This window comes from Paenibacillus phyllosphaerae (assembly GCF_014192105.1).
In the GTDB taxonomy this organism is placed as follows: Bacteria; Bacillota; Bacilli; order Paenibacillales; family Paenibacillaceae; genus Paenibacillus_Z; species Paenibacillus_Z phyllosphaerae.
Genome location: NZ_JACHXK010000005.1, coordinates 188,804 through 245,923, shown reverse-complemented (window position 1 = coordinate 245,923; position 57,120 = coordinate 188,804). Strand labels below are relative to the sequence as shown.

At 57.8% G+C, this 57,120-nt stretch carries 51 protein-coding genes and 2 pseudogenes (1 of these 53 running past the window's edge); 28 read left to right on the top strand and 25 right to left on the bottom strand.

The features are described from left to right. Together FHS18_RS13595 and FHS18_RS13590 are read left to right on the top strand one after the other, a co-directional pair. Window positions 1-1,669, top strand: partial view of a DEAD/DEAH box helicase gene (locus FHS18_RS13595; RefSeq protein ID WP_221401309.1) — the 3' portion only. 266 nt of this gene lie to the left of the window's left edge; only the last 1,669 of its 1,935 coding nucleotides appear in the window; its start codon lies beyond the left edge, outside the window; it ends in the stop codon at window positions 1,667-1,669. Between the two features lie 104 nt (window positions 1,670-1,773). Then, window positions 1,774-2,184, top strand: a complete 411-nt coding sequence (locus FHS18_RS13590) for a hypothetical protein (protein ID WP_183600607.1) — start codon at window positions 1,774-1,776, stop codon at window positions 2,182-2,184. A 61-nt stretch (window positions 2,185-2,245) separates the two neighbouring features. On the opposite strand, the gene FHS18_RS13585 is transcribed toward FHS18_RS13590, so the two are convergent. The 3 genes from FHS18_RS13585 to FHS18_RS13575 are packed head-to-tail and all read right to left on the bottom strand — an operon-like array spanning window position 2,246 to window position 4,298. After that, entirely contained in the window at window positions 2,246-2,839 is a 594-nt protein-coding gene (locus FHS18_RS13585; RefSeq protein ID WP_183600606.1) for a ferric reductase, read from the bottom strand. After that, a complete protein-coding gene (locus FHS18_RS13580) occupies window positions 2,836-3,906 on the bottom strand; it encodes an FAD:protein FMN transferase (protein WP_183600605.1) in 1,071 nt (356 codons plus the stop codon). Before FHS18_RS13580 ends, FHS18_RS13585 begins: the two co-directional genes overlap by 4 nt. Before the next feature lie 2 nt (window positions 3,907-3,908). Next, the gene (locus tag FHS18_RS13575; RefSeq protein WP_183600604.1) at window positions 3,909-4,298 is read right to left on the bottom strand and encodes a hypothetical protein; all 390 of its coding nucleotides are present in this window, start codon (window positions 4,296-4,298) and stop codon (window positions 3,909-3,911) included. Between the two features lie 220 nt (window positions 4,299-4,518). Here FHS18_RS13575 and FHS18_RS13570 point away from each other — a divergent pair, with 220 nt between their 5' ends. The 10 genes from FHS18_RS13570 (at window position 4,519) to FHS18_RS13525 (ending at window position 14,400) form a co-directional block, all read left to right on the top strand. Further along, on the top strand, window positions 4,519-4,731 hold the full coding sequence (locus tag FHS18_RS13570) for a hypothetical protein (protein WP_183600603.1): 213 nt from the start codon (window positions 4,519-4,521) through the stop codon (window positions 4,729-4,731). Between the two features lie 42 nt (window positions 4,732-4,773). Continuing rightward, complete coding sequence (locus tag FHS18_RS13565) at window positions 4,774-5,595, top strand: hypothetical protein (RefSeq protein ID WP_221401308.1); 822 nt, start codon at window positions 4,774-4,776, stop codon at window positions 5,593-5,595. Further along, the gene (locus FHS18_RS13560; RefSeq protein ID WP_183600602.1) at window positions 5,592-6,812 is read left to right on the top strand and encodes a glutathionylspermidine synthase family protein; all 1,221 of its coding nucleotides are present in this window, start codon (window positions 5,592-5,594) and stop codon (window positions 6,810-6,812) included. The genes FHS18_RS13565 and FHS18_RS13560 overlap by 4 nt, the downstream gene beginning before the upstream one ends. Then, on the top strand, window positions 6,793-7,512 hold the full coding sequence (locus FHS18_RS13555; RefSeq protein WP_183600601.1) for a hypothetical protein: 720 nt from the start codon (window positions 6,793-6,795) through the stop codon (window positions 7,510-7,512). The genes FHS18_RS13560 and FHS18_RS13555 overlap by 20 nt, the downstream gene beginning before the upstream one ends. Next, a complete protein-coding gene (locus FHS18_RS13550) occupies window positions 7,509-7,898 on the top strand; it encodes a DUF350 domain-containing protein (RefSeq protein WP_221401307.1) in 390 nt (129 codons plus the stop codon). Before FHS18_RS13555 ends, FHS18_RS13550 begins: the two co-directional genes overlap by 4 nt. A 183-nt stretch (window positions 7,899-8,081) precedes the next feature. Further along, a complete protein-coding gene (gene pyrH, locus FHS18_RS13545; RefSeq protein WP_183600600.1) occupies window positions 8,082-8,846 on the top strand; it encodes a UMP kinase in 765 nt (254 codons plus the stop codon). Window positions 8,847-8,908: 62 nt separating this feature from the next. Next, the gene (locus FHS18_RS13540) at window positions 8,909-9,304 is read left to right on the top strand and encodes a VOC family protein (RefSeq protein ID WP_183600599.1); all 396 of its coding nucleotides are present in this window, start codon (window positions 8,909-8,911) and stop codon (window positions 9,302-9,304) included. Between the two features lie 164 nt (window positions 9,305-9,468). Continuing rightward, window positions 9,469-10,497, top strand: a complete 1,029-nt coding sequence (locus tag FHS18_RS13535; RefSeq protein ID WP_183600598.1) for an NADH:flavin oxidoreductase/NADH oxidase — start codon at window positions 9,469-9,471, stop codon at window positions 10,495-10,497. A gap of 668 nt (window positions 10,498-11,165) precedes the next feature. Next, a complete protein-coding gene (locus FHS18_RS13530; RefSeq protein ID WP_183600597.1) occupies window positions 11,166-13,028 on the top strand; it encodes an LTA synthase family protein in 1,863 nt (620 codons plus the stop codon). Between the two features lie 568 nt (window positions 13,029-13,596). Continuing rightward, on the top strand, window positions 13,597-14,400 hold the full coding sequence (locus FHS18_RS13525) for an SDR family oxidoreductase (RefSeq protein ID WP_183600596.1): 804 nt from the start codon (window positions 13,597-13,599) through the stop codon (window positions 14,398-14,400). Window positions 14,401-14,449: 49 nt separating this feature from the next. Here FHS18_RS13525 and FHS18_RS34350 read toward each other — a convergent pair. The 5 genes and pseudogenes from FHS18_RS34350 to FHS18_RS13505 form a co-directional block, all read right to left on the bottom strand. After that, a pseudogene (locus FHS18_RS34350) lies at window positions 14,450-14,833 on the bottom strand (response regulator); the annotation flags it as partial. Between the two features lie 438 nt (window positions 14,834-15,271). Continuing rightward, window positions 15,272-16,864: pseudogene (locus FHS18_RS34345) on the bottom strand (ATP-binding protein); the annotation flags it as partial. Window positions 16,865-16,891: 27 nt separating this feature from the next. Then, window positions 16,892-17,737, bottom strand: a complete 846-nt coding sequence (locus FHS18_RS13515) for a CheR family methyltransferase (RefSeq protein ID WP_183600815.1) — start codon at window positions 17,735-17,737, stop codon at window positions 16,892-16,894. Continuing rightward, complete coding sequence (locus tag FHS18_RS13510; protein ID WP_183600594.1) at window positions 17,730-21,437, bottom strand: response regulator; 3,708 nt, start codon at window positions 21,435-21,437, stop codon at window positions 17,730-17,732. The genes FHS18_RS13515 and FHS18_RS13510 overlap by 8 nt, the downstream gene beginning before the upstream one ends. A gap of 117 nt (window positions 21,438-21,554) precedes the next feature. Continuing rightward, window positions 21,555-21,890 carry a YflT domain-containing protein gene (locus FHS18_RS13505; RefSeq protein WP_183600593.1) on the bottom strand — a complete coding sequence of 112 codons (336 nt, stop codon included), beginning with the start codon at window positions 21,888-21,890 and terminating at the stop codon, window positions 21,555-21,557. Between the two features lie 187 nt (window positions 21,891-22,077). On the opposite strand from FHS18_RS13505, the gene FHS18_RS13500 reads away from it, so the two are divergent. From FHS18_RS13500 to FHS18_RS13490, 3 genes are all read left to right on the top strand, one after another. Then, window positions 22,078-23,823: an alpha-glycosidase gene (locus FHS18_RS13500; RefSeq protein WP_183600592.1), complete on the top strand. Its 1,746-nt coding sequence runs from the start codon at window positions 22,078-22,080 to the stop codon at window positions 23,821-23,823. A 499-nt stretch (window positions 23,824-24,322) separates the two neighbouring features. Continuing rightward, entirely contained in the window at window positions 24,323-25,555 is a 1,233-nt protein-coding gene (locus tag FHS18_RS13495; RefSeq protein WP_183600591.1) for a sugar phosphate nucleotidyltransferase, read from the top strand. Window positions 25,556-25,864: 309 nt separating this feature from the next. Continuing rightward, the gene (locus tag FHS18_RS13490) at window positions 25,865-26,317 is read left to right on the top strand and encodes a flavodoxin (RefSeq protein ID WP_183600590.1); all 453 of its coding nucleotides are present in this window, start codon (window positions 25,865-25,867) and stop codon (window positions 26,315-26,317) included. Between the two features lie 86 nt (window positions 26,318-26,403). On the opposite strand, the gene FHS18_RS13485 is transcribed toward FHS18_RS13490, so the two are convergent. Further along, entirely contained in the window at window positions 26,404-27,081 is a 678-nt protein-coding gene (locus FHS18_RS13485) for a Gmad2 immunoglobulin-like domain-containing protein (RefSeq protein ID WP_183600589.1), read from the bottom strand. Between the two features lie 228 nt (window positions 27,082-27,309). Here FHS18_RS13485 and FHS18_RS13480 point away from each other — a divergent pair, with 228 nt between their 5' ends. Next, the gene (locus FHS18_RS13480; protein ID WP_246427630.1) at window positions 27,310-27,852 is read left to right on the top strand and encodes an MOSC domain-containing protein; all 543 of its coding nucleotides are present in this window, start codon (window positions 27,310-27,312) and stop codon (window positions 27,850-27,852) included. Between the two features lie 48 nt (window positions 27,853-27,900). On the opposite strand, the gene FHS18_RS13475 is transcribed toward FHS18_RS13480, so the two are convergent. The 8 genes from FHS18_RS13475 to FHS18_RS13440 form a co-directional block, all read right to left on the bottom strand. Continuing rightward, a complete protein-coding gene (locus FHS18_RS13475) occupies window positions 27,901-28,266 on the bottom strand; it encodes a YuzC family spore coat inner layer protein (protein ID WP_183600587.1) in 366 nt (121 codons plus the stop codon). Between the two features lie 72 nt (window positions 28,267-28,338). Next, window positions 28,339-29,454: a putative 2-aminoethylphosphonate ABC transporter substrate-binding protein gene (locus FHS18_RS13470; protein WP_183600586.1), complete on the bottom strand. Its 1,116-nt coding sequence runs from the start codon at window positions 29,452-29,454 to the stop codon at window positions 28,339-28,341. Window positions 29,455-29,653: 199 nt separating this feature from the next. Continuing rightward, entirely contained in the window at window positions 29,654-30,439 is a 786-nt protein-coding gene (locus tag FHS18_RS13465; RefSeq protein WP_183600585.1) for a DeoR/GlpR family DNA-binding transcription regulator, read from the bottom strand. A gap of 74 nt (window positions 30,440-30,513) precedes the next feature. Next, window positions 30,514-31,683, bottom strand: a complete 1,170-nt coding sequence (locus FHS18_RS13460; protein ID WP_183600584.1) for a saccharopine dehydrogenase C-terminal domain-containing protein — start codon at window positions 31,681-31,683, stop codon at window positions 30,514-30,516. A 61-nt stretch (window positions 31,684-31,744) separates the two neighbouring features. Continuing rightward, window positions 31,745-32,896, bottom strand: a complete 1,152-nt coding sequence (gene phnW, locus FHS18_RS13455; RefSeq protein ID WP_183600583.1) for a 2-aminoethylphosphonate--pyruvate transaminase — start codon at window positions 32,894-32,896, stop codon at window positions 31,745-31,747. Next, window positions 32,893-33,690, bottom strand: a complete 798-nt coding sequence (gene phnX, locus FHS18_RS13450) for a phosphonoacetaldehyde hydrolase (RefSeq protein WP_183600582.1) — start codon at window positions 33,688-33,690, stop codon at window positions 32,893-32,895. The genes phnW and phnX overlap by 4 nt, the downstream gene beginning before the upstream one ends. Window positions 33,691-33,742: 52 nt before the next feature. After that, a complete protein-coding gene (locus FHS18_RS13445; protein ID WP_183600581.1) occupies window positions 33,743-35,506 on the bottom strand; it encodes a putative 2-aminoethylphosphonate ABC transporter permease subunit in 1,764 nt (587 codons plus the stop codon). Continuing rightward, a complete protein-coding gene (locus tag FHS18_RS13440; RefSeq protein ID WP_183600580.1) occupies window positions 35,503-36,552 on the bottom strand; it encodes an ATP-binding cassette domain-containing protein in 1,050 nt (349 codons plus the stop codon). Before FHS18_RS13440 ends, FHS18_RS13445 begins: the two co-directional genes overlap by 4 nt. Window positions 36,553-36,902: 350 nt before the next feature. Here FHS18_RS13440 and FHS18_RS13435 point away from each other — a divergent pair, with 350 nt between their 5' ends. Both FHS18_RS13435 and FHS18_RS13430 read left to right on the top strand, forming a co-directional pair. Continuing rightward, window positions 36,903-37,424, top strand: a complete 522-nt coding sequence (locus tag FHS18_RS13435; RefSeq protein ID WP_183600579.1) for a hypothetical protein — start codon at window positions 36,903-36,905, stop codon at window positions 37,422-37,424. A gap of 21 nt (window positions 37,425-37,445) precedes the next feature. Next, window positions 37,446-37,955 (top strand): Crp/Fnr family transcriptional regulator, encoded by a 510-nt coding sequence (locus FHS18_RS13430; protein ID WP_183600578.1) that lies wholly within the window; start codon window positions 37,446-37,448, stop codon window positions 37,953-37,955. 65 nt (window positions 37,956-38,020) lie between these two features. Here the strand turns inward: FHS18_RS13430 and hmpA are convergent, their stop codons facing one another. From hmpA to FHS18_RS13415, 3 genes are all read right to left on the bottom strand, one after another. Next, window positions 38,021-39,235, bottom strand: coding sequence for an NO-inducible flavohemoprotein (gene hmpA, locus FHS18_RS13425; RefSeq protein ID WP_183600577.1), 1,215 nt, complete (start codon window positions 39,233-39,235; stop codon window positions 38,021-38,023). Between the two features lie 192 nt (window positions 39,236-39,427). Then, entirely contained in the window at window positions 39,428-39,937 is a 510-nt protein-coding gene (locus tag FHS18_RS13420) for a ferritin (RefSeq protein WP_183600576.1), read from the bottom strand. Between the two features lie 144 nt (window positions 39,938-40,081). Then, window positions 40,082-40,312: a DUF1450 domain-containing protein gene (locus FHS18_RS13415; RefSeq protein ID WP_183600575.1), complete on the bottom strand. Its 231-nt coding sequence runs from the start codon at window positions 40,310-40,312 to the stop codon at window positions 40,082-40,084. A 199-nt stretch (window positions 40,313-40,511) separates the two neighbouring features. Here FHS18_RS13415 and FHS18_RS13410 point away from each other — a divergent pair, with 199 nt between their 5' ends. From FHS18_RS13410 to pdaA, 3 genes are all read left to right on the top strand, one after another. After that, the gene (locus FHS18_RS13410; protein ID WP_183600574.1) at window positions 40,512-40,712 is read left to right on the top strand and encodes a YwbE family protein; all 201 of its coding nucleotides are present in this window, start codon (window positions 40,512-40,514) and stop codon (window positions 40,710-40,712) included. Window positions 40,713-40,856: 144 nt separating this feature from the next. Continuing rightward, a complete protein-coding gene (locus FHS18_RS13405; protein WP_183600573.1) occupies window positions 40,857-42,011 on the top strand; it encodes a copper amine oxidase N-terminal domain-containing protein in 1,155 nt (384 codons plus the stop codon). 124 nt (window positions 42,012-42,135) lie between these two features. Beyond that, the gene (gene pdaA / locus FHS18_RS13400; protein WP_183600572.1) at window positions 42,136-42,924 is read left to right on the top strand and encodes a delta-lactam-biosynthetic de-N-acetylase; all 789 of its coding nucleotides are present in this window, start codon (window positions 42,136-42,138) and stop codon (window positions 42,922-42,924) included. A gap of 97 nt (window positions 42,925-43,021) precedes the next feature. Here the strand turns inward: pdaA and FHS18_RS13395 are convergent, their stop codons facing one another. The 3 genes from FHS18_RS13395 to FHS18_RS13385 form a co-directional block, all read right to left on the bottom strand. Beyond that, entirely contained in the window at window positions 43,022-43,588 is a 567-nt protein-coding gene (locus FHS18_RS13395; protein WP_343060529.1) for an NADPH-dependent FMN reductase, read from the bottom strand. Between the two features lie 257 nt (window positions 43,589-43,845). After that, complete coding sequence (locus FHS18_RS13390; RefSeq protein ID WP_221401306.1) at window positions 43,846-44,526, bottom strand: response regulator; 681 nt, start codon at window positions 44,524-44,526, stop codon at window positions 43,846-43,848. After that, entirely contained in the window at window positions 44,516-46,261 is a 1,746-nt protein-coding gene (locus FHS18_RS13385; protein WP_183600571.1) for a GAF domain-containing sensor histidine kinase, read from the bottom strand. Before FHS18_RS13385 ends, FHS18_RS13390 begins: the two co-directional genes overlap by 11 nt. A gap of 133 nt (window positions 46,262-46,394) precedes the next feature. Here FHS18_RS13385 and FHS18_RS13380 point away from each other — a divergent pair, with 133 nt between their 5' ends. After that, window positions 46,395-47,735, top strand: a complete 1,341-nt coding sequence (locus FHS18_RS13380) for a DUF2252 domain-containing protein (protein ID WP_183600570.1) — start codon at window positions 46,395-46,397, stop codon at window positions 47,733-47,735. A gap of 162 nt (window positions 47,736-47,897) precedes the next feature. Beyond that, a complete protein-coding gene (locus FHS18_RS13375; RefSeq protein ID WP_183600569.1) occupies window positions 47,898-48,383 on the top strand; it encodes a CcdC family protein in 486 nt (161 codons plus the stop codon). 103 nt (window positions 48,384-48,486) lie between these two features. On the opposite strand, the gene FHS18_RS13370 is transcribed toward FHS18_RS13375, so the two are convergent. Both FHS18_RS13370 and bioB read right to left on the bottom strand, forming a co-directional pair. After that, the gene (locus FHS18_RS13370) at window positions 48,487-49,755 is read right to left on the bottom strand and encodes a methyl-accepting chemotaxis protein (RefSeq protein WP_183600568.1); all 1,269 of its coding nucleotides are present in this window, start codon (window positions 49,753-49,755) and stop codon (window positions 48,487-48,489) included. Window positions 49,756-49,876: 121 nt separating this feature from the next. Then, window positions 49,877-50,911 (bottom strand): biotin synthase BioB, encoded by a 1,035-nt coding sequence (gene bioB / locus FHS18_RS13365; protein WP_183600567.1) that lies wholly within the window; start codon window positions 50,909-50,911, stop codon window positions 49,877-49,879. A gap of 488 nt (window positions 50,912-51,399) precedes the next feature. Here bioB and FHS18_RS13360 point away from each other — a divergent pair, with 488 nt between their 5' ends. The 5 genes from FHS18_RS13360 (at window position 51,400) to FHS18_RS13340 (ending at window position 56,565) form a co-directional block, all read left to right on the top strand. Then, window positions 51,400-51,858 (top strand): MarR family winged helix-turn-helix transcriptional regulator, encoded by a 459-nt coding sequence (locus FHS18_RS13360; RefSeq protein ID WP_183600566.1) that lies wholly within the window; start codon window positions 51,400-51,402, stop codon window positions 51,856-51,858. 80 nt (window positions 51,859-51,938) lie between these two features. Further along, window positions 51,939-52,487: a glutathione peroxidase gene (locus FHS18_RS13355; RefSeq protein WP_183600565.1), complete on the top strand. Its 549-nt coding sequence runs from the start codon at window positions 51,939-51,941 to the stop codon at window positions 52,485-52,487. A gap of 211 nt (window positions 52,488-52,698) precedes the next feature. Then, window positions 52,699-53,754 (top strand): adenosine deaminase, encoded by a 1,056-nt coding sequence (gene add, locus FHS18_RS13350; protein ID WP_183600564.1) that lies wholly within the window; start codon window positions 52,699-52,701, stop codon window positions 53,752-53,754. Between the two features lie 44 nt (window positions 53,755-53,798). Beyond that, window positions 53,799-55,115 carry a deoxyguanosinetriphosphate triphosphohydrolase family protein gene (locus FHS18_RS13345; RefSeq protein ID WP_183600563.1) on the top strand — a complete coding sequence of 439 codons (1,317 nt, stop codon included), beginning with the start codon at window positions 53,799-53,801 and terminating at the stop codon, window positions 55,113-55,115. Window positions 55,116-55,386: 271 nt separating this feature from the next. Continuing rightward, entirely contained in the window at window positions 55,387-56,565 is a 1,179-nt protein-coding gene (locus FHS18_RS13340) for a GNAT family N-acetyltransferase (RefSeq protein ID WP_183600562.1), read from the top strand. The last annotated feature ends 555 nt before the right edge of the window (window positions 56,566-57,120 follow it).

The window sequence follows — 57,120 nt, the reverse complement described above, 5'->3', positions numbered from 1 at the left end:
GCTCAAGCGGTGGCTGAATAAGGAATCGGGATTCAGAGTGGTCGCCATCTACGGCGGCCAGGATGTTGAAGCGCAAATGCGCAAGCTCGGCAATGGCGTCCATATCGCGGTCGCAACGCCGGGACGTTTGCTCGACCATCTGCGCCGGGAGACGATCTCGCTTGGCGGAGTCAACATGCTCGTACTCGATGAAGCGGATCAGATGCTGCATATGGGCTTCTTGAATGAAGTGGAAGACATCATCTCGAAAATCCCGGCTCGCCGTCAGACGATGCTGTTCTCGGCGACGATGCCGCAGGCCGTGCGTTCGCTTGCGACGCGCTTCATGCGCGAGCCGAAGGATATTACGGTCAAAGCGCCGAAAGTGACGGTCAAAGGCATTCGCCAGCTCGTCGTCCAGACGACAGACCGCGGCAAGCAGGATGCGCTCATCCGCATGATGCATGAGAATACGCCTTATCTGGCGATGATCTTCTGCCGGACGAAACGCCGTGCGCAAGCGCTGAACGAAGCGCTGCAGGATGCGGGCTACGCATCGGACGAGCTTCACGGCGATCTGTCGCAGGCGAAGCGCGAGCAGGTCATGAAGCGGTTCCGCGAGGCGAGACTGCAGTTCCTGGTGGCGACGGATATCGCGGCGCGCGGTCTCGACGTGGAAGGCGTCACGCACGTGTACAACTACGATATGCCGCATGATACGGAGAGCTATATTCACCGGATCGGCCGGACGGGCCGCGCTGGCGCTGACGGTCTGGCGGTAACGTTCGCTACGCCGCGCGACGGCTATGCGCTCGAGGCGATCGAGAAGGGCATCGGCCAGACGCTTGAGAAGAGAAGGCTCGACGGCGGCCGGATCGTGGATGTAGCTCCGGGCGAAGCGGTGGAGAAAGGCGAGCGCCGCAGTAAGGATGACGAGCGCAAACCGCGCCGCGGAGGAGCGCAAGCTCCGGCTGGGCGTCGCGGCGCGGCGGCTGGCGGCCGCGCGGGCAAGGAGAGCGCGGGCCGTGGTCGCGGCGGGCGAGAGGAAGCGAAGGCAAGCGGAGGCCGTGGAGGCGCACGCGTGAGCCAGGCTGGCTCACGCGGACGCGGCGCTGGTGCGGCTGTACGCGAGGATTCGGCGCGCGGCGCACGATCTGGCGGCTGGGAGGCGCGCGATGAAGTGCGCGCAAACCTAGGCCGCGGTAACGCGGGCTTCGCGCAAGAGGAGAGCCCGACGCGTGCGAACACGGGCATCTGGAACAAGCCGGATGGCGCGCGTACTGGACGCGGTGGCAGCAGCCGCGGAGCAAGCGGCGACTTCTCGCGCGGCGGCAACAATCGCGGTGGACGCGGAGCAAGCGGCGAATCTGCACGGGGCGAATCCGCACGCGGCGGCAACGGACGCAGTGCAGGCGGCGAATTTACGCGCGGCGGCACCGGTCGTAGCGCAGGCGGCGAATTTACGCGCGGCGGAGGCGGTCGTAGCGCAGGTGGCGAATTTACACGCGGAGGCACCGGTCGCGGCGCAAGCGGCGAATCCGCACGCGGCGGCAGTAGCCGTGGCGGGCGTTCGAGCGGCGGTGCGCAAGGCCGTGGCGGCCAAGGCGGACGCAGCGGAGCGCCGGCAGGCAATCGCGGTGGCGGTTCGGGCAGCCGCAGCGGCGGTCGTCCGCAGCGCAGAGGGCGTTAAGATTCTCCCCTTGAACAACGATAACCAACTGGAAGAGGAACAGGCCGATTGTCTGTTCCTCTTTTTTGTGCCAAAATTTAGGGATGTAGTTTTTTGGGAGGGCGATGATGGGAGTTTTATTTTTTTTGCTATTCGTGATCTTATTTATTTCGGGCGTCATCTTAGTTATAAAGCATCGTAAGAATACGAGAAATGTCGTTAAGATCATCTTCTGGTGCATAGTGATTGGGCTACCCATTTATTTGTTGATGAATCATCGACTCAACCGCATGCACAAGCTTGAGATTCATAGGGTCATTGAGTTTTATGGAGGACATGTAGAGGAAATAAAGAAAGTGAATTCCAAGGATAGTCCGTTCGGTGAAAGTGGGAGCGCCAACACCATTTACAAGATCCAGTACCTATCGAACGGTGAGGTTCTAACCGCGTGGTATCGTGCAATTGATAATATTGGCGATATTCACGAGCCAGTATCTAAAGGTTACGACGAACAATGGATTATGGACCAGAAGTAAACAAAACCGCCAACCCTCACGGATTGGTGGCTTTAAGTTTACCTTCCTGTAACGCGATGCCTCATCCCGCGCGGCCTTCCTTGCGTACCGCAGCGCGCGGCGGCTCATTCTTGCCTGCGGCCAGCGAGCGGATCGTGGCGCGGACGAGCGTGGTGAGCAGAACGGCGCTTAGCGCCACGGCGTAGATCCATTGGATATACGGATTGCTGCTGTCCGTACCGAGGAAGAAGCCATGGACGAGCGACATGATGAATGCCGGATAAGCGAGCAGATGCAACGTCATCCAGAGCTTGCGCCCCAGTTTGCCGCGCAAGTCCGTCGTCAGGATGACGATCAACAGCAGATAACCGCTTAAGGTGCCAAGGCCGGACAGCACCGGGTGGTAGTCTGCCGTGAACGGAATCAGCACTTCGCTCCAGGTGAACGGCGTGTACGTATCGATGACGGAGATCATGCCGTGCAGCATCCCGATCGCGGCGCCGCCGATCGTCAAAGTGGAATGAATCTTATAAAGTTTCTTCTTCACCGCGCCGCTCCATACCGGCATGCTGTAAATAATGCCCAAGCACACGCCGGCCGTGATGGCGAGGAAGCTGATCATCCCCATCGTGCGCATCGCCTGCCATAGCGGCAGCTCAAGAATGGCAGCAATCATAGGCTCGCCTCCCGATTCAGTTTCGTGGTATCATGCGCATTTAGCATCGAAGGCAATAGGACGGCTGCCCCCGGTACGGCCCACCGGCGGTCTACCGATGCGACGTCCGCGATCAGGACCATCGCGCCGTCTGCCGTAAATACGAGCGCTTCATAGCCCGGAGCTTGGCGCGCCATGCGGGCTGCGCCTTCATGCAGGCCGAGGATGCAGATCGTCTTGGCCCATACTTCGCAATCTGCCGCATGCGTGCCGACAACCGTGCATTGGACGACGTCGCTCCGGCTCGGCGCCATCGTAGAAGGATCAATGAGATGATGCTGCGCGCCGGAAGCGGTCGTCCAGCTGCGGCCAAGCTTGCTCGAAGTAGCGGCGGACGCGTACGGCCCGGACAGCTTGACGGTACCGACGCTTTTCTCCGGTTCCCATGGGTGTTCGGCGGTGACGGTCCATGGCTCGCCTTCCGCGGTCCGCGTCCCCCAGGTGGTCAGATCGCCGCCCGCATTGATCAGTCCGTGCGCAATGCCGAGTCTCGTGCGGAGGAAGATGCCCAGCCGGTTGACGGCCCAACTCTTCACAATGCCGCCAAGATCGATCGGATGGCCCTGCGGCAACGTAACGGCTCTCATGCCGCGGTCGATCACCATGACTGGATGCACAAGCGAGGCAGGCTCATAACCGGGCGTCTCCAGCCCACTATACGTTAGCGGGTCTGTTTGCATGCGTTCGAAGCTGTCGCGGTACCCGGCCCTGTGCATGGCGGAGAGGACGAAAGGGCTGAATGCGCCTTCGGTCACCGCTTCATAATGCTTCGTTAGCGACAGGACTTCGAGCATCGATTCCGACACGAGATAAGGCTTGCCGCCCGCACGATTCAAGAGGCTCAGCTCGCTGTCCGTACGGAACCGGCTGAAGCGCTGCTCGGCGAACCGGAACCAGTCCGCCGCGAATGCTTTGGCCTTGGCCACCAGCTCCATATCGGCGGTGCGAAGCGCGATTTCAATCTTCGTGTTCATGGCCCGGAATTGAAAGGCGTGCAGCATAACAGGCATCAGTTGTTCCGTTGGCATGGTTAAGACCTCCCTGTCTGGGTAGTAAATTCGGAAGCGTTCGTATCGCTCGGTTCGTTCGTCACGCTCGGCGTCTCGTCATTCGAGGATGCCGAGCTGCGCCAGCCGCGGCCGCCGTGTTCGCTGTAATCGGGACCTACATAGCGGTGGTTGCCGCGGCCCGATGTGCTCGGGTCGGCATTTGCGCCGCTGCTGCTCGATTCCTGATCCAGCCATTCGTTGAACACCGGATCGTCGCTGCTCTCGGCACTAGTGGAAGCGACTTTCAGAACTTCTTTATTGGTTGTAGCCACTGCATATTCATCGCTAGATTTTATGGTATGGAACAGAACGGCCATCCCGGCCGTACCGATCAGGGCGATTTTCCACTTCATCCATTTATCGTTCTTCATTCGGCAACCCTGCCTTCGTTCGAATGTGGTATGTTTGTTGATAGCCTCATTATGAAGGGCGATCCTGAGACGAAACTGAACCGAAGCTGAAAGAAAAATAAATGTCGAAACGATCGGGCAAGTCCATCTCTCGATTTAATAAAATCGCCTAAGAGCGCAACATTACAGGCATGAACTGCGTATCAATCACATGTTCTTTATTGGAAAGGGTGTAATGTATATGGAAAAAGGTCTTCAGGTTCGGCTCATGGAGAAGCGTCCGGATGGCACGCTGCGCAATCTGGATGTGCGGTTCTGGACCAAAGAAATGATCGATGCGCTGCAGGCGGTCAACTTCCTGACGGTGGGCGGACACGAGTACGAGACGGTGGAAGGGCGGCTTAACGTCGATCAGCAGGTGCTGGAACTGCTCGTTCTGCCGGTTAAGGAATAGTGAGGCCCACAGCCAGATATCAGCAGAAAAGGAGGCATTCTGATGTCGAAGCAAGATCAGCATAAACCGGAGCCATTCGTACAGGAGCAAGCGCAGGCGAAGCCGGTGCTCTTCACGAAGGACGGCAAGCCGCTTCGCGTCCTCTCGACGTCGCTCGGGATCGCGCTTGTCGCCAATGCGCTGCTCGGGGCGAGCTTCGCCGGCGAAGCTTCCGCGGAGACGAGCGGCCAGACGCAGACGACCGCTGCGGAGACCGCCGTGGCAGAGCCAACCCTGGTGGAATGGTCGAATGATAACGTAAAGGCATTTTTCGATCCGACGTCCGACTGGAACATTCCGCTGCTGCAGGAGTGCGATCCTGCCGTGACGGATCCGCAAGCGGAGAATGCGTGCGAGGACACATCGGCTGCCGCAGGCAGTACGGCGGGCAGCGGCACAGGCGGGACAACAGGCGGCACGACCGTCATTCACACGTATTCCGGCTTCGGCTGGGACGATCTGCTGCTCTATCACATGATCTTCAATAACGGCAGCGCCTACTCGACTACGCGCTATCACAGCATGTACCGCAGCTATGACATTCGTACGGGAGCCGCGTACAAAGTGCCGACCTATAAGAGCGATCAATTCCAGAACAGTCCGGTGACCGGATCGGCGGTACGGCCGAAGACGACGAATACCACAGGGACGATAACGAAGCGGTCCGACAGCACAACGTCCTCATCTACAAAGTCATCATCAGCGACTTCGTCTTCCTCCTCTTCATCCACGTCGTCGTCGGCAGGCGGCATTGGCGGCAAATCGAGCAGCTTTAGCTCGAGCGGCTCCAGTTCCAAAAGCTCGGGAGGCCTGTTCGGCGGATGAGTAAGGCCGTCGTGTTCGAAGCTGTCGGTACGCCGCATCCGAACCGGGCGGAGCGTACGGAAGAACTGAAGGCGCATGGATTCGGCTGGGCCGATCTCGAAGGCGAGCCTTACTGGCTTGATCAGGCGGTCGCGATGCGGCCGGATTGCTATGAAGAACTGCGGGAAGCGTCCGCGCGCTTGTGGCAAGTATTCGATAAGGCGGCGCGGTTCGTCCACGGCAAGCACGATCTGTACACGATGATCGGAATTCCGGAGGTGCTCTTCGACCCGCTGGATACGCTGCCGTTGCAGCCCGAGGGGATGCTGAGCCGCTATGCGAGATTCGATTTTGCCATCGCGGAAGACGGAACGATCAAGCTGCTCGAGCTCAATGCCGATACGCCTACCGGTTATGTGGAGGCTTCCGTAGCTACGCCGCTTGTCTGCGGCTGGCATGGACTTGGAACGGTTAATGAAAGGATGCCTGCGGCCTTGAAGGCGGCCTGGTCGTCAGAACGGCCGGAGGCCGTGGCCTGCATCGCGTACGGCGAGCATGCCGAGGATACGGGGACTGTCGACATGTTGGCGCGGCATAGCGGACTGCCGATTCGCGGCGTCGACTGTCTGGCGTTGTCCATTGATGAAGGCGTCGTGAAGGACGGCGAGGGCGAGCCGATTCGGCGGATGTTCGCCCTGTATCCGAAGGAGTGGATGGGCGTCGATGACGGCGGCGAAGCGCTTAGCTACGCGATCTCATCCGGGCAATTGCAGTTGTTCAATTCGATTCATGCCGTCCTGTTGCAATCCAAAGGGCTGCAGGCCCTGATCTGGGGACTGTACGAGCTGGACCTGCTGTTCACGGAAGAAGAGCGTTCGGCAATTGCGCGCTATATGCTGCCGACCTATACCGATCCGCTTGTCGAGGGCGGATACGTATCAAAGTCGATGTTCGGCCGCGAAGGCGGCTCGGTCATCATCTATGACGAGCAGGGCCAGACGGTCGAGAAGGATGAAGACGGCTTCGATACGAGCGCAATCTTCCCGCTTATCTATCAGCAGCGGGCCGAACTTGCGCGCGTGCGACTGGCTGGCGGCGAGTTCCATTTGCTCGTCGGCATGTTCGTCATCAACGGCGAGCCATGCGGCTTATTGGGCCGTGCCGGCGGGCTGATCACCGGCAACACGAGCCATTTTGTAGCGATAGGGGTGAAGGACCATGAGCCAGTGGAATCGTAATTCCAGCTCGCAGCAGGCGAATGGGCGTTTGCTGCAGCTGATTATTGGCGGCATTATTTTTATCATCATCATCGGGATTATAAGCCAGTCCTGCAGTAATTCGAGCACGATGCTAAGCTCGGACACGGTAAGCTTCGACGGCACCGGTGCGAGCGATGCGAGTACGGCAAGCGGATCCGCAACGTCTTCCGCAGATCAGCTGACGGTTCCTTGGGATTATCAGGTTACGGAGGGTAAGGTCGGGGAACTGGTTGCCGGCGATATGACGGTGCTGCCGAACAACAAGCTGCTGCCTAACGACGGCAATTACAAGACGGGCGACACAATCTGGGTCATTGAATATATGAGCGCGCTGATGGAGTCGGATGACAGCGGCAAGACGAATGTGACGCTCACCGCGTGGCAGCCGATCAAATCGTTCAAGACCGAGGCGCTGGCCAAGGCGGACTTGGACAAATTGAAGTTCCAGGTGAAATCGGAAGTCGACCTGGTCGGCGTGTACAAAACGACCTATCAGGGAGCGACGCGCCAATTCGCCGTCCTTGTGCTGCCGTCCGGCAACCGGCTCAAGCAGCCGATCGACGAGGCGAAGTATAACGAGCTGAAATCCGCCAAGAAGGCGAACGTCCTGCTGGAGGAAGTGCACAGCTATCAAAATTATGATTTGGCATACGCCAAGTTTCGGGGGTGGGCATCATGATCGTATTTGACCTTGCAATTAGCATCGTCGTCATCATCGTCCTGCAGCTGCTGGGCATGGTCGTCTTCAGCTGGATGACGCCGTTCAACGATCTGGAGGAGCTTAAGAACGGCAATACGGCTGTCGGCTTGGCGATGGGCGGCAAGTTTCTGGCGACGGCCATTGTGCTCGGGGTGGCGGCGTACACGAATACGTCGATCTGGCACATGATGCTGTGGTTCGCGGTCGGCTATGCCTGTCTGATCCTCGCTTATTGGGTGTTCGAATGGGCCACGCCGAACTTCAAGGTCGGCGAGCATCTCAAGAACGGCAACGTAGCGGTCGGCACGCTGCTCCTTTTTGTCTACGTCGGCACGGGATTTGCGATAAGCAGCCTGATTATCTAGGGCGAAGGATGCATTGCCAACGATAGCGGAATCCAGTACGCTCTTAGGAAAGAAACGTTTGGGAGGAGTGTCAAAATGAGGAAGAAACATCTGTCTTCTTTCGCGATTTCTTCCCATACGTTTGCGAGCACCAAGGTCTATTGAGGCCTTGGTGTTTTTATTTTCGAGAGGAGTGTGTGTCGAATGGTCAAATACAAGCGTGTGCTCATTAAACTTAGCGGCGGCGCCGTGGCGGGCGAGGGAGGCTCTGGATTCGATCCGGCGCGCATGAACCGGATTGCCGGCGAGATTATGTCCGTGCTGGAGCTGGGGGTCGAGGTGTCGGTGGTTATTGGCGGCGGCAATATTTTTCGCGGCAACCTGGCGGACAATTGGGGAATCGAGCGCGCAGAGGCTGACAATATCGGCACCTTGGCTACGGTCGTCAATTCGCTCATGATGCGCGGCGTGCTGAAGGCGATGACCAATCGCGAGGTCAGAGTCATGTCGGCCGTGCCGATCTCCTCCGTCGCAGAGCCCTATATTCGGCTGAGGGCCATTCATCATCTCGAGAAAGGCTACATCGTCATCTTCGCCGGCGGCAACGGCCAGCCGTTCGTGACGACCGATTATCCGTCGGTGCAGCGGGCGATCGAAGTGAACAGCGAAGCGCTTATCGTGGCCAAACAAGGCGTCGACGGCGTGCTGACCGGCGATCCGAAGAAAGAGCGTCATACGCGTAAATTCCGCACGCTCCATTACGACGACGTGCTGCGCCACGACCTGAAAGTAATGGACCAATCAGCCTTCATTCTCGCTCGGGACTACAAGCTGCCGATCCATGTAGTCGGCTTCGATACGTCCGGCTCGCTGCGCGCGGTATGCGAGGGCCGGGAAGCAGGGACGCTGATCAGCCAGGACAGTACGCTGTCTTATGATGACGAGAATGATAATGAATTGCTCGCTTAGCGCATACTAGCCATAAAGGTGCGGACTTGCCGCACAAGGCGACGCTTAAGGGAGATGGCTGTATGGCGCTGTTGCGTCCTTATATCTACAGCAGCAATGCAAGCGAACAAGCGGCCTACTATGCCGAGGTGTTCGGCGGCGAGGTGAAGCTCGTGACGACGTATGCGGATATACCGGGCGGCGAAGAGTATGCGCAGGATCGGGTCCTTCATCTGGAGTTGGAGCTCGCAGGCCATATGTTCTATTTAGCCGATAAAAAGAATCTTCTGCCGGGCAACATGTTGGATCTGGGGCTCGAGTTTCCGACCGACGAGGAGGCATTCCGCATCTTCCAGACGCTTGCCGGTTCGGAGGGCAGCGAAGTGCTCGTCCCGTACGACTCGATGTTCGATGGGGTACATATGGGCCGGGTCAAGGATCGGTATGGCGTGGTCTGGAACATCGCTTATCAACATTAGGTGAGGAAGGCGCTTAGAAGGCAAAGAAGCAGCGGGCAGCTGCTTCTTTTGCGTTGCGGCGGTACGAGCAGTGCCTGCCGCTGTACATTCTCCAAGAAATACGGTAGAATTTCTATACATTAATGAGATACTTACTTTAATTATGTAGGATTGGAGCTGGAAGCATGTCCTATTTGGATCAACCTTTTACCTTGGGCAATATGACGGTGAAGAACCGCATCGTCATGCCGCCGATGTGCCAATACGCGGTGGAAGCGAAGGATGGCATTCCGAACGAGTGGCATTACGTCCATTACCTATCCCGCGCTGTCGGCGGTACCGGGCTTATCATTATCGAGATGACCGATGTCGAGCCGGATGGCCGCATTACCGATTATGACCTGGGCTTGTGGTCGGATGAGCATACCCCTGCTTTTGCCCGCATTATTGAAGGCGTGAAGCAATATGGCGCGAAAGTCGGCATTCAGATCGCCCATGCCGGCCGAAAGGCGGAAGATGCCGAAGTGCCGGTCGGCCCATCGGACATTCGGGTGGATGAGAAGTTCAAGACGCCCCGCCCGCTGACGATCGACGAGATTCAAGCGATGGTCGGCAAGTTCGCGGCGGCTACAAGACGGGCGGTCGCCGCTGGCGTGGATACGATCGAGCTGCATGGGGCGCACGGCTACCTGATTCATCAGTTCCATTCGCCTGCCATCAACAATCGTGACGATATTTACGGCCGTGAGCCATGGCGCTTCGGCGTCGAGGTGATCCGTGCAGTTAAGGCTGAGATGCCTGCTGGCATGCCGCTGATCATCCGCGTCTCGGCCATTGAATATATGGAAGACGGCTACGAACTCGAGCATCTGCTCGGCGTCGTGCAACGTTATAAGGAAGCCGGCGTCGATGCGATCCATGTGAGCAGCGGCGGCGAAGGCCCTGTCGGCAGTAAGCGTAAACCGGGCAATTATCCAGGCTATCAAGTCGGCTTCGCGCGCGAAATTAAGCAAGCAACGGGCTTGCCGGTTATCGCCGTCGGCCACCTGGACGACCCGAAGCTCGCGGAATCCGTCGTCGCTAGCGGTGACGCGGATCTCGTCGCGGTCGGGCGCGCCATGCTGCGCGATCCGTACTGGGCATACAACGCCCTGCGGGCCAACGGCGTAACGCGTAAGGGTATTCTGCCAAAGCCGTATCTGCGCGGGGAGTAATTAGCGAAAGAAATAGCAAATAACGAACAAGTATTTACGAAAAAAAGCCATGGTCGCCGCTGCGATCATGGCTTTTTCGCCCTACAGGCGAGAAAAAAAGCGTGTCCACAAAGTGGACGTCAAGCGGGGAACTGCTCGAATGAAGCACAGCTGCGAACCGCGAAGTAAGCGTGTCCACCGGAGTGGACGTCAAGCGAGAGTCAACACGCAGCCGCATCTAGCCGCACCAAGCGGCAGGTCTCCTCCCCAAGGCATAATAGCCGCGAACGAAGCTCGAAAGGAAGCTTTGTCCCCGTACTCTACTCCATGTTCAACTTAAAGGGACAAAAGCGTGCCAATGCCGAAAGGACACATCGAAGATGGCCGCGTATCGAGCGACGCTAATTCCGGGTGTCCAGAGGGACGGGGCCCTCTGGTTCCCCTCCGATGGAGGGGGAAGGGGGAGGCGACGAAGCAGAAGGGGGAGGCGAATTAAAGAAGGTTTATGTTGGAATAAATGTTTGTGAAAGTAGGGTGCTCGAGGGCCAACCCTCGATATCCTCCTAGGGAGGCCAGGAGGTGCAGCCTCCATCTCCCTTTTGACATCAGCCTCATGCGGGAGCATAATAGACATGGTCTACTTGATATGAATCTATGATGAAGCCCCGAGTGATGAAGGAGGTGCGATCATGTCCTTATCGACGACCAATCGTCTGATAAGCGCACGGCCGTTCATATTTTTTACGATAATTCTGCTCATTAAGAGCTATATCGCCTGGTTCGTGCTATTCGATACCGTGCCGGTGTGGCAGCCGCTTGTGACGGAGATGCCGTTCTTCTGGCTGGCCTTTTGCCTGCTGGAATGGTTCGCTTCCAAGCGTAAGCTAGCCTATTACATTGGGCTGAATCTATTATTCACGAGCATATTCTTCGCCGTTATTATGTATTACAAATATTACGGGGTTATCGTGACCTACCATGCCTTGGAGCAGGTTAATCAGGTGACCGCCGTTAAGGATAGCGTATTTGAACTGCTAGACCCGTACTTCCTGTTTATTTTCACCGATATTATCGTGCTCATGATTCTGCCTTACCGGAGCAAGAACAAGCAGCTATGGAAGATGCTGAGCGCCCGCAAAGTGAATAGAAGCGTCGTGATGGCGCTGTTCGTCGTGTCGTTCGCGATCGTAATGCTGAATGTGTGGCCGAATCGGGCAAGCATGAACGAGATTAAGAAAGCCGAAGAGATGGGAATTCTCAGCTACGAGGCCTATACCATGCTCGATTGGTCGGAGAAGCCGCTCGTCCAGGCGGATCAGATTACGCAAGCAAAGATCAACGAGATGAAAGGCATCACCGAGCCGGTCAAAGCGAAGCTGTTCGGTACGGCTGAAGGCCGCAACGTCATCGTCATTCAGATGGAGGCGTTCCAAAGTTTCCTGATCGGGCTGAAGATCGATGGCCAGGAAGTGACGCCGAATCTGAACAAGCTGGCGAAGGACAACTTCTACTTCCCGCATTTCTTCCAGCAAGTAGGCCAAGGCAACACGTCGGACGCCGAGTTCGTCGTGAACACGTCGTTCTATATTCCGCCGAACGGCGCGGCTACGATGCGGTATGCGGACAAAGTACTGCCGAGCATGCCGAGATTGTTCGAGGCGAACGGATACGAGTCGCTGACGTTCCATACGAATGATGCGTCCTTCTGGAACCGCAAGAATCTGTATGACGCGCTCGGCTTCACGCAATACTATGACAAAAGTTTCTTCGGCGAAGAGGACAAAGTATTCTTCGGCGCCTCCGATGAGGTGCTCTACCGGAAAACGACCGAAGAGCTGAAGAAGAAGCAAGAAGCGGGCATTCCGTTCTATGCCCAGCTCATTACGATGACTTCCCACCATCCGTTCTCGATACCGGAGGAGAAGGATAAAATCAAGCTGCCGGAACGTTTCCAAGACACGTTCGTCGGGGATTACATTCGGGCGCAGAGCTACACGGACTATGCATTGGGCCAGTTCATCGAGGAATTGAAAGCCAGCGGCCTCTGGGAGAACAGCGTGATCGTGCTCTATGGCGACCATCTGGGACTGCCCATCTATTCGCTCGACAGCGACGACGAGCAGCTGATGGCGGAAATTTATGACCGCGAGTACACGTATACGGACATGATTAACATTCCGCTTATTATTGCTTCTCCGGGAATCACGTATCCGTCCCAGCAGCAGCAGATCGGCGGTCAGGGAGATATTATGCCGACGATTATGAACTTGGCTGGCATCTCGCTTCAGGACCATATTCACTTCGGACAGGATCTGCTGAATCAGACGAAGTACAACTTGCTGCCGCAGCGCTATTACTTGCCTTCAGGTTCGTTCGTCAGCGGGCAGACGCTCTACATGCCGGGCACCGCATTCAAAGACGGCGTAGAGTATCCACTGGCCGGCAACGGCAAAAGGGCCGTCGATGAAGTGACGGAGACCGAATACAACAACGCGCTTAATCTGCTCCATTACTCGGATAGCTACGTCAATCAGCTGCCGAACAGAGAATAAACGAAAGCCAACAATCCGGCGAATGCCGATTGTTGGCTTTTTTAGTCCTTAATTTAGAAGGTAAGCGTGTCCACAAAGTGGACGTCAAGCGAGGGTCAGCAGGTAAGCAGCTTCATTCCCGATTGCATCAGGTCACCTCCCCAAGGCATCAACGTAGCGAACGAAGTTCGAACACGGAGCTTTGTCCAAGGAGGACTAAGTGCTAATCAAGCACCTAGTCCTCGGGACAAAAGCGGCTCTCCCCACGAAAGGACAAATCGAAGACGGCCGCGTCTCGTATCTAGCCCATTACGGGCGTCCAGAGGGCAGTTGCCCTCTGGTTCCCCTCCGATGGAGGGGGAAGGGGGAGGTGAACAAAAGGGGTTTAAGGGCGCAGCCCTAAATTTAACAGCGGGTGGAAAGGGCGGCAGCCCTACTCGGTGTCTGTTAAGGCGGGTAGTAAGGGCGGCAGCCCTACTCTCCCTCCTAAGGAGGGCCCGGAGAGGTATAGCCGACTGTTTTTGGGAAATACCAACCGGGTATTAAAAGAAGTACCACTCGAAAGATAATGTGAAAGGAGACTACATAGATGGCACAAGTGAATACGCAAGGCAGGGTACAGGGGAAAGTAGCGTTAATTACCGGAGCGGGCTCGGGGATTGGACGGGCTGCGGCGCTGCGGCTAGCCGCGGAAGGCGCGAAGGTGGCGCTCGTCGACCGGGAAGCGGAACGCGTCGAAGCGGTACGCGCACGAATCGTGAAAGCAGGCGGGGAAGCGCTCGCGCTCGGCGCCGATATTTCGAAGGCAGAGGATATGGAGGCCGCCTTCCGCCAGGTGAGCGACCAGTGGGGCAAGCTCGATATTGTATTCGCCAATGCGGGCATCAATGGGGTGCTGACCCCGATCGAGCTGATGACGCCGGAGGAGTGGAGCACGACGCTCGATATTAACTTGAAGGGAACCTTCCTGACGGTCAAATACGCGATTCCGCAGCTGAAGGAGAACGGCGGCAGCATCATTATTACGAGCTCCATTAACGGCAACCGCGTGTTCTCGAATTTCGGATTCAGCGCCTACAGTACCTCGAAGGCCGGACAAGTCGCGTTCATGAAGATGGCCGCGCTGGAACTGGCGCAGTTCAAAATCCGCGTCAACGCCATCTGCCCAGGCGCGATCTCGACGCAGATCGACCAGAATACGGACCGGACGCCGGAGCTGGAAGAGATTGTGATTCCGGTCGAATTCCCCGAGGGCGATCAGCCGCTCGAAGATGGACCGGGCAAGCCGTCGCAGGTAGCCAATCTGGTGCTGTTCCTGGCCTCGGACGAGTCTAACCATATTACGGGCACGGATATCTACGTCGATGGCGCCGAGTCGCTGCTTCATGGGTAACCGAACAACCTATAAGCATAGCCGCCGCAAAAAAGCAAACAGCCGATCTCTACATGGAGGTCGGCTGTTTGGCTGTGGTGGAGTTCAGCAGGCGATAACGCTGCAGCAGCCTTCTGACGGCATCAAGCTGCAGCGGCTTGGCAAGAAAGTCTGCCATCCCTGCGGCGAGGCAACGCTCGCGGTCTACGGGCAGTACGTTGGCCGTCATCGCGACAACCACGGGCGGCCGACGAGAAGCTGCCGGGGAAGCCAGTACCCGTCTGGTCGCTTCCAGCCCATCCATGACCGGCATACGGATATCCATCAGGATCAGCTCATAGTCGCCGGATTCCGACTTGGCGACGGCCTCGCCGCCATCGGAAGCGACATCGGCCTTAATGCCGAGCTTCTCCAACATACAGATCGTCAGCTTCTGGTTCACTTCATTGTCATCCGCGACGAGTACGCGCGGCAGCCCGTCTGCCTCGTCGTCGATCGTCTCCAGTCCGCAGGACATCTCGCGCCCGCTGTCACCGAAGAGGGAGGCAAAGCTGATATCCGGAATGCGGGACGACATGGCAGAGGCTGATCGATATCGCCCTGGCGACTGACCGGACGGCCGGGAGCTGCGGCCGCGGGGGGAAGCCCCGGAGCCGTCCTCCGAATCTGAACCGTCTTCGGAATGCGCCACATCCTGCGTATCCTTCGTCCCCCCTGGGCTGTCCGCCGTCTCTTCTTCGGCTGAGCCGGCGCGCCATGCCGGTTGATGGAGCCATCTTCTCTGCGCGCCGCTGTACAGCGAGGCAAGTTCGCTTGAACTGTGCTCCTGCTCATCGAGCCATTGAGGCGTACCGGTTGCGTACAAGCTATTGTCCAGCCAAGCCGGATTGTTCCCTGGCTGGACAGTGACGGTAAAGTGGAAGGTGACGCCTTCTTGTTCGTTCGTCTCGACGTGGATCGAGCCGTTCATGAGCTCGACGAGATTTTTGCAGATGGCAAGTCCAAGGCCTGTTCCCCCGTACTTGCGCGTAAGCGAAGTATCCACCTGGGAGAAAGGCTGGAATAACAGCGGCAGCTTCTCTTCCGGAATCCCGACGCCGGTATCGTGGACGGAGAAGCCGACTTTAATGGCCTCCTCGCCTTGCTCTACCAGCTTGGCCTTCACATTAATCGAGCCTTTGGGCGTAAACTTCACCGCGTTGCCGACCAGGTTAATAAGCACCTGGCGAAGCTTGAGCCCATCGCCGACGACGACTTGCGGCAGCTCCGGATCGAGCTCACAGGCGAGCGTAAGGCCCATCTGCTTCGTCTTGGCCGTGAACAGCTCGAACGTCTCGGAGACGATCTGGTCCAACTGGAACGGCATCTCTTCGACCTCGAGCTTGCCGGATTCGATTTTGGCGTAATCGAGAATATCATTGATGACCGACAGCAGCGCGTCGCCGCTCTTATGGATAATCTCGGCATATTCGCGCTGCTCCTCGTCGAGCGGCGTTTCGAGCATAAGTTCCGTCATGCCGAGCACGCCGTTCATCGGGGTGCGAATCTCGTGGCTGACCATGGCGAGAAAGTCGGTCTTGGCGCGGGCGGCGATCTCCGCGGCATCCTTGGCCTGCATCAGATCCTGCTCGAATTGCTTGCGCTCGGTCATATCGACGATCGTGCAGGCATAGATCCGTTCATCGTCCACGTTGGCCAGGCCTAGCTGAATCTCTCCCGGGAACCGGCTTCCGTCCTTGCGCCGCGGCTCCAACTCCACGCGGCTGCCGGCGGGCATCCCTGCGGGACTCCCGGCCTCATCGTTGTTCTTGAAGCTGGTCCCTTCGAAACAAGGGATGAGCAGCGAGATGGGCTGACCGATAACCTCGTGCTCCACATAGCCGAACATCAGCGTAAGCGCAGGATTCACGGCCAGAATGCGGCCTTCCACATCGAAGGTGACCATCGTGTCGCTGCTCGTCTCCTGAACGACGCGCGACAGCGTCTGCGTCTTGTTCAGCTGGTAGGCGGTCCGCATCAATTCGCGGTTCATCCGCTCGAGCTCGCGCGTCTTCTGATGGAGCAGCTCCGTCTGCAGCTGCAGCGTCTTCGTGCCGATGTACATGCGCACGAAGCCTTCAATCTTGGTACGCAGAATTTGCGGAACGAACGGCTTGAGCATATAGTCAATCGCGCCGACTTCATAGCCGGTGAAGAAATGCTCCGATTCCTTGCTGGTCGCAGAGATGAAAATAATCGGCGTCTCGCGCGTTTTCTCCCGCGTCTTAATGAGCCGCGCGGTCTCGAAGCCATCCATCTCGGGCATCTGCACATCGAGCAGAATGACGGCGAACTCGTCGCGGAGCAGGGCGCGAAGTGCTTCCTCGCCGGACAAGCATTTCACCAAATTATAATTCAGATCGCCAAGCACCGCTTCAAGCGTAAGCAGATTATCGGGGTGGTCGTCTACGAGCAAAATATTAATGGGTCCGTCGTATGTCACCATCGCAGTGAACCTTCACCTGCCTTTATCCTATCTCATCTTGCGGTACAGCCTGCTATGGCAATCCAGCTCGTCGTATGCATCGGCATGGCGCGTGAAATTGATCGATTCCTTCGAGCCGAGCACCAGCATGCCGAAGGTGCTGAGACTGTCGTAGAGCAGGCCGTGCACGTGATTTTGCAGCTCTTTATTGAAATAAATCATGACATTGCGGCAGAAAATGACGTTAAACTCGTTGAACGAGCGGTCTGTTACCAAATTATGCTGCGCGAACACGATGTTTTCCTTCAGCTCCGAATGGAACAGGACGGAGTCGTAACGGGCCGTATAGTAGCGGCTGAAGGCATCCTTGCCGCCGGCATCGAGATAGTTGCGCGTGAACGCCTGCATCCGTTCGATCGGGAAGACGCCCTCCTTGGCGATATCGAGTACGCGCTCGTTCATATCGGTCGCGTAGATTCGCGTCTTGTCGTACAGGCCCTCTTCCTTGAGCAGAATGGCCATCGAGTAGACTTCCTCGCCCGTCGAGCAGCCGGCATGCCAGATCCGGATGAACGGATAGGTGCGCAGCAGCGGGACGACATGCATGCGGAAGGCAAGGAACACCTCCGGGTCGCGGAACATCTCCGTCACATGGATCGTCAGATCGGTGAGCAGACGGGTCATCGCCTCGCGGTCATGCAGAATCCGATCGGTCAAGGCGGTTACGGTGTGCAGCCGTTCGGCGTGCACGCGGTGCCAGATGCGCCTGCGGACGGAAGCGAACGCGTAATTACGGAAGTCATAGCCATATAGTTGATACAGGCCTTCGAGCAGGAGCGTAATCTCGATCCGCTCCCGCTCGCTGGCGTCGTTGTTGCTTAGTTCGTTATTTATACAACCACACCCTCATCAATGACAGCAGCTGATCGATGTTGACGGGCTTCGCGATATAATCGGAGGCTCCGGCATCAATGCACTTGTCACGGTCTTCTTTCATGGCTTTCGCGGTGATGGCGATGATCGGCAGTTTCTCATGTGCCGGATTCGCGCGTATGCGCCGCATCGTCTCATACCCGTCCATCTCCGGCATCATCATATCCATCAGGATGAGCTGGGTATCCGGCCGCTGCTCGAGCGCCTCCAACGCTTCGCGTCCATTCTCCGCGAAGGATATATCCATTTTATACCCTTCCAGGGCACTGGATAACGCAAAAACATTACGAATATCGTCATCGACGATCAGAATTTGTTTCCCTTCGAAAATCGCCTCGACGCTGTGCAGCTTGCGCAGCACATTCCGCTTGTCTTCCGGCAGATCGGCGACGACCCGGTGCAGGAACAGCGTCGTCTCATCGAGCAGGCGCTCCGGCGATTTGACGTCCTTGATAATGATCGTCTCGGCGTATTTCTTCAGCTGCAGCTCCTCTTTCTTGTCGAGCTCGCGGCCGGTGTAGATAATGATCGGCAGATCGCGGAGCGACTCATTGCGGCGGATCGCATCGAGCAGGGCGAATCCGGATATATCCGGCAGTCCGAGATCGAGCACCATGCAATCGTAATGCTTGGTAGACAGCTCTTCCAGCGCTTCGCGGCCGGTGGAGACGGCACTGATTATGACATCGTCGTGGCCGATCAGCTCCATAATGCTGGTCCGCTGCGCATAGTCATCCTCGACGACAAGGAGATGTTTCAAGTCGCGTTCCAGGAACGATTCGATCTGCAAGAACAGGTCGTCGAGTTTTTCTTTGGCGGCCGGTTTCTTCAAGTAGGCGATGGCGCCCATCGACAGCCCTTGCTGAATATCATCGTTCACGGAGACGACATGTACGGGAATATGTCTCGTATCCGGGTCATGCTTCAGGTGATGGAGAACGGACCAGCCGTCCATGATCGGCAGCATGATATCGAGCAGGATCGCCGAAGGTCGGAACGTCTTGGCATACGCGACGCCGTGATCGCCTTGCAGCGCGACGATTCCCTTGAAGCCGCGCGAGCGGGCAATATCGAGCAGAACGCGGGCAAAATGCGCATCATCCTCGATGATGAGGACGACGCGGTCCTCCGGCTCGATATTCTCGCGGTCATCCTCCGTGAATTCCGCAAGCGGCCGTTCATCGGCAGCTAAGGTCTCCGCGGCCGGCGCGGCGAGCAGGCTCGCATGCTGAGCGGCAACCGGCGCTTTCGGGGCAGTCGATCTGCCCGGGCCAGGCGTCTGGATTTCGCGCTCGCTCGCGAGCGCGGATTCGGCAACGTGGAACTCTGGCAATAGCAACGTAAATGTGCTGCCCTTGCCTTCGACGCTGGCGAGCCTTACCGCACCGCCCAGCAGGGCGGACATGTCGCGGCTGATCGCAAGTCCGAGACCGGTTCCACCATACACGCGGCTCGTCGTGCCATCGACCTGCTGGAACGCTTCGAAGATAATGTCCTGCTTATCCGGCGCAATGCCGATGCCGGTATCGCGCACGTCGAAGGCGATCATCTGCCCGCTGTCGACGACCCGCGACAGGCCGGTTACCTCGTCGGCCCTTGCCAGACGGACATTCAGACTGACCTGCCCTTGATGCGTGAACTTGAAGGCATTGGAGAGCAAGTTCTTCAGCACCTGTTTGACGCGGTGGCTGTCCGTGTACATTTCTTCAGGGACATCCTTATCGATATGAACTTCGAATTGCAGCCCTTTCTGCTGGCTGATCGCGCTGAAGCTGCGGCGCAGCCCGTGCACCATATCGGCAATCGGGACATGCTCCGTAACGAGATTCATTTTGCCTGCGCCAATCTTAGACAGGTCGAGAATTTCATCGATCAGCTTCAGCAAGTCGCCGCCGGCCGAATGGATGGTCGAGGCGAATTCAATCTGCTTGGAAGTTAAGTTCTTCTCTTTATTATCCATCAGCATTTGCGACAGAATGAGCAAGGAGTTCAGCGGCGTCCGCAGTTCATGCGACATATTGGCCAGGAACTCCGATTTGTATTTGGAAGCGAGGGCCAGCTGCACGGTCTGTTTCTCGAGCGCGGTCTTCGTCTTCTCGATCTGCTCGTTCTTCTGCTCGGTCTGGCGCATCTGAAGTTCGAGCAGATGGGTCTTCTGCAGCAGCTCCTCGTTCGTCTGCTCGAGTTCTTCTTGCTGCGATTGCAGCTGCTCTTCGGATTTCTTGAGCGCGCGTGTCTGTTCTTCCAACCGGTCGTTCGAGCGGCGCAGCTCTTCTTGCTGGCTCATCAATTCTTCGGACTGCACCTGCATCTCTTCGCTGAGCGCTTGCGATTCACGCAGCAGCTCTTCGATCCGGATCCGGCCGAACAGATTGTTCAAGATGGTGCCCAGATTTGCCGCCAGCTCAAGGATGAGCTCCCTCTGGCGCGGCATGTAGCTGTTCAAGGATGCGATCTCGATGACACCTAGCAGCCGATCCTGATAGAGAACGGGGACGAGCAGCAAATGAAGCGGATTCGTCTCGCCGAGACCCGATTTTATTTTGATATGGGATGATGGAAGATCGTCAAGCTCGATCGTCTCCTGCGTAACGGCGCATTGACCGACAAGCCCCTGCCCGAAGGTGAAGGTACGCTCGAACAGATCGTTATCATGCGGAGCATACGCGCCGGATAACTTCAGCCGGTTATCGTCTCCAAGACCTTCCCGAATATAGAGGCCGCCGTAATTCGCGCCGGCCATCGGCACCAGTTTATTGATAAAGGCCGAGCTGAGACGGTCTATGCTTTGCTCGTTCTGCAACAGGGCGGACAGATCGGCGAGATTCGTTTTGACCCAGGCTTCATCCTCGATCTTCTTATTGTAGGCTAGCTCGGCGGACGTCTTCTGATCGAGATTGTCGGCAAGCTCGTTGAATGCTCGGGCTACTGTGCCGAACTCGTCAGTCGTCTCCGTCTTCTTCCGGACATTGCGGTCCAGCGTCCCTTGCGCGAACGATTGGATGAGCATCCCCAGATTGTTCAGGCCGCGGGTAACGCCGACCAGATTCCAATACATGGTGATAATGCCCAGTATGAGACCGGCGATGGAACTAAAGATCAAGACGGTGCGGGCATCGTTGTTGGTCTGCTGCGCTTTGGTCACCGCATCGTCCATTGCTTTGCGGTGATAGGCGGAGAGCGTGTCGATTCCAGAGACTGAACTATCCTGATAGGAGAGTCCCTCCCTCTCGCGAAGGGCGATCGCTTCCTGGCCTTTGCCTTCCGAGATGAGCTGAATCACCTGCTGTTCGTAGGCGAAGAAGAGCTCGACGCTGTTCTCGACTCCGTTCACGAGCACCTGCTCAGTCTCGTTTGCGGCCAGCGACTTCAGCTTCTCGAGCAATTCACGCGACTTCGCGGGCTCTTCCTCGAGCAGCTTCTTGTTCTTGGACAGCGAATCCGTCGTTGGAACGGTCAGCACATTGACGAGTCCCTTGGCGGCGTTGTTGACCGAACCGCGCAGATCATAAGCCAGCATCAGCTTCTGATAGCGGTTTCCATAAACCTCGTCAAGTTTCTCTCCGATCCGGCTGACATTGTTCATGCCGGTGAATGAAATAAAGACAAGGAGCAGAATCATGACAATAAAGCTAATCGATAACCTTGTTTTTGTTCTCACTCGTTAACTCACCTGCGACCCTTCCCTTATAGATTCATTTGGCAGACGGATAAACGTGCGAACAGGCCGCAGCCCCTGCGGGCTTGCGACCTTACGCCTATACGGCCAATGGATGACTTAATGAACATTCGTTATAACGAGCAATCGTCCGCGGTCCAACTCTTCCTCATAGCGCTCCGCTTCCGACTGCGCAATGCCGATAGCCGCCAGCTTCGCGCGAATCTCATCGCCTCTGGAGCGGAAGATATTCGCCATCGTACTCACGACGCCTTCCTCCGCTAAGCCGATTTGGTTGGCGTCCGTAGCGTCCGCCAGCGACTTGGTCTCGTCGCTGCTATGGGCGAGGACGTAGACATCGTCTTTGCGGTAGCCGCGCCTGTTAAGCTCGCGCACCGCATGCAGCGCATCCATGGCTGTGGTCACAATTTGAACGCTCGGTTTGATCTCTTGCATCGTAATCCCTCCGCTTTTCAATTGGATTGGCCAAGGTCGGCTATGTCCACTTACCCCGAATGAGACAAGCTGAAACAGGCTGCGATCGCTTCATGATGCAAAAAAGATTCGATTCAGCGCAAGCGGCCGCGGTTTAAGTGATTCGTACAACCTAATCTTGGCTTTCTCGAGAGGAGACACGAATCAGATGCAATGGGAATGCTTTCACCACTCGCCGCGCAGCCATTGGGCTTATGCATATGACAAGGACACGATTCATCTGCGGGTGCAGACGAAGCGTGACGACGTCGAAGAAGTCATTGCGGTTACGGGTGACAAATACGACTGGGATGGATGCCATGAAGACGTGGTGATGGAGAAGGTCGCTGCCGATCATTTCTTCGATTACTGGGAAGCGGCGGTAAAGCCGAGGTACAAGCGTTTCTCCTATGGCTTCCGACTTCGCGCGGGAGACGAGACCGTCTTCATGACCGAATCCGGCATTGGGCACGACCAGCCGCAGCCTCCTGGCGGATACTATGAATTTCCGTACATACACGAAATCGATATTTTCAACGCTCCGGAATGGGCGAAGGAAGCGGTCTTCTATCAAATCATGCCGGACCGGTTCTCCAATGGCGATCCGGAGCTGAATCCCGATCCGATCAGCGAGTGGGGCGAGGCGCCGGCGACCGACAATTTCTTCGGCGGCGATCTGCAGGGCATTCTGGATCATCTGGACCATCTGACCGACCTGGGCGTCACGGCCGTCTATCTGACCCCGATCTTCCAATCGCCGTCCAATCATAAATACGATACGGTCGACTACATGAAGATAGACCCCCATCTTGGCGATGCGTCCGTGCTGCGCAAGCTGGTGGACGCCTGTCATGAGCGAAGCATCCGCGTCGTGCTCGATGCGGTGTTCAACCATACGAGCGAACAATTCCCGCCCTTCCAGGACGTCCTCAAGAACGGGGAGAAATCGAAGTTCAAGGATTGGTTCCACGTCAATTCGTTCCCGGCAGAAGTGAAGGACGGCGTGCCGACGTACGATACGTTCGGCTTCTACGGCAACATGCCGAAGCTGAACACGGCCAATGCGCAGGTGAAGGAGTATTTGCTGGAGGTGGCGCGCCACTGGATAGAGGAAGCCGACATCGATGGCTGGCGGCTCGATGTGGCCAATGAGATCGACCATCACTTCTGGCGGGACTTCCGCAAGACGGTCAAAGAGGCCAAGCCCGATGCCTACATCATCGGCGAGGTATGGAGCGATTCGCGGCCATGGCTGCAGGGCGATCAGTTCGATTCCGTCATGAACTACCCTTTCGCGGATAAGGTGCTCGGTTTCTTCGTCGAGGAAGCGTTCGACGGCAAGACGTTCGCCGATCAGATGAACAATCTGCTGATGCGTTATCCGCAGCAGGCCAACGAGGTCATCTTCAACCTTCTGTCGAGCCACGATACGCCGCGGGTGCTTACGCGGGCGGGCGAGGACAAGCGCAGGCTGAAGCTCGCCGTCGTATACCTGCTCACGTATATCGGCACGCCTTGTATATTCTACGGCGACGAGGTGGGGCTGAAGGGAGGCGGCGATCCGGATTGCCGGCAATGCATGATCTGGGAGGAGGATCATCAGGATCGCGAGCTGTACGACTTCTACAAGCTGCTCATCGACCTGCGCAAGACGAATCCGGCGCTGCGCAGCGGCCGGTTCCGCTTCCTGAAGGCGGACGAAGGCGACCGCCGTATCGTGTACGAACGCCTGGGCGAGGGAGAGCACTTCATGGTATGGATGAACAACACGAACGAGGAGACCGAGATGCAGCTGAATCTGAACACCGACGATTGGTGCGACGCGCTGACGGACGAGCATGTACCGGTCATCGACGGAATCCAAACGATCCAGCTGGAACCGCTGGGGTATCGCATCATGAAACGTAAACCGTAAACAAAAAAACAATCGTTCAGCCCTGTGCCTCCGAAGGAGATGCAGGGCTTTTTTGTTGATGGTGTTGCCTTCGAAGAAGGGAGCAAGGAAGGAGGCAAGCGTGTCCACAAAGTGGACGTCAAGCGAGGGTCAGCACGCGTGATGTTTTCAAGCGTCCGAGCCATGCAGGTCTGCTGCCCAAGGCAACAAAGTAGCGAACGAAGCTCGAAGCCAGAGCTTTGTCCGAGCGGCATGGTCAGTTACCCAATCCGCAAGGACAATTGCGCGCCACCCTCGAAAGGACAGATCGAAGACGGCCGCGTTCCGAGTCACGCCGATTATCGGAGGGGGAAGGGGCGAGGCGCTAATATTACCACATTATCATCCCTTTGAATCGCCCGACACGAAGGTGTAATAAATGAAATTTTTCATAGAATTAAAGCAGCCGAATCACGGTTTCAACCGCCTGGGACAAGGTGTATAAACGTTATACCAAATATCGCCTAGGAGGTATCGTGACATGAACACGAACGAATGCATCGCCATGCTGCTAGCCGGAGGTGAAGGCCGCAGGCTTGCTCCGCTTACGACACATCTAGCTAAACCGGCCGTACCGTTCGGTGGGCGATGCCGCATCATTGACTATACACTTAGCAACTGCATCAATTCGGGCATCTCGACCATCGGTGTCCTGACTCAATATAAAGCGGAATCCTTGCACGCCCATATCGGAGACGGCGGCGTATGGCGCCAAGCTTGCGCCAGCAAGGAGAGCGAGATTACGCTGCTGCCGTCGCAGCGGCTGGGCTCGCAAGGCTATATCGGAACGGCGGACGCGATCTGCCAGAACATCGACTTCATCGACGAGTGCAGCCCGGAGCATGTGCTTGTCCTGTCCGGCGACCATATTTATCAAATGGATTACAGCAAGCTGATGGACACGCATAAGGCGTCCGGAGCGTCGGCGACGATCGCGGTCAAACGCGTGCCGTGGAAGGAGACAAGCCGGTTCGGCATCATGAATACCGATGAAGCGGGCCGCATCACGTCGTTCGTCGAGAAGCCGGCCAAGGCGGAGAGCAATCTCGCCTCGATGGGCATCTACATGTTCCGCTGGGCCGATCTGCGCGAGGCGCTGTTGGCCGATTGCGAGGATCCTTCCTCGAGCCATGACTTCGGCAAAGATATCATCCCCCGTATGCTGCGTGCCGGCGATAATCTGACGGCGCATCCGTTCGAAGGCTACTGGCGGGACGTCGGCACGGTGGAAAGCTTGTGGGAGGCGCATATGGACATGCTAAGCGGCGAGATGGAGAATACCGATTCCACGGGAACATGGCCGCTCATTACGAAGGAACGCAAGCAATCGTTCCGCTCCTATGTAAGTCCGCGTTCAGATGTGCTGGACTCTTATATCCATGAGGGAAGCTCCATAGAGGGCGACATCGAACGTTCGGTTATTTTCGGCGGTGTGGCAGTCGGACGAGGCACGGAAATTCGGGAGAGCGTCATTATGCCCGGGGCGAGAGTCGGCCGTCAGGCACGACTTACTCGCGTCATTATCGGCGAAGGCGCGGTCATCGAGGACGGTGCGGTGCTGGGAAGCACGGACGGCGAGATCGTCGTGATCGGCGCAGGCGAGCGCGTGGCGGGCAACCCGCTGTATTCGAAGTGGCCGCTTCTGCTGCCGCGTTCGGTATTCAGCGAGAGCGAGGTCTATCAGAAAGCGCCGATCGCTTTCGATAAAGCATAACAAGTCATAGCTGCATAACGATTCATACAAGTGAGCAATCCCTATTCGCGCATGGCGCGGATAGGGATTTTTGAAATATAGGGATTTACAAAGTTCACGATTATAAATGACCCTCTATTTCTCCGGAATGAAACGCACTGCGCCTTCAAAGAGGGCGTCAGCCGGTTCACCTTGCTTCGTACGATTTTCAGGCCTCCGCCTTGTTGACAATGATAATCGTTATCAATTACAATAACCCAAGAGAGAAAACCAGTATGTGGATAGGTACCTGTAGTACGACGCCAGCACAAGGATAGGAGTGGAGAGTCAATGGCGAACATCATTATCGTTTTCGCTAGCATGACGGGCAATACAGAAGAGATGGCCGATGCCATAGCTGCCGGCGTTCGAGAGGCTGGCATCGAACCTAAGGTTGTGGATGTACTAGACGCCAAAGCCGCCGATCTGGCCGATTACGATGGAATCTTGCTCGGCGCTTACACGTGGGGCGACGGCGAGCTGCCGGATGAATTCCTGGATTATTATGCCGAGATGGATGCGCTGGACCTAAGCGGCCGCAAGTCGGCGGTATTCGGATCAGCGGACTCCGGCTACACCCAATACGGCGTAGCCGTCGATATTCTGCTGGCGAAGCTGGCTGAGCGGGGCAGTGAGAATGTGCTTGAGGGCATGAAGATCGAGCTGAATCCTTCCGAGAAGGAGAAAGAGGAGCTGCGTACATTCGGACGCACCTTCGTCAGCCATCTGCTGCAGACCGTGTAGAAGCTGAAGTTGCGGACACATAGTATGGAAGACCAAGAAGCGGGGATCCTCATGATCCGCCGCTTCTTGGTCGTTGAACGCGCTTGTTACGGGGCGGGCTGCAACAGCTTGGCGTCCAAGGTGACCGTCGTGGTCAGTTGGTGGACCTTACTCCCGTCTTTGGCGCTGATCTCATAGATGGTCAGCGTGCCGGTGTTGCTGGATGCGCCGGAGACATCGACCGTGAACTCAAAATCGCCCCATTCCGGCGCGCCGACGCTGGCCATCACATGCCCTTCGTCCAGCATCTCGTGGCCATCCTCGAAGGTGTAACTGAACGCCGCTTCGAACACGCGGGCCTGCCCTTTCACGACGAAATTCGAGTCGATAGTCGTGCCCTCCGCAGGCTCGAAAATGCGGAACGCCTCGTTCTCGGCAACCGGGGCAGGCGCTTCATCCGGCGCTGAGTCCGGGTCTTTCCCGTTATCTGCCGGTTCTTCTCCCGCAGGCTCCCCGCCCGGCGCAAGCTCGGGCTGCTCGTTATCGCCGCTCTGCGGAGGGGTATTCGTATCGGTATCATTCGGCTTAGGATCCGGCTGCGGCTCTCCAGTTGACGGTTCATCAGGATTCGGAGCGGGATCGTCGCCCCCATTGCCGGCGCTCCCTTGGTTCGTTCCGGGCTGATCGCTATCCGCCGTTTGTGCCGGGCTGCATCCGGCAGCTGCCAGCATAAGCAGCACAAGGGCCGTCAAGCCCACCGTTTTCATACGCCATAATTTCAGCATAAGTTCGCCTCCTTGCGATTGGATGATGCAGGATGTGAATCTTGCTTGCACCCTCTTCGACGCATGAACGGGGCAAAAGGTTACGCGAAGGAGAACAACGCCCAAGCCTATTTTGAAATATAAGAATGCCGTTTCACCTTGGTAAGAGAGGATGGACGGAGGGATTTGGAGAAGCTGTCTCCCGCCATGTACAATAGAACAAACGAATACGATGAAGGAGGCGATGGCTTGCGTACATTCCATGCAACCACGGAAGCGGTTCTGATCGCGGACGAGAAGGGGAACTTCGTCACACGCCGCGTGCCGGAAATCGAGGTGGAGCTGGCCGGAATTCCCGGCGACCGCCATTACGGACTGCTCGTGCCGGCAGACAGCAGACAGTCGATCTATGAAAGAGGCACGATGATCGCCAACCGTCGGCAGATCAGCATCATATCGGTAGAGGAATGCGAGGAAATCGCGCAGGGGATGGGCATCGAAGCGATCGAGCCGGAGTGGCTCGGCGCGAACCTGCTCGTCAGCGGCATTCAAGGGCTGACGCTGCTGCCGGTCGGCACGCGGCTGGTGTTCCCGGACGGCACCGGACTTATCTGCGAAGGGGAGAACGAGCCCTGCGTCCTGCCGGGCAAGAAGATTGCGGCGGCGATCAGCGATGAGAGTCTGGCTAAAAAATTCGTGCCGAACGCCAAGCGCAAACGCGGCATTGTCTGTTCGATCGAGCGCGAGGGCATCATCCGCGCCGGCGATGAAATCCGGATTATCCGGCCATAACAAAGAAGAAGAGCAGGTTCGTCTCAAGCACGAACCTGCTCTTGCTCGTTAATCGCCCCAGCGCAGCGCCATATGCAGCGCACAGCCATCCGACTCGAGCGTGAAGGTGACGCCGGAGGGCGTATAGTGCGTCTTGATCGGCTGCGACGTGCCGACCGTGTGCAGCATGGCGTTGACCTTGTCTTGCTGGCTGGCCTGCGAGGCCACCATCAGCTGATAGGCAAAGGCAGGCTCGCCAAGCTTCTGCAGCAGCTTGGTCCCGTCCTGCATCAGCCGGGGGAAGCTATGCACCGATTTTTCGAATATTTTCGTATCGACCGGCGGTAATTCCCGATAGTCCGCATGGACCGGCTGCGCGTAATAATACGGGTAAGTCGGATAAGGATAGCAGTAGGGTAAGCGATAGTCGTTCACATCTGCACCTGCCATAGACGAAAGTTGGTTTGCTCCCCTTATGCTATGTAGGCGAATGGCGGTTGGTGCGGCTTACGACTTCGGCTCGCTCTTGCCGTCGTAACGTTTGGTCCACTCGGCCAGAATGCCGTCGCGGTCTTTGGCGGCCTGCTGCAGATCATAGTCGATCAGCTGTTCCAGCGGATTCTTGGCGTAACCTTCCGGAATAGCGCCTTCGCTTGCATTGACGGCTACGATGGCGTAGTTCTTGTTATACTCCTTCATGGCGTCGTCGGTAATCGCCCAATCCAGGAAGTCCTTCGCCACTTGCTTAATCGAAGCTTTTTTCACCAGCGCATTGGCCTCGACGTCCCAGCCGGAGCCTTCTGCAGGGAAGACGACTTCAACTGGGGAACCGCCGTTCTTCTCCGTAATCGCGCGGTAGCCGAAGGAGATGCCGATCGGATATTCGCCCGTGCCAGCCATCTTCGCAGGTTTGGAGCCGGAATGGGTGTACAGTCCGATATTCTCATGCAGCTTATCGAGATAACTCCATGCCGCATCGGCGCCTTTGAGCTGAAGAAGGCCGGAGACCGTCAGGAAGCCTGTGCCGGAGGAGGCTGGGTTAGGCATGGTGATGAGCCCTTTGTACTCTGGCTTAAGCAGATCCTCATAGGTACGCGGAATGGCGAGGCCTTTCTTCTCGAGCTCGACCGTATTCACGGCGATCGCCGTCTCCCATGCATCAATGCCTACCCAATGCGCAGGCTCGGCGCTGTCCTTGAACTTGGCATCGACGCGTTCGAGGCCGGCAGGAGAGTAAGGCTCGATCATGCCGTTCTGATCGAGTACGAGCAGGCTCGTTGCGGCAGTGCCCCATACGACGTCCGCGACCGGATTGTCCTTCTCTGCGAGCAGCTTGGCCGTAATAATGCCAGTGGAGTCGCGGACGATGTTCAGCTTCACATCCGGGTACTTGGCTTTCCAGGTCGCGAGGTAGGCTTCGATCTGATCGTCCTCGAGCGCCGTGTAGATCGTCAGCTCCTTGTTGTCCGCTTCTGACCCGTCGGTTGCGGCTGTAGTTGCGTTTGCTTGGTTTTCTGTATTCGCATTGGATGTGTTCTCGCCGCTTCCGTTGGCGCTGCCGCAGGCGGACAGAATCATCAGCACCGCGCACAGCAGAATGAGGGTTAAACTGCGTTTTTTCATCGATTTCGACTCCCCTTGGGATAGTGTTGTACACAAGATTAAGTATAAGGTTGGTTCTTTAAACGAGCGTAAATTACAAGTAAAGGTATTGTTTTCTTTTGTGTTTTGTTGGATTTGTATGCTTTCAACGCATGAAAAAGCCAGCCTCCTGTCCTTAGATCCAAGGAACAAAAAGCTGGCCAATGAAACGAATGAAGCATTATTCCGCGATGAGCCAATGAATATCTTTCTCTTGCAGACGGGCTTGCCACTCCCGGGGCGGGGCGATGTCGCTGATGACGATGTCCATCTCCTCGAGGTCGGCGATTTTGCAATAGTGGGTCGTGCCGATCTTCGTATGGTCGGCGAGTACGATCGACTGCTTGGCCTGCTTCATGAACATGCGGGAGAGCATGGCCCTCTCGTCTTCATAAGCGGTCACGCCGGTGTCGATCTGCAGGCCGTCGGCGACGATGAAGGCTTTGTCCACATAAAAGTTGTTCATGAAATGCATCGCAAGCGAACCGGAGGTACGGTAATGCTTCGTATTGACGCGGCCGCCGATCAGGACGAGCTCGCCGTCGAAGACGCCGCGGTTCTTGTAGCCCATGAGCAAATTCAGCGTATGGACGGAAGTGACGAGCACGGTGAGCTGCTTGCGCAGGACGAGGCTGTCGATCATCTGGAGCGTCGTGGTTCCGTCATCGATGACGATGACGTCCTGGTCTTGGATGAGCGATGCCGCAGCCCGGCCGATCCGCTTCTTCTCCTCCGCCTGCAGCACCTCGCGCTGCACGTAGGCGGGCTCTTCGCGCTCGACGTTGATCTTGACCGCGCCGCCGTAGACGCGCTTCAGCTTCTTCTCCATCTCGAGCTCTTCCAAGTAGCGCCGGACCGTCTCCGAGGAGACGTCGAGCCTTGCGACCAGCTCGGGCGTGCGTACTTTGCCCTGCAGCTGCAACATATCTAATATCGTCTGTTTACGTTCTTCTCCGGCAAGCGACATCGGTTTCTCTCCTGTTTCTCGGAATTAATTATGCCGTCAAGTAGAGCGGTCATCAATTCTCTCATTTCACCCTATTATATCGTGTCGACCGTTTCGTGAATATGAATGTCCCGTTTGCGCAGCTCTTCGAAAATAACCTCGGGAGCAAAAGCCTCCTCCGGCGTCACGATGCCCGGCCGCTCCTTGCACAGCGTATGGCCCTTCGCGATCAGCTCGGTCGCGATCGCAAGCGGTATGCCGACATTGCGCGTGTAGGCGCGCAAGTCTTCCCAGCCAGCTACCGAGCCGTCCGAACGCGGATGCGTGTGCGTCAGCACATGCCGCTTGCGCTGGCCGTCCTTCATTCCCGTTACCTCGACATGGAGCGCGTAGCCGTACAGCTCCGTCGTGCTGCCTTCGGGGGCTTCGCACAGATAAGCGCCGATCGCGTCCATAATGCCGATCTTCGTCCCGCCGACCACAATCGGGTCGTTGCGCATGAATCCGTATTCGTACAGCGCCCGGACAAGGCGCATGTTCGGCTGGGGCCAAGTGCCGCGCACTTCGATCAGACGGACGCCTTTGGGCTGCAGCGCGGCCGCCAGCGTGCGGGTCTCGGCATGCGGAATAATGTATTGAACGGCCGTCCCGTAAGGTTCTGGCAGCTCGATCTCCCGCGGACGGGCGAATGGGGGCACCTGAATGAATGCCCCATTCTCGTAGACGACGCGTCCCGGAAGATGCGGGTCATACTCGTACGTGGTCGTCTCCGCGATCGACTTCGAGAAGGCGATCGGCCGGTAGGAGCCGTGGCTGACGCGCACCTCGTATACCTCATCGAGCCGGTTCGCCGCATGCATGGCCATCATCTGCGTGACGCCCGGCGTCATCCCGAAGCCCGGCAGGCAGGTGCGCCCATAGCGGACGAAGCCCTCGCGGCTGGCATCCTCGTCGCCGAAGCCGTTCAGATTAATGCCGTGGCAGCCGGCCTCGGCGATGCAGGCGGTCGAGAGTCCGTTCAGCGTAATCGTCGTGCCGTCCATGACGATATCGTAGCCGCGCAGCTTGGCCACCGTATCATCGTGATCCTTGACATTCACCTGCACCACGTCAACCCGCGGATCGTTCAGCTCGCCCGCCACCCGCTGCGCTTCCTCCAGATTGTAATCGCCGATCGTAATCCGTTCGAAAGACGAATGCTGCACCAAATCGAGCACGGCCTCCCGGCAAATCCGGCCTGCGCCGCCCAGACAGAATACTTTCACGATAAGTTCCCTCCATCATTCGAATAGGGTGAATTATGACAAGCTTGCTAAGGTGCGCCGATTAGGTCATGCAGCGCTGCACGGCTTCCGTCAGGCGGGCCAGATCCGCCGGGAAAACATGGCCGATGCTGCCGATCCGGAAGGTATCCGCCGCGGAAATTTTGCCCGGATAGATGACGAAGCCTTCCCGCTTCAGCGCTTCATAGAAGTTGGCGAATACGAAGCCCCGGTCCTCCGGGTAACGGAAGGCGGTAATAATCGGCGACTGCCAAGCCGCTGGCAGGAGCGGCGTGAAGCCGGCCTCGGCCATACCCTCCGCAAGGACGCGCTGATTCTCGGTGTAGCGTGCATGGCGGGCGGCGATGCCTCCCTCTTGCTCAAGTTCCGAGAGCGCCTGATCGAAAGCGCGAACGACATGGGTCGGAGAGGTATAGCGCCACTTGCCTCCGTATTGCTCCATCGTCAGCCATTGATCATACAGATCGAGCGACAGGGAGCGGGCATGGCCGGCGCATCCCTCAAGCGCTTCGCGGCGCGCGAGCACGAAGCCGAAACCGGGCACGCCTTGGATGCATTTGTTGCTGCTGCTGATCAGCCAGTCGATGCCGAGCGCCTCCATGTCGATGGGGATGCCGCCGAAGCTGCTCATGGCATCGACGATCAAGACGCGCTTATGCGCGCGCACGACCTCAGCAAGTTCGGCGAGCGGATTCAAAATGCCGGTCGTCGTCTCGCAATGGACCAGCGCGACATGCGTAATCGCCGGATCATCGGACAGGATGCGATCAAGTACGAGCGGGTCCGCTTGCGCAACCTCGCCGAACGGCACCTCCACGTGATCGATCGCCAGACATTCGGCGATCTGCGCGATCCGGTCTCCGTACGCGCCGTTGGTAAGTACGGCGAGCTTGCCGCCGCTGCGCGGCAGCGCCGTGCCGATCGCGGCTTCCACGCTGAACGTGCCGCTGCCCTGCATCAGGATGGCGGTATAGCCGGCCTGAGATCCGGGAGCCGCGAGCGCGACCAGCCGGGTGCGAATCGACTGGACCAGCTCATTGTATTCGCGGTCCCACGTGCACCAATCGCGCAGCATCGCTTCGCGCACCGCCCGGGTCGTGCTGAGCGGGCCCGGCGTCAGCAGCAGATAAGGATTGCCCTCTGTGCCCGGCGTCGGTCCGTTCCCGTTGATGACTTCCTTCACAGGCTGATTCATGGCTGCTCCCCCTGATTCAATTTGGATTCAATGTCCGTAAATAAGCTGTCCAGCTTGCCGATCTCTGGAATCACATAGTGCGCGCCGGCCGCGAACAGACGGCCTGCGACTTCGTCATAGCGCCGCTGACGCTCTTCTTCAGGCAGGGCGGCCGTCTCCGCCTCCGACAGTCCCAGTTCATTGCCGCCGAACACGACGCCGACCGTCCAAGCGCCGGCATTGCGGCCTTCGCGCATATCGGCTTCGGTGTCGCCGCATTTGACGATATGGCGCGCCGGATAGACGCCGAGCAGCTCGGCATTGCGACCCAACATCCAAGGATGCGGTCGGCCGCCGGCCACTTCGTCCGGAGTAACGGTGCTATCCGGCGCATAGCCTTGCTTGGCTGCCGCAGGCATCAGAAGGTCCATCATCGGGCGCGTATAACCGGTCGTCGTGCCGATCTTGATGCCTGATGCACGCAGACGTTCGACAAGCGCAAGCGCGCCCGGTACCGGTTCGGCGTATTCGTGGACGATGGCGAGCAACGTCGGCTCGAACGCTTCATAGAGCGACTGAACGTCGGCCTCATTGGCCGGCGCGCCATACTTGGCGATCCAAGCGTCTTGCACGGCAGGCGCATGGCAAATATCGCGCAGATGGTCGATCTTCATCCGGCCCATAGGCCTCCTGATATCGGCGTCGGCTACGTCGATCCCCCGCTGCGCGAATACGCGGCGGAACGCTGCCACCGGCGCGAAACTTCCGTAATCGACCATCGTGCCGGCCCAGTCCAACATAACAGCTTTAATCATTGTCAATTCCTCCTTGAGGGTAGTGATTTTCGTAATCGGCGTGTATCGGATACTAGCGGGTTCGCCACGCGGACGTTTTCTTCCGAATGACGGCGGACAGTCCCTCATAGGCTAGTCTTACGAGCAGGTTCGCCCCGACGATCAAGACGGACATCGCCGCGGCCTTGGCCGTATCTCCGGCGTCATCCATGCTGACGATCGCGACCGAAGCGAGCTTCAGATCGGCGCCGTACAGGAAGATGACGGCCGAGACGGTGACCATCGCATTGACGAAGAAGTAGACGGCCATCTCCAGAATCGCCGGCAGCGATAACGGCACCGTAATGCGGGTGAAGAATCGCAGCCACGACACGTTCATCGAGGCGGAGACGCTGCTGAACTCCCGGTCCATCATCTTCAGCGACGTCGTCGCGGTCATGAACGGCACCGAGTAGAAGTGGGCGACATTCGCCAGCACGAGAATGACCATGGTCCCGTAGATCGGGTGAAGCGGGTTCGCCGGATCGTTGAAAAAGAAGATGTACGCCAGGCCGATCGCCAGCCCCGGCAGCGCGAGCGGAATGATCGACAGGAAGTAACTTGCTTGCCGAACCGCGCGAAGCACGCGCATATGCTCAATCAAATAGGCGGACATGAAGGTCAGGCATGTGCCTGCAAGCGCCGTCCACAACGCCATCTTCACGCTGTTCCAGAATGGCGCAAGACCGCCGGCAGCCGCATCGGTGAAGTTGTATTTGCTAAGCGTAAAGGTCAAGTTGTACGGCCATACCTTGATGAGCGAAGCGATAACGACTGCGCCCAGCAGAAGCAGCATCGCAAGCGCGACGAACGAGGCATAGCCATGGGCCCAAGCATCGCGGATACGGCTTGGCTTCACCATATATGGGGTGGAGCGCGACGTAATGTAAGCCTGTTGCTTGCGCGTGATGACCCGGTCGATGATGAAGGCGACGACCGCCGGGATCGACAGCATGATGCTGACGACGGCGCCGAGCGCCATATTCTGCTGGCCGATGACCTGCTTGAACATGTCGGTCGCCAGCACATTGTATTGTCCGCCCACGACCTTCGGCGCGCCGAAGTCGGTGAAGCTGAGCGTCGCGCAGACGATGACCGCGCTGATCAGCCCGTATTTGATCGAAGGCAGCGTCACCGTGACGAGCTTCCGCAGCTTGCCGGCGCCGAGCGTCTCGGCTGCTTCGTACAGCCGGTAGTCGCTGATCGAGAGCGCGGCGGACAGGATGAGGAACGCCTGCGGGAACGTATAGATGACCTCCGAGATGATGATGCCGATCTTCCCGTACAGCGGGATGCGCATCTCGAACGGCAGCCAGCCGAAGAATCCGGTGGAGATTATGCCTTGATGCCCGAACAGATAGACCAGGCCGATGCCGTGCATCATCGTAGGCGCGAAGAGCGGCAGCAGCGCGGCCGCCTTATAGAGCGACTTCCCGCGGATGTTCGTGCGCGCCAGCGCATAAGCGAGCAAGAAGGCGAGCGGAACGGCGATGATCGTCGTCATGAACGAGACGAATACCGTATTGCGCATCGACTGCAGCAGGGCAGGCGACTCCAGATAGGTCCGGAAGAAGGTAAGTCCGGCGAAGCTGCCGTCCATGTTCACGAACGCTTGCCGGAACAAGGCCAGCAGCGGCAGCACGATCAGCATCATCATGACCAGCAGCAGGAGCAGCAGGCTGATCGCTTGAATCCACTCCGCCCGCCCCCAACGGAACCTTCGTTTGGCCCGGTACAGAACAGGGCGCTCGCCCGGCAACGATGAAGGCAGGGCTGTCGTCTCGGATTCCAGCTTCATCGCCCTCGTCCTCCTTGCTGCGCCGCGAGTTGCGCATCCGGATAGTGGAGCGTCCGGGAAGCGGGCAGCTGCAGATGGAGAACCGCATCCCTTCGGAGATCCAGCTTCTGCGCATGCGACGCGGAGACGTCGACGAGCACGGGGGATTGCTGCCCCGCGGGATGCACGGGCTGGAGACTGACCCGGTAGTAGGAGCCGCGGAACTCGGCATGGAGAATCTTGGCCGGCAGCAGTCGACCGTCTTCCTCGGGGAGCAGGTCGTCCGATCCGCGAGCGGCGATATGCTCCGGACGGATCGCCGCCACGTGAGCGGAGCCCAGCTCGGAAGGCAGGAAGTTAATCGCGCCGATGAAGTCGGCGACGAACGGCGTGCGAGGGCGGTCATACAGCTCCTGCGGCGTTCCGGCCTGCTCGATCCGGCCTTCGTTCATGACGATGACTTGATCGGCCATCGTCAGCGCCTCTTCCTGATCGTGGGTCACCATAATGGTCGTAATGCCGAGCTGTTCCTGCAGCAGGCACAGCTGCTCGCGCAGCTTGACCCGCACTTTCGCATCCAGCGCCGAGAGCGGTTCGTCGAGCAGCAGCACCTCGGGCGACAAGGCGATGGCGCGGGCCAATGCGACCCGCTGCTGCTGCCCGCCGGAGAGCTGCGCCGGATAGCGGCCGTCGACGCTTTCGAGCCCGACGAGGCGCAGCATGTCCTCAACCTTCTCCTTGATCTGGCGGCGCGGCATTTTGCCCTTCAGCCCATAAGCGATGTTGTCTGCCGCCGTCAGATTGGGGAACAGCGCGTAGGACTGGAACACGATCCCGAAGCTGCGCTTGGCCGGAGGCAGGAACGTAATGTCGCGGCTGCCGAGGTGGACGGTGCCGCGGTCGGGCTGCTCGAGTCCGGCGATAATGCGCAGCAAGGTCGTCTTGCCGCAGCCGCTCGGTCCGAGCAGACAGGTGAATTTCCCTTGCTCGATGTTCAGCTGAATGCCTCGCAGTGCCTCGAACGGCCCGAATGATTTGTGAATACCTGCAATCGTGAGCGCTCCCATAAAGGACAGGGCCTCCTTATAAGTCGAATGTCCACTTCTGTACATGTGTGTTGTTGTGGCGGATTAAGCAGTGGAATGTGGATTGTGCCTGTGTTGTGTATGGTTTCTGGTGGAACTGACTTAAGGATAGGCTTTATATGTAAAACGGGTGTAAACCTCATATTAAGATTGTGTGTTGCATTTTTATTTGTTGTTTTACGTTGGTTTTGGTGTGGGGGTCTTCGCATGTCAGACATGCCGATCCGAGCATCCGTCTGCAGACGTAGGACAGAATCCACATCGGGGACGATGGCGGGAACGGAATCGATTCGGTACAATGAAGGTAAATAATGGGGCGAGAGGGTGGCGACATGTTCGATTGGCGGCGGTTGACGCGTTTTACCCGGTATACGGGAAATTGGGGGGATCGGCAGGAAATCGATTACCAGTGGCCGGCTACGGGCTTCCCGGTCGTGCGGATTCGTTCCGGAGGCGCCGGCGGACGCAAGGTGGCCGTCGGCTTGATCGCGATTGGCGACGTGGCGGTCGGCTTGGTCTCAATCGGCGCCGTCAGCGTCGGCGTCCTGTCGCTCGGGGCGGTGGCGATCAGCTGGGTGCTCGGGCTTGGCGCTGTAGCGATCGGGAATCTAGCGGGCGGTGCGGTTGCCATCGGGGAAGTGGCCGCAGGAGCCGTCGCGATCGGCCAATACGTTGCCGGCGCCGTAGCCATTGGCGAGCACGCCTTGGGGGCCGTCGCGATCGGGGAGCATACCCTCGGGGCTGTCGCGATTGGCGAATCGGCTTATGGCGGCGTTGCCATAGGGGAACATGGCTTTGGCTTGATTCCGCTGACCAAAGATGCGATCGATTGGCTTACGGGCTTGTTCGACTAGAGAAAGAGGTGCACATACGCATTGCGGCTTAATAAAGGCGAAGTTTTATTTCATCAAGGCGAGGAAGGGCCGTTGTACCGGATTGACAGCGGCCTGTTCAAGGTGGTGCGGGGGTACGAGGATGGCAGCACGCTGATCTTCAACGTGCTGACTCCCGGGGAGACGGTGCCGCACCATTCGCTAATTAGTCCGAAGGAATATCACGGTACGGCCGTGGCGCTCGTGCCGTGCGAAGTGACGCTTATCCCGAGAGCGGAGTGGTACGAGGCGATGGAGCGGGATCCTTCCCTCTACAAAGGCGCCGCGTTGGAACTTCAGGCGAAGCTTAGAATGATGCAGCAGCGCATCGACCAGCTGACGGCGCTGACGCCGAAGGAGAAGCTGGCCCGGCTCCAGCAGTGGTTCGCCTCCTACGTGCCGGGCGCGCCGCTGATGGAGCTGCTCACGCAAGAGGAGATCGGCCAGCTGCTCGGCCTGCGCAGGGAGACGGTGAACCGGCTTCTGCGGAAGGCGCCGGCGGATGCCGATTGAACAACAAAGCCGCGAGGAGAGGGAATATCCTCATCCTTGCGGCTTTTGTGTTTCTTACTTCAGAGCTATTCCAGACTTGCGGCTGGACCGAAAAACTCAACATGAATCTGTTCTTTTGCCACGCCGAGCGACTGCAGGCTGCGATACATCTCTTGAAGGAAGGACGGCGAGCCGCAGAGGAAGTAGACAGCCGGTTGCGCCGGAATAACCTCCTTCAGCCAAGCTGCGTCGATCCGTCCCTCCTTGTCGAAGCGGCGGTCTGCGCGGTCTTGCTCGGTCGGATTCGAATAGCTATAGAAGGCTTTCAGCTTCGAACCTGCTTGCGCGAGCGACGCCACCTCTGCCTGGAAAGCATGCGTGGCGCTATTCGCCGTCGCGTGAATGAAGGTCGCCTCGCGATCAGCCTTATGCAGGTGATGGAGCATGCTGACCATCGGGGTGATTCCGGCGCCGCCGCTCAGGAGCACGACAGGCTGCTCCCCTGCTGCAGCATCAATCGTGAAGTCGCCCGCAGGCGCGGATAACAGCAATTCCGCACCCTCTGTCACGTCATGGTTCATATAGTTGGAGACGACGCCATCCGGACGCTCCTCTCCGCCGTCCTCGCGCTTGACCGAGATCCGATAGCCGCGAGCATCCGGAGCGCCGGAGAGGCTGTACTGCCGGATATGCGTATTCGGCTGACCTGGAATGGACAGCTTCACGCTGACGTATTGGCCCGGCAGGAAGGCAGCCGGACGCGAGCCGTCTGCAGGCTCGAGGTAGAATGAGGTCATTGCGACGCTCTCGGCTTGTCGGCGCACAACTTTGAACGGCTTGAAGCCTTCCCAACCGCCAGGCTGCTGCTCGGCTGCCTCGTACATTTGCGCTTCCACGCTGATGAAGACGTCGGCGATGATGCCGTAAGCTTCGGCCCACGCACCCAGAATCTCATCTGTTGCCGCGTCGCCGAGCACTTCCTTGATGGCCTTCAGCAGGTAGGTGCCGACGATCGGATACTGCTCCGCCGTGATGCCGAGACTGCGGTGCTTGTGGGCGATTTGTTTGACGGCGGGCAGAATGGCTTCGAGCCGGTCGATATGAAGGGCGGCGGCATAGACCGCGTTCGCAAGCGCTGCCTGTTGGCGGCCTTGCTTCTGGTTGGCATGGTTGAAGAGGTTCAGCAGTTCCGGATGATTGGTGAAGAGCAGCTGATAGAACCGTGTCGTGATGGCTGTGCCGTGTACTTCGAGGACCGGCACCGTGGATTTGATAATGGCAATCGTGGATGCTTGCAGCATAAGGAACACCCTTTCTTAAACGCCTGTGTAATGGATGCCTTTATTGTAAGCGCTGCGTCTGCCTTTGCAATGTGACTTCAGTCACACAGAATACGAAGGATTTGTGTCGGAATGCGATATAAATTCGGGGTTATAAAAAAGACGACCCGCTGAGGATCGTCTTCAGCAGACAGGCGTTAAGCTTGTCCGCTGTTATTCTTTAGCATCCGGAGGCGTGAAGGAGCGCTGCAGGAACTCGTTGTCGAGCATGTAGAACGCGTTGCTGTCCTTCTCGATCCGCTTCAGCTTGTTAATGATGCTGTCGAACATCGCCTCTTCCTCGACTTGCTCGTCGATGAACCATTTGAGGAATTGCATCGTCGCATGTTCGCGGTCGTTCAGCGCAAGGTCGGACAGATGGTAGATCCGGCTCGTTACGATCTTCTCATGCTCGAACGCATGCTCGAATACTTCGAGGATCGAGCCGTATTCGTTCTGCGGCGTCTCCATGCCGGCCAGCGTGGCGCGTCTGCCGCGGTCGTTCAGGAATTTATAAATTTTCATGGCGTGAAACCGTTCTTCTTCCGCTTGGACGATAAAGAAGTTTGCAAAACCGTCGAGGCTTTCGCCGGAACAGTAGGCGGCCATGGCCAGATAAACATGAGCGGAATAGAATTCGAAGTTCATCTGGTCGTTCAATGCTTGACTGAGTGATTCGTTCATGGGTTCACGCACCTTTCCATAGTTAATAGAGGTTAAAGTTCAAGAGGACTCTCGCCTGGATGCTGGCGTTCACATCCGTACAGGAGCCCGCATTCGCCCTTATAGTGTACCACATAATAGGCAAATTAGCCCAGTAGCCAACCGTTAGCCGATTCGTTCTTTGAGCAGGCCGTAGAGCGCTTCGGCCGACTTGGCGACGACGACCTCTTTCTTGCCGATCGTCACGAAGCACTGCTTGGCGCACGTTTTGCAGTTGCCCAGACAATCCTTCTTCTTCTTCTTCTGCTTCAGGTCGGGAAATTCGGCCTTCAGCGTCTTGTATACGGTCTTCGAGCCATGGCGGAAATTCCTGCAGCAATACTTGATCTTCTTCATGTCCGTGTCCACCTCTCCGGGATGGTCGCATTATATGTTCTCAATGATATTCATTATCATTTAAGCTGTCAATTGGTGGGCGAGCATGAAATGATCCGGTTTGTAAGAAATGGCCAGCAATTTGAAGATCGGGTTCTTGCATGGTAACCTCTATAAGGAAATATCCGACAGATTCGAGAAGCAAGGAGTGTATGAGAAAATGACGAATGGACAACAGCGCGCGGCGATCCGGCCGGGCTTAACCGTCGATATTGTATTGAAGCAGGACCAGCGGACAGGCAAGCTGACACGCGGGGTAGTGAAGGATCTGCTGACCAAATCCCCGAATCATCCGCACGGCATCAAAGTGAGATTGACGGACGGGCAGGTCGGCCGGGTCAAAGCGATTATCGAGGGCTAATATTCGACAGTGTGTTTAAGAAAATTGCCGGAAAATCCTGAATTTCCGGCCTTTTTCCAAATAGTAACTTTGACGAAGCCGCTACAATTCGATAAAAATGAGGGGGAGAGGACAAACCAAACATCCAAGGGGGAACCGTAATTCATGAAAAAGAACGTACTGGCTGTATCCGCATTGTCTGCTGCTTTGCTGCTTAATGTCGTCGCGATTGACGATGTTTATGCCGAGCGCGGAGGTAAGTCTAAGTCCGTCGAAGAGCAAACGCAGAAGGATACGGAGCAAAAAGACAGTACAGCAACGACCTCCGAAGACGCAACGGCCGATCAAGTAACGGTTGATACGGAGGACCAAGCTGAGGCGTCTGATGAAGCTGAGACGGATGCTGACGCTGTAGCGGAAGAAGGCGCAGACGGCGGCAAAGGCAAGAAGGGGAACAGCAAGGGACTGGAAAAAGCGTACGAAAACACGAAAGACAAACCAGCTGGTGAGCGGATCGCCGAGCTGTTGAAAGATAAATACGGCATCGACGTAACGGCCGAGGACCAGGAAGATCTGTCCGGGCTTGTCTCCGAGCTCGAAGCCGAAGGCAATGTGGACGCCGCGGAAGCGACGCAGGCCGAGATCGTGCAAGAAGATCCGTCCAATGTGGAAGCTTACGTGGTGCTGGGCAAGCTGAAGGAGAAGAAAGGCAAGAAAGGCATTAAAGCGTACGTGAACGGCAAAGAGCCGAAGTTCGATGTAGCGCCGATCCAAAAAGACGGCCGCGTGCTTGTTCCGTTCCGCGCGATCGCGGAAGCGCTCGAGGCTGAGGTCGCCTATGACAGCGCGACGAAGTCCGTAACGGTTACGCGTGACGGTGTCGAGGTCAAGCTTGTCTTGGGCAGCAATGAAGCCTACATTAACGGTGAGAAAGTTACGCTCGACGTATCGGTGCAATCGATCAATAACCGCGTCGTCGTACCGCTGCGCTTCCTGAGCGAAGCGTTCCAGCTGAACGTGATGTGGGAACCTACGACGTCCAGCGTTATCGTCGTAGACGAGACGGCAGCTGAGGCTGATGGTACCGAAACGGCGGAAGCGACAACGACAACGGAAGAAGCAACAACGACTGAAGAAGCAACAACGACTGAAGAAGCAACAACGACTGAAGAAGCGACAACAACGGAAGAAGCAACGGCTACGACTGAAGAAAGTGCTGCTTCTACAACGGAGACGACAACGGAAACAACGACCGAAACGACTACAGAAACTTCTGACGCATCGACTGAAGCTGATGCAACAACAGAAGCGGCGAATTAATCGGCTCGCTTAGACTCGGATAACCTCAATTTGGCAGGTGTGGAAATACGCCCGTCGTGTCATTCTAACCCTGAATGTAAAAATACAGCTCTTTTATCGCGGGCTGGTGCAGGGAGGATGAACGATGCGGCGTATTTTCGTGATGCTGCTGATTTTGACGGCGGCCGCTGCTTCAATCGGCGTAGGATCGGCGGATACCTATGCGGACGGGCGCGCCTATCATTTCGGGTTCAAGAAGAGCAAGGGAGGAGAGCTTCCGTCCATCGCGCAAGAGGGCTTCATGGATATCGTCAAGAAGCACGACGCCATATTCCTTGGCGATACGGCGAGCAAGGATATCTATCTGACCTTCGATAGCGGCTATGAGAATGGCTGCACGACGCAAATTCTGGATGTATTGAAGGCCAAAGGGGTCCCGGCCGTCTTCTTCATCACGGGACATTATGTGAAGGATCAGCCGGAGCTGGTGAAGCGGATGGTGGCGGAAGGGCACTTGGTCGGCAACCACTCGTGGAGCCATCCGGATATGTCGACGATTCCGGACGCGCGGATCCATGAGGAGCTGAATAAGGTGCGCGATGCGGTGGCGGAGCTGACGCCGCAGAAGGAGATGCACTATCTTCGCCCGCCGCGGGGCATCTTCAGCGACCGGGTGCTGGCAGCCAGCAAGCAGGCGGGGTACACGAATGTGTTCTGGTCGATCGCCTATAAGGATTGGGATACCAAAGCGCAGCGTGGCCCGCAATACGCGTATGACAGCGTGATGGCGCAGCTCCATCCGGGGGCGGTCATCCTGCTCCACTCGGTATCTTCCGACAATGCGGGCGCGATGGCTCGAATTATCGATGATGCCAAAGCAAAGGGCTACACCTTCAAGCGGATCGATCAGCTGACCGCGAAGCAATACCGGTAGACAAGCAAGAAGAAAGCGCCCGTTCGGAGGAACGGGCGCTTTTTGCCATGCTCGTGAGGCTTGTTATCGGCAGCCCCTAATCTGACTGCAGCCGCTCTTACGCGTGGGTCTTGTGGCTGCCAAGCGCGCGGGCCAGCGTGAGGAAGCTGCCGAGCACGCGGTGGATGCGGTCCTCGATGCTCGACTCGACCTCATAGTCGCCGTGCGATGCCTTCTCGAACGGACGCCGCTGCGCGCTGCCGATGGACAGCCATTCCGGCGCATTGATGCCGTGCAGGTTGCGGACGATGGCCTGCAGCTGCTGCAGCGAGCTAACGCCGACCGCGCCGCCTGCGGAGCTGACCGACAGGACCGGCTTGCCGCGGAAATCATCCTGCGAGGCAAAATCGAGCGCATTCTTGAGCACGCCGCTGATGCTGCCGTGATATTCCGGCGACGCAAGCACGATCGCATCGGCTTCTTGCAGTTGGCGCTTGAAGGCGCGCACATTCGCCTCCTCCGCGCCGATGCCTTGCGGCGAGTAGAACGGAAGCGGCTCGGCGTGCAGGTTGCAGAAGGAAGTGTCGAAGCCTTGCGCACGGGCCAGGCGCTCCAAGTAAAGGCTTAGGTTGGTGCTGGTGGCAGACGGATGGTTGCTGCCGGCTACGAAGAGGATTTTCATCATGGGACGTCCTTTCTATAGGGGGATTCGCGATTGAGTTGTACCCATTATAGCGTGGAGGGAGGCTGGGGCGCGTCGGCAGGAGGGAGGATTATGCAGCGCAAAAACGCTCGACCAAAAGGTTGAGCGCTCTGCGACTTTGGACGGAGAACCGGACAGCCATCTTACGCCGGCAAACACTAACGTAGAGGACGGCAGGCAGCGCGACGCGTCCGCGCGCCGTATGGGAACGGCGCATGGGGAACGCCTGCCAGCTGCGGCTATGATGCCGCTTCGCCCCTGCCGTGCTTGATCGCCAGAATGGCGGCCTGCGTGCGATCGGCGCAGCCGAGCTTGTCGAGCAGGTGGCTGACGTGGGTTTTGACCGTCTTCTCCGTGATATGGAGAATCTCGCTGATCTCCTTGTTGCTCTTGCCGCGCGCGATCTGATCGAGCACATCGAGCTCTCTGGGCGTTAATTCGCCGAACACATCAGCCGAGGCGCGGGCAGGCACCGCTGGCGCCGCGACGGGCTGCTCCGGCATGGCGAGGCCGTTCATGAGCGTGCTGGCGGCATCCGGATGGAGCTCCACCTGCCCTTGATGGACGCGTCGGATCGCGCGGACGAGCTCCTCCGGCTCGATATCCTTAAGCAGATAGCCTTTAGCGCCGGCGCGGATAGCGGGCAGGACGTGATCGTGGTCGGAGAAGGAGGTCAGGACGATGACTTTCACTTCCGGGTGCGCCTCGCGCAGCCGCTTCGTCGTCTCGATCCCGTCCAGCACCGGCATGTTCAAGTCCATCAGCACGACATCCGGCGCCGTGAGCGCGACTTGCTCGAGCGTCTCTTCTCCGTTGGCGGCTTCGCCGACCAGCTTCAAGTCCTTCTGGGTTTGCAGGAACACCTGAAGCCCGCGGCGCACCATCGCATGGTCATCGGCCAGCAGCAATTTAATCGTCATGATTTTCTCTCCTTGCCCGTTTGTTCCGCTGTTCGTCCGCTGCAAGCGGCACATGTACTTCAATTATAGTACCGCCTTTCGGTGACGTTGTCAGTTGAAAACGGCCGCCAAGCGCGGCGGCGCGCTCCTCCATCGTCGACAATCCGAGCGAGGCCGGAGGCAGCTGGCGCAACCGCTTCTTCGCGATGCCGCGCCCGGTGTCGGCAATGCGCAACAGGACGCTGTCTTGCCCGAGCGTCAGCGTCACGCTCGCTTCCGTCGTTCCCGCATGCTTGCGAATATTGTTCAGCGCCTCTTGGCCGATCCGCCAGAGCGCTTCCTCCACGCTGCGCGGCAGCGCGCGCAGCCCGTGCACCTGAGCGCTGACCGTCAGGCCAAGCTTCTCGCCGTAGCTGCCCAGCGCCGTCGCAAGGCCCGCCTCCAATCCGGCAGGGCGCAGCTGCATGATGAGCGCGCGCATCTCCTTCAAGGCATGCTGGGACAGATCCTGCATGTCGCGGACGGAGGCGATCGCCTCCTCGGCCGCCTGCTCGCGAACCAGGCTCTCCACGCCCTTGGCGGTCATCGACAAGGAGAAGAGCATCTGCGAGACCGAATCATGCAGATCGCGCGCCAGCTTGTTGCGTTCTTCGAGCCGCGCCAGCTCACGGCGGTTCGCTTCCAACTCATCGCTCTCGAGGACGATGGCCAGATGCTCGCCGAGCGCCTCGAGCACATCGCGTTCCGCGCCGGCGCGCTTGCCGCGAACGGTGTCGCCGACGAGCAGCAGTCCGGCGCTCCGAGCGCTGCCGGACGGAATGGGGGCGGCGAGCGCATATTCGAGCGGCGGCCAATAGGGTTTCAGTTCCCGCCGTCTGAAGAGCGCCGCGATCTGCTGGCTATCCAGCAACGCGGCTTCTTGCGCGCGTACGGCTGCGTGCAGCCACGGGAAGCCGCGGAGCGGGATCCGCGCTTGCGGCGCCTTGAGCTCGCCGCCGAGGGACATGGCGCGCAGCACGAGATGGGGGCCGTCCACCGTGAACAGCGCCGCGAACGGCCAGTCGAAGTGTTCGCCGATCAGCGCTGCCGCATGACGCATCAGGCGGCATGGGTTATCTTCATCGGCGCGTTCCATCCTCATGTCTGTCTGTTCGCTGCGCATTCGGCTGCCGGCGGCTCCGAGCGCGCGGCTGAATGCGCCGAGCCGCGTGAACAGATCCGAGCGCCGCTGCTCGGCGGCATACAGATGCATACGCTCGATCGCGCTGCCGATCTGCAGCGCGACGCCTTCGAGGAGCGCCAGCTCTTCGCCTTCGAAGTGGCGCTTGCCTGGAGCCGCGACGTTGAGTACGCCGTACTTCAGCTCACCCGAGCGGAGCGGTACGGTCGCATGATGCGTAATGCCCCGCGTATCGCCCCAATCGTTCTCCATGGCATCTTCGATCCGTTTGCAGTTCAGAATATTGACGGCGCGGTCCAGCCGCCCGTCTCGGAAGCGATTGACGCACGAGCAACCGGCGCAGCGCATCGGCTGCTTATCCGCATAGAGCAGCGCCGGCGGCAGCTGCAGATCCGCCGCGGATTCGAATCCGTTATCATCAATGAATAAAATCCAGGCGGTCGTCAGGCCGGTCAGCGCCAGCAGCTTCTCCAGCACTTGGTTCAGCATCTGCGTCGTCAGTCCGCCGGCCTGATTCAGCATCTCGGCAATCGTCTTTAGCGTTAGCAGTTCCTGGATGCGAGGGTCGTTGTTCATCCTGCAACTCCCTTGTTCTTCTTGCGTGTCTGCCTCAAGGGTAAGAGAACGGACGTGCGATTGTCAATTGCTGGTGGAGGGCGTACACTTATGGGAAGAAGAGTATTTTTGGAAGATGAAGGAGGAATACGTGATGAGCGGCGCGCATTTGACGGAACATGTGAAGCATACCCGCGAGAAGTTGCGTAAGCAGACGTTGACGGCGGTGTTCGAGGAGTTCGACGGCAAGCTGATGGGACTCGACAGGCGTAAGCGTGCGGTCAAGTATCGGAAAATGGCCGAGAGCCCGTTCTCCTTCTTCCGCGGCAGCGCCTATCTGTTTTATTTTGACGTGAGCCGGGATTATCTGCCTTATCATACCGATCCGAGCCGCCCGACCTGGATTCAGGGCGATCTGCATATGGAGAATTTCGGGGCATTCCGCACGGAATCGGGCGAGCTGGTCTACGACGTGAACGATTTCGACGAGGGATACCTGGGTTCGTACTTATATGATTTGCTGCGCATGTCGGTCAGCATTGCGCTGGTTGGGCGAACGAAGGAGCAGGACAGACGGGCCCAGTACGAAGCGATCGTCTCCTATCTGGAGGCTTACGCGAAGCAGATGCGGCGGTTCGCCCGGCAGAAGGAGGATCCGCAGACGTTCGTCGTGAACGAGACGACGGCGGACGGTCCCGTGCGCAAGCTGCTCCGGAAGCTTCGCAAGCGCAAGGACGAGCATCTGTTGGAGAAGGTGACGGCGCTCATGCAGGGAGGCCGCCAGTTCGCGCAGAGCGAGGAGATCGTGCAGCCCGGGCCGGAAGAGGAAGCGGCGCTGCTGGCCGCTTGGCCGCATTATATTGAGCAGGTTGCTTCGCACACGGGACAGCCGGAGGACCACTACAAAGTCAAGGATATCGCGGTCAAGCACGGCTCGGGCACGGCTTCCCTTGGACTCGACCGGTACTACGTGCTCATCGAAGCCGGCATCGGGGAAGAAGGCAAGGACGACATCGTCCTTGAGGTGAAGGAAGTGCGGACGCCGATCCCGGCTTATTTTATGCCGTACGAGGAATCCTTCTGGCAATCCTTCGACTATCATCAAGGCCGCCGGGTCGTGATGACCCAGCAGGCGATGCACCATGAGGCGGACCGTTATCTGGGCGAGCTGTCCATCGGGGAGCGGCAGTTCTACGTGCGCGAGCGTTCTCCTTATAAGAAAAGGCTGAAGCTGGCGGCTCTGGCCCCGGAGGAGATGGGCGCGGTGCTTGCCACGATGGGACAGCTGACGGCGAAACTGCACGCGCGCGCGGATGCCGACGTCGAGCAAGGGCTGCTCGCTTACCATAGCGAAGCGGAGATCGTTCAGGCGATGGGCGAGGATGAAGCCGCGTTCTTCGCGACGATCACGCATTGGGCGTTAGCGTATGCGGATCAGGTGGAGCGGGATTTTGCCCTCTTCACGCAGTGGGCTGCGAGCAGGCGCAAAGCATAAGCCGTAACGCGATAGTTGCAGACGGAGGACGGCCATAAGCGGGCTCGTACGGTTCCGATGCGCATCGGTCTTGCATACGAGGTAGCGTTTACAGTACGATAGAATCAGCATTTATGTTGACTCAAGTACGGTCGCTTCCGTCGAAGAAGGGGTTTTGTTTAGATGAATCTGGCTTCTCTTCAATTCTCACATATTGCCTCGATCGTCATGTCGCTCTTGGTTGGCGGAGGCATTATCATTATGCGCTTGCGAGCTTCCAACCGTCCGGTCTCGGTGCGCAAAATCATTATTCCGCCGTTCGCGATGTCGACCGGCTTCCTCATGTTCGTCGTACCCGATACGCGCATCACTTGGATCTGGGCGCTAGGGGCCTTTGGCGCGGGCGCGCTGCTGTTCGCGTACCCGCTCATCCGCACATCCAAGCTGGAGCGGATCGAAGGGGAGATCGTCCTGAAGCGGTCCAAGACGTTCATCGTCATCTTGCTGGTTCTCTTCATCGTCCGTCTGCTGCTGCATGACGTGATGGAATCGTATATCAGCATCCCGCAGACGGCAGGGCTGTTCTTCATTCTGGCGTTCGGCATGATCGTCGTCTGGCGCCTGGCGATGCTCAGGGTATTCCTGCAGCTGCAGCGTCAGCCGGAATAAGCTTTGGTTATATGGCAAAAGGGAGCTCATCCTCAAGCGGATGGGCTCCCTTTTGCCATGCAATATAAAAGTTAAGGGCTGACGAATAGGGAGTATCAAGCGGCTACAGGCGGAACGCCCCGATTGTGCCGGTCAGCTGTTTGGCTTGATCGGTCAGCAGCTCGGCGGAGACGGCGATCTGCTGCATGGCGGCCGTCTGTTCCTGCGCGGCGCCTGCTGCTTGCGTAGCTTTGTCCGCGATCTGCGTGGAGATCATCGCGATTTCGCGGTTGGACTGCTTGCTGTCCCCGATTTTATTCGCTTGGAGCTGCACGCGCTCGGCGATGGAGGTAACCGCCTCGACCGTCTGCTCGACGGCGTCCCGGATTTGGATCAGCGATGATTCCGTGCTGCGGCCTAGCTTGGCCTCGGATTCAATCTGCGTGGCTTGGCGTTGGAACGACTCGGCCATATAGACGACGTTGTGCTGCATGTCGCCGATATGCCGCTCGATCTGTTGGACAGCTTCCGCGCTCTGCTCGGCGAGTTTGCGGATCTGCCCAGCCACAACGGCGAAGCCGCGGCCTTCCTCGCCGGCCCGAGCCGCCTCGATGCTGGCATTGAGCGCCAGCAGATGCGTCTGCTCGGCAATATCGCGCACCAGCCGGGTGACGACCCCGATCTCGGAAGTCTGACGGGTCAGCGTCGCCGTCAATTCAAGCGACTGACCGCTCGCGGCCGTCAATTCCGTAAGCCCGTGAAGGAGAGTGCGGATATGTCCGCTGCCGTCATGCAAGGCATCCGCCATCGCCTGGGCCAGCTGTTGGGCGGTATGGGCGCTGTCATTCATGAGCGCGGCCGCTTCCGCGCTCTGCTCAATCGTGCTCAAGCACTCGCCGGCCTGCTGGTCCTGCGTAGCGGCGCCGCTGGCGATATCGTCGGTACTGCGGGCGATGGCCTCCGATTGCGTGCTGGCGCGCACGATCGCCTCCTTGAGCGTGTCGGAGTATTGTTCGGCCAGCGATGCCTGATTCGTAATATCCCGGATCATGTTGCGCAGCTGATTCTGCATCGCCCGGAAAGAAGCGGTCAGCTGTCCGAGCTCATCGCGCGATGCATGCGGCGGAATCTCGACGTCGAGCTCGCCCAGAGCGGCTTTGTCGGCGAAGGCGGCCAGTTTGGTGAGCGGCTTGGCGATCCATCTGGCCATGAGCCAGCCGAGGATGCCGGTCCACAGAATGCCCAGCAGCAGCGTGACCGCGGTGAACAGCCACTCGGGCATCCCCGATATTTTGTCCTTCAGATAAAAAATAAAAAATGCGCTCGTCCCGTACGTAACCGTCGAAACTCCGCAAATCCCGATGACGACTTTATGTTCCAGTCCCAGACGCATAGTAATCGCACCTCGTCTACTCTAATGTTGTTCGTCCACTATAGCGCGGGAAGGACAAAATTGCTGTGATTTAAATCACAGCAGCTGTTAGAGAGGGTGCCGGAAGCGGCGGAAATGGCCTCTAAATGGCGCATAATTCGATCTCGAAGCCAAGGTCCTCGATCATCTGGTGGTCCGACGAAACGGCTTGGCCGGGCGTGGTCAAGTAATCGCCGACGAAGACGGAATTCGCCGCGTACAGCGCCAATGGCTGCAGCGTCCGCAGGTTCACCTCGCGCCCGCCGGCGACGCGGATCTCTTGCTTCGGGCAGAGGAAGCGGAAGAGCGCCAGCACCTTGAGCGCCTTCAATGCCGGCGTCCGCTTCGCATCGGCAAGCGGGGTCCCCGGTACCGAATGGAGGAAGTTCACCGGGATCGAATCCGCGCCGAGCTCCCGCAGCGCATAGGCCATCTCGACGATGTCGGCATCCGTCTCGCCCATGCCGATAATGACGCCGGAGCAAGGGGACATGCCCGCGAGCTTGGCCTGCTCGACCGTCGCTGCACGCTGGTCGTAGGTATGCGTCGTAGTAATCGAAGGATAGTTGGCGCGGCTCGTGTTCAGGTTGTGATTGTAGCGGTGAACGCCGGCCTCCGCGAGCCGTCTCGCCTGCTGCGGTTTCAGCAGCCCCAGGCAGGCGCAGATCTTGAGCGGCATCGTGCTGCGAATTTCGGCGACTGCCTCGACGACCTGGTCGAGTTCCCGCTCGGTCGGCCCTCTGCCCGCGGCGACGATGCAGTAGGTGCCGGCTTTGCGGCTGAGCGCTTCGCGCGCGCCGGCGAGCAGCGTCTCCTTGTCGAGCATCGTATATTTGGGGATTGGGGCGGCGGAGACGATCGATTGCGAGCAGTAGCCGCAATCCTCCGGGCATAGGCCGCTTTTGGCATTGATGAGCATATTGAGCTTCACCTTCCGCCCGTAATACCGGCTGCGAACTTGGAAGGCGGCATGCAGCAGCGGCAGCAGCTGATCGTCGTCGGCCGTCAGCACGGCAAGACCCTCATCGATGGTGAGTCGTTCGCCGCGAAGCGCTTGCTGCGCCAGGTGCTGCCACAGGATATTCGGATTGAGCGAAGGTGTAGAGTCGAGCTTGGATGCGGAATGAGTCGTAGTCATGTGAACGGACCTCTTTTCGGACGGGATAACCGATGACGCAACAGGGCGCGGCATCTTGCTAGCAGGAATGACGTGAGGTGAGGAACTTGTTTGAGAACGAATCGTATGAGGGACTTTGCGGCGACCCGACCGACGCGCGTCCGTCAGGCGGTGCTTCCTTAACATTTGATTGTTAACCTGATTCATTTTTTTTGGTTAACAATAGTGGCGATGTCATTGTAGCAGGGTGTGGAAGATGTTGTAAAGCGCCAATCGTCCTAACGCTTCGAATGGACCTTCAAAGTATGGATTTTACTGGGTTGCGCATGCTAGTTACGATAACTATCGTTTTATGCCGACGCGGTACGATGACTTTGATGCCTTATATTCGGTTGTTAAATTTCCCGTTATCTCGATTGACAACATCAATTCAAACATATAAAATTAAATTGTATACGATCTAGTTTTATGGACGATCAACATGTGCAGTCAGGAGGTGGACACGGAATATGGACACGAACAAGAACCCGATGCTGTTCCTCGACAATCAACTGTGCTTTGCGCTATATGCGTCCGCCCGCGAGGTGACGAAGCTGTACCGGCCGTTCCTGGATGAGCTTGGCTTGACATACACCCAGTACGTGACCTTGCTGGTGCTCTGGGAGAAGGATGAGCTGCCAGTCAAGTCGCTGGGCGAGAAGCTGTATCTGGATTCCGGAACGCTGACGCCGCTCTTGAAGAAGCTGGAGGCGGCCGGGCATGTCCGCCGCGACCGGGACCCGCAGGATGAACGCAGCGTCATCGTTCGGTTGACCGAGCAGGGTCATGCGCTTCGGGAGAAGGTAGAGGGACTGCCGGCCAAAGTATTCTGTCAGACCGATATGCCTCCGGAGGAGATCGAGAAGCTTCGCGATCAGCTCCAGGATTTGACGAGAACGATCAATAAGTACGCCGCTTGCAAGCCGTAAGAACAGAGGGAGGCTGACGTTCCTCTCTCATTAATTGTTAAGTTAATCCGCCATCATCCAACTTATTAGGAGGAATTCATATGTCTACGATTTATGATTATCAAGCCGCAACGATCAAGGGCGAGGAGCGCTCCCTGGCCGAGTACAAAGGGAAAGTGCTGCTGGTCGTGAACACGGCGAGCAAATGCGGCCTGACGCCGCAATATGAAGGGCTGCAGGAGCTATACGAGGCTTATAAGGACCAAGGGCTGGAGATTATCGGCTTCCCGTCCAACCAATTCAACGAGCAGGAGCCGGGCACGAACGACGAAGTGGAAGCATTCTGCAAAGTGAACTACGGCGTTTCTTTCCCGCTGTTCGCCAAGACCGACGTGCGCGGCGAGACGGCGCATCCGGTGTTCCAATACCTGACCGAAGCAGCGCCGTTCCAAGGCTTTGACCAGAACGATCCGGCTAGCGCAAGAATGGGCGCATTCCTCTCGACGAGCAAACCGGACTGGATGGGCGATAACTCGGTCAAATGGAATTTCACGAAGTTCCTCGTCAACCGCGACGGCCAAGTCGTCAAACGGTTCGAACCAAGCGTCGTGCCGGCTGCCATGAAGGCGGATATCGAAGCGCTGCTGTAAACGAATAGATGCGATTGCGCGAAAGCGTGCGAGAGCGGCGGGTCCGGAAAGTGGGGCCGCCGCTTCGTCGTGCGGCCTTAAGCGCTGTGCCGTTGCCAACCGCCTTCTTAGAAAAATTTTCTGTTTCCCCGCTAGGCAGTCTTGCATGACCATGTCACTTCTGCGAGAATAAGATAAATTAATCGGGTTCTTGAATGGGAGGTAACTTAACATGGTTAAGAATGACACATCCGATGCACGCTTGCTTCAACTGCCTAAAGTCGACCTCCATGTTCATTTGGACGGCAGCGTCAAGCCTGCCACGGTGCTTGAACTGGCGCGCCGGCAGGGCATCGCGCTACCGGCGGATACTGCGGAAGGGCTGTTGCCTTATATGCAGGTGTCCGACGATTGCGAGAGTCTGACGGAATACTTGAGCAAGTTCCAGTTCGTCCTTCGTTTCATGCAGCAGGCCGAGGCTATCGAACGCATTGCTTACGAGTTGGTCGAGCAAGCCGCGCAGGAGAACGTGATCTACATAGAGGTGCGCTTCGGGCCGCATTTGCATACGCAGGAAGGTCTCTTGGTCGAGCAGGCGATCGAAGCTGCGTTGGCGGGCCTTGCACGCGGGGAAGCGGAGTTCGGCGTAGTAGCCAGGTTGATCGTCATCAGCATGCGGCACGAATCGGAAGTGGTGAACGCTCCCGTTGTAGCGGCGGCGATTCGTTATCGCGATGCCGGCGTCGTGGCCGTTGACTTGGCCGGCGATGAAGCGGGTTTCCCGGCGTCGTTGTTCCGAGGCTTGTTCGCACCGGCGAAAGCAGCGGATATGCCGATTACCATTCATGCAGGCGAAGCGGCAGGCGCCGCCAATATTGAAGAAGCGATCGAGCATCTTGGCGCGAAGCGGCTGGGCCATGGCGTGCGGCTGAAGGAAGACGGCGAGGTATTCCGGATCGTGAAGAATCGCGGCATTCCGCTTGAGATGTGCCCGATCAGCAACATGCAGACGAAGGCGGTCTCCGGCTGGGGAGTATATCCGCTGCGCGACTACTTGCGCCAAGGGCTGAAAGTGACGATTAATACCGACAACCGGACGGTCTCTGATTCGACGCTGACCAAGGAATACGCGCTGCTGATGGCGCACTGCGGCCTGACGATCGAGGAGATCGCGCGGACCGTTCAATTCAGCGTGGAAGCGGCATTCGTGGACGAAACCGCGCGGGCCGCGCTCATGGCGAAGCTTGAGCAAGCCTGCCGGGAACTCGGCATCGCTCTGCAAGCCTAAATCAACCAAGATTCATGCACCGAAGGGAAGGGAGAGGGATGCCCATGAACGTACGCAAGCTGCGGTTGTTCGATACCGAGAATATGTATTCCAGCGAGAACCGCGACGAATATGAGAAGGACTATGCCAGACTGATCCAGTCCCCCGCCTTTAGGCGGCTGCAAGGCAAGTCGCAAGTATTCGGAGCGGGCACAGGAGATTACTACCGGACGAGGCTGACGCATTCGCTGGAAGTGTCGCAGATCGCCCGCGAGGTCGGCCGCAGGCTGAATAAGACCGAGCCGTTCCTGGCGCTGCGCGAGCACCCGGGCCTCGTCATCGAGCCTGAAGTCGTGGAGGTGGCCTCGCTTGCGCATGACCTGGGCCATCCTCCTTTCGGGCACAAGGGCGAGGAAGTGCTGCATCGGCTGCTGGCCGCCGACTACGGTCTGAATTACGAGGGCAATGCCCAGAACTACCGCATTCTGATGTTCCTGGAGAAAAGGGCCGGCAGCGACAGCGGTCTCGATCTGACCAGCGCCGTGCTGCTCGGCATTAACAAATACCCGTTCAGCCTTGGCGATCCCGGCCGCATGAAAGGCGTCTATCCGATGGAATGGGATGACGGGATCCGCTACTTGCGCGAGATGTGGCAAATGCCCGAGGGCTGCGCCACGCTCGAAGCGCAGCTGATGGACTTGTGCGACGACATCGCCTATTCCACCCATGATATCGAGGACGGCATCCGCGCCGGCAAAATCCAGATGAACCGGAGCTTCTTCGAGGACGATCGGCTCGTGGCCAACACCGTGCAGGAGATTGTGCAGGATCAGGGCAATTCCGGCGTCGGTTGGGACCAGGTGGATATCGCGGCCATGGTCCGCCAAGTATTCACCCTCTATCTCGAGCAGTGGGAAGCGATCTATGCGGCATGCGGCCGCGAGACCTCCCGTGCCCGCAGAGAGATGAAAGCCCGCTGGGTGAGCCAGTTCGCGGCGCGCGTCGGCATTATCGACGATCAGTCCGGTTGGAAGCGGGTCACCTTCGTGCGGGACGGCGAGCAGGATCTGGAACTTTTGCGGACGATGGAGATTCTGAAGAAGCTCGCTTGGGTGACGCTGATCAAAGACTTCCGCGTCCAGCGGCTGCAGAAGCGGAGCGAAATTCTGCTCCAGCGGCTGTGGGAAAGCTTCAAGGACGAGACGACCGGCCGGCTCATCATTCCGCCGGACTGGATCGAGAGTTATGAGCGGCAGAAGGCGGTATGGGCTTGGCCGCGCATGGTCGCCGACTATATTGCCGGCATGACGGACGCCTATGCCGAGAAGGTATACGGCGAGCTGTACGCCAGCCGCACGGGCTCGATTTACGAGCGCGATTAAGCTCATACTCATATTCGATTGAGAGAAAGCTGATGCTACGCGAAGGCGCCTGAGTGTGCTTTACGGTAGGTCGGCTTTTTTTGCATAGAAGAAAGGATGCGTATCACACCGGCGTCAGCCCAATAACCAATGAATCGACAAGGGCTTGTCAGCAGATAACGACTTTAAGCCTAACGATACGGTCCGCCTCGCTCGTGTAAGATGAAGGGGAGCGCTTGCCGCAGGCGCATGCAGCATATTCCTATGGAGCGAAAGAGGTGCATCTGCCCGCATGTTAATACGACAACTGACCCTTGACGATTACGATCAGCATATGGATTTGGCCCAATATGCCTTCCAATTCTCGATGACCCCCGAGGAGCAGGCTACTCGCAAAGAGAAGTTCACCCCAGGCAGAAGCTGGGGGGCCTTCGTGGAAGATAAGCTGGCGGCGAAGCTGACGATTCTCCCCTTCGAACTGTATCTCTACGGCCGGAAGCTTCGGATGGGTGGGCTTGCGAGCGTGTCCACATGGCCGGAGGAGCGTCGTCAAGGCTATGTGAAGGAGCTGCTGCAGCATAGCCTCGCCGTCATGAAGGAAGCCGGGCAGACGGTCTCGTGTCTGGCGCCGTTCTCGTTCCCGTTCTACCGCAAGTATGGTTGGGAGCTCTACGTCGAGTACAAAAAATATACGATTGAAACGGCACAGCTGCCGCCCCGCGCGGCGTACGAAGGCCGCGTCGAACGGACGGACGGCGATCTCTCGCAGCTTGCTCCGGTCTACGAGGCTTATGCGGCGCGCTATAACGGCACGTTGATACGCGATGAGGCTTGGTGGACGGAGTCTGTTTTTCGCCGCAAACCAAGATATACCGCGGTCTACTCGAATGCGGACGGAGAGCCGCGCGGCTATATTCTCTATGACATCGGCGACCGCAAGCTGACGGTCCACGAGATGGTCTATCTGGAGGAGAGCGGGCGCGAGGCGCTGTGGACGTTCATCGCCAATCACGACTCCATGATCGATAAGGTGGAGATCGAGGTCCCGATGGATGACAATCTGCCGTACTTGCTGCCGAATCCGCGGGTGAAGCAGGAGATCTTCCCGTACTTCATGGCGAGAATCGTGGATGCCCCGGCGTTCGTCAGCCAGCTGGCGCTAAACCCGGCTGGAGATGGGCCGAGTCAAGTGACGGTGCAGATTACGGACCCGTTCGCGCCTTGGAATGAAGGGGCTTGGACGCTGCGGGTGGACGAAGAGGGGCGCGCTGCGCTCCTGCCAGGCGGAGCAGCGGAAGATGGGACGACTGAACTAGGCTGTACGATTCAGGCCTTAACGGCCATGCTCATGGGTTATGCAAGGCCGCTGCGGCTGTATGGCTACGGCCAGCTGGCGGGTTCGGTTGCGGCGGCGCAGCGAGTTGAACAGTGGATTCCGAATCGTCAAACAAATCTTCTTGATTTCTTTTAAAAGCTGTTTTACCATAATCAAGTTACTTTTTAGGGTTTTGGCATTGAAGCTGCACTGCGATGCAGTTCGCCGCCGAAGATTGGCACAGCGGGTTCACCTTGAAGGATAAGCCAATATAAGCTGCACCTTATAATGGGCTTAGCATTCGTTGGAATGAAACTTGCTAAGCCGAGTAAACGGCTTTTAGCCGTTTCACCTTGAATTCTACGCCTCTATAAGCTGCGCATTATAAAGGAGCATAGAATTCTTTGGAGTGAAGCTTGTTCAGCCATTGTAGTTGGCTTCAGCCGTTTCACCTTGAATTCTACGCCTCTATAAGCTGCGCATTATAAAGGAGCATAGAATTCTTCGGAGTGAAACTTGTTCAGCCATTGTAGTTGGCTTCAGCCGTTTCACCTTGAATTCTACGCCTCTATAAGCTGCACATTATAAAGGAGCATAGAATTCTTCGGAGTGAAGCTTGTTCAGCCATTGTAGTTGGCTTCAGCCGTTTCACCTTGAATTCTACGCCTCTATAAGCTGCACATTATAAAGGAGCATAGAATTCTTCGGAGT

Bases quoted from the DNA above. Each gene is read 5' to 3' on its own strand.
- add (WP_183600564.1), top strand. From the start codon at position 52,699: ATGGTTAAGAATGACACATCCGATGCACGCTTGCTTCAACTGCCTAAA.
- FHS18_RS13420 (WP_183600576.1), bottom strand. From the start codon at position 39,937: ATGAACGAATCACTCAGTCAAGCATTGAACGACCAGATGAACTTCGAA.
- FHS18_RS13555 (WP_183600601.1), top strand. From the start codon at position 6,793: ATGAGCCAGTGGAATCGTAATTCCAGCTCGCAGCAGGCGAATGGGCGT.
- FHS18_RS13375 (WP_183600569.1), top strand. From the start codon at position 47,898: ATGAATCTGGCTTCTCTTCAATTCTCACATATTGCCTCGATCGTCATG.
- FHS18_RS13370 (WP_183600568.1), bottom strand. From the start codon at position 49,755: ATGCGTCTGGGACTGGAACATAAAGTCGTCATCGGGATTTGCGGAGTT.
- pdaA (WP_183600572.1), top strand. From the start codon at position 42,136: ATGCGGCGTATTTTCGTGATGCTGCTGATTTTGACGGCGGCCGCTGCT.
- FHS18_RS13380 (WP_183600570.1), top strand. From the start codon at position 46,395: ATGAGCGGCGCGCATTTGACGGAACATGTGAAGCATACCCGCGAGAAG.
- FHS18_RS13505 (WP_183600593.1), bottom strand. From the start codon at position 21,890: ATGCAAGAGATCAAACCGAGCGTTCAAATTGTGACCACAGCCATGGAT.
- phnW (WP_183600583.1), bottom strand. From the start codon at position 32,896: ATGAATCAGCCTGTGAAGGAAGTCATCAACGGGAACGGACCGACGCCG.
- FHS18_RS13570 (WP_183600603.1), top strand. From the start codon at position 4,519: ATGGAAAAAGGTCTTCAGGTTCGGCTCATGGAGAAGCGTCCGGATGGC.
- FHS18_RS13550 (WP_221401307.1), top strand. From the start codon at position 7,509: ATGATCGTATTTGACCTTGCAATTAGCATCGTCGTCATCATCGTCCTG.
- FHS18_RS13580 (WP_183600605.1), bottom strand. From the start codon at position 3,906: ATGCCAACGGAACAACTGATGCCTGTTATGCTGCACGCCTTTCAATTC.
- FHS18_RS13435 (WP_183600579.1), top strand. From the start codon at position 36,903: ATGTTCGATTGGCGGCGGTTGACGCGTTTTACCCGGTATACGGGAAAT.
- FHS18_RS13585 (WP_183600606.1), bottom strand. From the start codon at position 2,839: ATGATTGCTGCCATTCTTGAGCTGCCGCTATGGCAGGCGATGCGCACG.
- FHS18_RS13535 (WP_183600598.1), top strand. From the start codon at position 9,469: ATGTCCTATTTGGATCAACCTTTTACCTTGGGCAATATGACGGTGAAG.
- FHS18_RS13345 (WP_183600563.1), top strand. From the start codon at position 53,799: ATGAACGTACGCAAGCTGCGGTTGTTCGATACCGAGAATATGTATTCC.
- FHS18_RS13560 (WP_183600602.1), top strand. From the start codon at position 5,592: ATGAGTAAGGCCGTCGTGTTCGAAGCTGTCGGTACGCCGCATCCGAAC.
- FHS18_RS13395 (WP_343060529.1), bottom strand. From the start codon at position 43,588: ATGATGAAAATCCTCTTCGTAGCCGGCAGCAACCATCCGTCTGCCACC.
- FHS18_RS13530 (WP_183600597.1), top strand. From the start codon at position 11,166: ATGTCCTTATCGACGACCAATCGTCTGATAAGCGCACGGCCGTTCATA.
- FHS18_RS13360 (WP_183600566.1), top strand. From the start codon at position 51,400: ATGGACACGAACAAGAACCCGATGCTGTTCCTCGACAATCAACTGTGC.
- FHS18_RS13575 (WP_183600604.1), bottom strand. From the start codon at position 4,298: ATGAAGAACGATAAATGGATGAAGTGGAAAATCGCCCTGATCGGTACG.
- FHS18_RS13490 (WP_183600590.1), top strand. From the start codon at position 25,865: ATGGCGAACATCATTATCGTTTTCGCTAGCATGACGGGCAATACAGAA.
- FHS18_RS13540 (WP_183600599.1), top strand. From the start codon at position 8,909: ATGGCGCTGTTGCGTCCTTATATCTACAGCAGCAATGCAAGCGAACAA.
- FHS18_RS13385 (WP_183600571.1), bottom strand. From the start codon at position 46,261: ATGAACAACGACCCTCGCATCCAGGAACTGCTAACGCTAAAGACGATT.
- FHS18_RS13445 (WP_183600581.1), bottom strand. From the start codon at position 35,506: ATGAAGCTGGAATCCGAGACGACAGCCCTGCCTTCATCGTTGCCGGGC.
- FHS18_RS13340 (WP_183600562.1), top strand. From the start codon at position 55,387: ATGTTAATACGACAACTGACCCTTGACGATTACGATCAGCATATGGAT.
- FHS18_RS13590 (WP_183600607.1), top strand. From the start codon at position 1,774: ATGATGGGAGTTTTATTTTTTTTGCTATTCGTGATCTTATTTATTTCG.
- FHS18_RS13405 (WP_183600573.1), top strand. From the start codon at position 40,857: ATGAAAAAGAACGTACTGGCTGTATCCGCATTGTCTGCTGCTTTGCTG.
- hmpA (WP_183600577.1), bottom strand. From the start codon at position 39,235: ATGCTGCAAGCATCCACGATTGCCATTATCAAATCCACGGTGCCGGTC.
- FHS18_RS13495 (WP_183600591.1), top strand. From the start codon at position 24,323: ATGAACACGAACGAATGCATCGCCATGCTGCTAGCCGGAGGTGAAGGC.
- FHS18_RS13565 (WP_221401308.1), top strand. From the start codon at position 4,774: ATGTCGAAGCAAGATCAGCATAAACCGGAGCCATTCGTACAGGAGCAA.
- FHS18_RS13390 (WP_221401306.1), bottom strand. From the start codon at position 44,526: ATGACGATTAAATTGCTGCTGGCCGATGACCATGCGATGGTGCGCCGC.
- bioB (WP_183600567.1), bottom strand. From the start codon at position 50,911: ATGACTACGACTCATTCCGCATCCAAGCTCGACTCTACACCTTCGCTC.
- FHS18_RS13500 (WP_183600592.1), top strand. From the start codon at position 22,078: ATGCAATGGGAATGCTTTCACCACTCGCCGCGCAGCCATTGGGCTTAT.
- FHS18_RS13355 (WP_183600565.1), top strand. From the start codon at position 51,939: ATGTCTACGATTTATGATTATCAAGCCGCAACGATCAAGGGCGAGGAG.
- FHS18_RS13415 (WP_183600575.1), bottom strand. From the start codon at position 40,312: ATGAAGAAGATCAAGTATTGCTGCAGGAATTTCCGCCATGGCTCGAAG.
- FHS18_RS13410 (WP_183600574.1), top strand. From the start codon at position 40,512: ATGACGAATGGACAACAGCGCGCGGCGATCCGGCCGGGCTTAACCGTC.
- FHS18_RS13440 (WP_183600580.1), bottom strand. From the start codon at position 36,552: ATGGGAGCGCTCACGATTGCAGGTATTCACAAATCATTCGGGCCGTTC.
- FHS18_RS13525 (WP_183600596.1), top strand. From the start codon at position 13,597: ATGGCACAAGTGAATACGCAAGGCAGGGTACAGGGGAAAGTAGCGTTA.
- FHS18_RS13465 (WP_183600585.1), bottom strand. From the start codon at position 30,439: ATGTCGCTTGCCGGAGAAGAACGTAAACAGACGATATTAGATATGTTG.
- FHS18_RS13470 (WP_183600586.1), bottom strand. From the start codon at position 29,454: ATGAAAAAACGCAGTTTAACCCTCATTCTGCTGTGCGCGGTGCTGATG.
- FHS18_RS13485 (WP_183600589.1), bottom strand. From the start codon at position 27,081: ATGCTGAAATTATGGCGTATGAAAACGGTGGGCTTGACGGCCCTTGTG.
- phnX (WP_183600582.1), bottom strand. From the start codon at position 33,690: ATGATTAAAGCTGTTATGTTGGACTGGGCCGGCACGATGGTCGATTAC.
- pyrH (WP_183600600.1), top strand. From the start codon at position 8,082: ATGGTCAAATACAAGCGTGTGCTCATTAAACTTAGCGGCGGCGCCGTG.